The organism is Streptomyces sp. V1I1, from assembly GCF_030817355.1.
GTDB lineage: Bacteria > Actinomycetota > Actinomycetes > Streptomycetales > Streptomycetaceae > Streptomyces.
In genome coordinates this window covers 2,562,778-2,620,448 of record NZ_JAUSZH010000001.1, presented here as the reverse complement: position 1 = coordinate 2,620,448, position 57,671 = coordinate 2,562,778, and the positions used below count along the sequence as shown (strand labels likewise).

Genomic DNA, 57,671 nt, shown 5'->3' with positions numbered 1-57,671 from the left:
GCGGCTGCACACCGATGGTGTCGCGGTGGACTGGGACACGGTGTTCGGCGGACATCCGGGACCGTGGGTCGATCTCCCGACCTATGCCTTCCAGGGAAAGCGCTACTGGACCGATCCGTCCGCGGGCGCGGTCGACGCCGGCGGGCTGGGGCTCGGCGCGGTGGAGCACCCGTTCCTTCGCGCGGCGGCGGACCTGCCCGGCTCCCACGAACTCCTGCTGACCGGGCGGGTGTCCACCGAGACGCAGCCCTGGCTGGCCGATCACGCGCTGTGGGGATCGGCGCTGCTGCCGGGCACGGGGCTCGTCGAGATGGTGGCGAGGGCCGGCGAGGCCGCGGGCTGTCCGGTAGTGCGGGACCTGATCCTGCACTCACCCTTGATGCTGCCCGATGGCACCGCTGTGCATCTGCGTGTCGCGCTGTCCGAACCGGACGCCGACGGCGCCCGCTCCCTCACCCTTCACTCGCGCCGCGAGGACGCCCTCGCGGAGGACCCGTGGGCGCTCCACGCGTCGGGAACGCTGATCCCGGAACAGGCCGTTGTCCCCGACACGGCGGAACTCACCGGGAACTGGCCGCCGCACGACACCGTCGCGGTGGACATCGACGGGGCGTACGAGCGGCTCGCGGCACGGGGCTATGACTACGGTCCGGCGTTCCAAGGGGTGCGTGCGATCTGGCGCCGCGGCGACGACGTGTTCGTCGACGTCGCCCTGCCGGATGCCCGGCACGGTGAGGCCGACGGCTTCGTCCTCCACCCGGCTCTGTGGGACTCGGCGATGCACGCGTTGGCGCTGGTCGGTTACGACGACGTGGACGGTGAGACCCGGCTGCCCTACTCCTGGCAGGGCTTGTCGGTCCACGCCAGGGGCGCCGTGGCGATGCGAGCCCGGCTCTCGGCGTCCGGCGAGGAGGCTCTCTCCTTCACCGCCGTGGACCCGTCGGGAGCGCCGCTGGTCTCGGTGGAGACGGTGGGCCTGCGGGCCGTGTCGGCCGAGCAGATGACCGCGCCCGACTCGACGGAGGAGTCGCTGTTCCACGTCGAGTGGGTGCCGGCGAACGCCGCTCTGCCACGTGACCGTTCCGCGCGGCCGACGGGCAGATGGGCCGTGATCGGGCCGGATGACGTCCGGCTGACGGGTGCTCTACGGGCGGAGTGGGGTGACGGCCTGTGGTACGCGGACTTCGCCGCCCTGCGGCAGTCGCTCGACTCCGGTGCCGCGGCGCCCGCACTGGTGCTTCTGATGCAGCCGCCGGCCGACGCCGGGAGCGGAGTTCCGGCAGCCGTTCGCGACGCGGCCTCGCGCACGCTGTCGCTCGTGCAGTCCTGGCTGGCCGACGAACGGCTGGCGGCATCACGGCTGGCGGTCATCACGCGCGGCGCGGTGAGGGGAGACGCACACGACGTCGCCGGTGCCGCGGTCTGGGGTCTGCTCCGGGCCGCGCAGACCGAACACCCGGACCGCTTCATCCTCGTGGACGTCGACGACACCGAGGCGTCCGGCCGCGCGCTGCCCGCTCTCGCCGTGCTGGACGAGCATCAGGTGGCGATCCGCGAGGGCGACATGATGGTTCCCCGGCTGGCGAAACTGCCCCTTCCGGCGCCGTCGGCGCCGTCGTTGGACCCCACCGGCACGGTGATGATCACTGGCGCCATGGGGGCGCTGGGTGCCGCGATGGCCAGGCATCTGGTCACCGGGCACGGTGCGCGCCGGCTCCTGCTGGTGAGCCGTCGAGGCCCTGCGGCCGAGGGCTCCGCGGAGCTCGCGGCGGAACTGCGCGAGCTCGGCGCACAGGTGTCGATCGTCGCGTGCGACGTGTCCGACCGTGCCGATCTGGCCGCGGTGCTCTCAGGCATCCCGGCGGACAGCCCGCTGACCGGGGTCGTGCACGCGGCGGGTGTCGTGGCCGACGGGATGATCGAGACGCTCACCGAGGAGCAGCTGGACAAGGTGTTCCGGCCCAAGGTGGACGCGGCCTGGAACCTCCACGAACTGACCAGGGAACTGGACCTGCGGCTGTTCGCGATGTTCTCCTCCTTCGCGGGCACCCTGGGCGGTGCCGGGCAGGCGAACTACGCGGCGGCAAACGCCTTCCTCGACGCACTGGCCGAGCACCGCCGCGGTCTGGGCCTGCCGGCGCAGTCCCTGGCGTGGGGGGCGTGGGAGGCAGACGGCGGCATGCTGGACAGGCTGGCCGACGCCGACCGTGCCCGCGTGGCCCGCATCGGGTTGACCGCGCTGTCCACCAAGGAGGGACTCGAGCTCTTCGACCTGGCGTGCGGCACCGACGAGCCCGCGGTCGTGCCCGTACGGCTGGATGTCAAGGCGCTCCGGCAGACGTTCTCGCGGGCCGAGCAGGTGCCGCCGCTGCTGCGCGGTCTCGTCCGCCTGCCGAGGTCGAAGGCCGTCGGCAGGGCCGACCAGTCGGCCGCCCTCCGCTCCCGGCTGGCGGGTCTGCCGGAGCCGGACCGGCGGCGTGAAGTCCTGGTCGTCGTACGCGAACACGTGGCCGCGGTGCTCGGGCACCCGAGTCCGGCGTCCGTGCTGGTGGACCGTGGATTCCTCGATCTGGGCCTGGACTCGCTGACGGGGGTCGAGCTGCGTAACCGGCTGGACGTCGTCACCGGGCTGCGACTGCCCTCGACCTTGATCTTCGACTATCCGAGTCCGCAGGCTCTGGCCGACTATCTCGTGCAGAGAATTCAGCCGCCGGAGGTTGCTCAGGACGGACCCGTCGCCGACGACGCCCACGTCCGGCGGGCCCTGGCAGCCATCCCGGTGGACCGGTTGAGGGCCGCCGGCGTCCTGGACACGCTGCTGCGCCTCGCCCGGGAACCCGGAGCCGACAGCGCGCCCGGCCCGACGGCGGAGTCCGCGGCGAACACGATCAAGAACATGGCCGCCGAGGACCTGGTGCGGCTGGCGCTCGGTCGCGGCGACTCGTGACGGGCACACGAGCACATTTCCACGGACCGCGTCTCCGTTCAGACCGGCATGAGGCTACCGGGGGTATGCCAATGACAAGCACGTACGCGCCTACCTCGTCCTTCCGGAACCTGAAGGATGCCGGCCGGGTGGCGCCGGGACGGCACATCCTCGGCGTCGTGAACTTCACCGAGAACTGTGCCCACCCCACCACCGACGAGGGCTACCCGTCGGTGGCGATACAGATGACCGAATCGGTCGAGGAAGGCTTCGCCGAGGTGTGGACCTCGGACCGGCCCGTCGAGGCCGGCCTGTTCGGATCGGTTTCCTACGCGCAGGACGGTGAATTCCTGTTCGGCGCCTGCCGCATTCCCGAGCTGGCGGACTACATCGGCGCCACGGAGTCCGTGTACACAGAGGCGCTGGAACTGGCCGAGTCGCTCGGTTATCGGCAGATTTATCGCATCTGGCACTACATCAGCCGGGTGAACGAGGAGAACGCGGCCGGGCTCGAGGTGGTACCGGGAGTTCTGCATCGGCAGGGCGCGGGTGCTCGAACGGTACGGGATCACCGGTGACATGCCGGCGGCGACCGTCATCGGTTCGCACGGCGGCGGGATCGTGCTCTACTTCCTCGCCAGCCGGACCGGCACCCAGGTGAACATCGACAACCCGCGGCAGGTGCCCCCGTACCACTACCCGAGCCGGTACGGCCCCAAGGCGCCGAACTTCGCCCGCGCCACCTACCTGGCGCAGGACAGCGGCGGCGAGCAGATCTATGTCTCGGGCACGGCCGGGATTCTCGGCCACCGGACGATGCACGCCGACGACGTGGAGAGCCAGTGCCGCCTGGCGCTGGAGAACGTCGCGCACGTCATTGGCGCCAGAAACCTGTCCGTTCACGACATCGAGCCGGGCAGCACCCTGGACGACCTGCGCAATATCAAGGTCTACGTGCGTCGCCAGGCGGACATCGCCCGCGTCCAGCGGATCTGCCGGGAAGCGTTCTCCCCGTCGGCCGACATGGTGTTCCTCCATGCCGACATATGCCGGTCCGATCTCCTCGTCGAGCTCGAGGGCATCGTCGCGCGTGAGCACACGCCGGCCACCGCGAAGCCCCCGGCCGAGTGGGAGGCGCTGCCCGCGGCCCAGCAACCGGACTGGCGGGCACATCCCGCCTACCAGAGCGTCCGGGACAAGCTGTCGACGGCCGCGCCCCTGGTGCTTCCCGGCGAGATCCGCGAACTGCGCGCGGAGCTCGCCGAGGTCGCGGCCGGCTCGGCACGTGTGCTGCAGATGGGTGACTGCGCGGAGAGCTTCTACGAAAGCACCCCGGAAGACACCGCGCTGAAGATCACCGCGCTGGACCGGCTGGCCGAGCGGTTCAGCGGCCGGGTCGGCCAGAAGGTGCTGAAGATAGGCCGTCTCGGCGGGCAGTACGCCAAGCCGCGATCCCAGCCGTTCGCGGTGGTCGACGGCGTCGAACTCCCGGCCTTCCGCGGTCACATGGTCAACGCCGAGGGACCCTCGGCCGAGGCCAGGAGGCACGATCCCCTGCGGATGCTGTGGGCCTATCACTTCAGCGACGAAGTGCACCAGGCCCTGCGAGCCCATCGGGGCGAGGCATCCCGCGCCGCCCACCCAGGGCCGTGGTCGAGCCATGACGCGCTGGTCATGGACTATTCCGGCCCTCTGGTACGGGTCGATGAGCCGACCGGTGACCGGTTCCTGGGCACGACGCACTTTCCGTGGGTGGGCGAACGCACCGGCGGCATCGGCGAGGCCCACGTGAAGCTGCTGAGCCTGGTGACCAACCCGGTGGCATGCAAGATCGGGCCCCGATCGACCCCGGAGAGCGTGCTGGGGCTGTGCGCGCTGCTCGACCCCCACCGGGAACCGGGACGGCTGTCGTTGATCGTGCGGATGGGCCGGGACACGATCGGCACCGCGCTCCCCCCGGTCGTGCGCGCCGTGCGTGACGCCGGACACCCCGTCGTGTGGCTCTGCGATCCCATGCACGGCAACACGGTGCGGCTGCCGTCCGGGACCAAGGTGCGGTATCTCGACGATCTGGTCGCGGAGGCCATCGAGTTCCGGCGCATCCTCGAAGACCAGGGCCGGCATGCCGGCGGCCTGCACCTGGAAACCGCCGCCTACGACGTGACGGAATGCGTGGGCGGGCCGGTGGCCCGGGATGAGGACGTGACAGGCAACTACACGACGCTGTGCGACCCCCGGCTGAACTTCGAGCAGGCCGTGGAGCTGGTCGACCGTGTCTTTTGAGTGGCCCAGAGAGCAACAGGCCGGCACCTGGCAGAAGGCCGTGGGAAACCGGGAAAACCGTACCGAGGGATGTGCTGAAGTGCGCAGCGATCTTGTCCGTCCATTGCCCGAGCTGCTGCGGATACATGCGGAACAGCTGGGGGAGAAGGTCGCCTTCTCGGACGCGCGGCGCAGCGTCAGCTACGCGGCGCTCGAACAGCGGACCGGGCGACTGGCCGGCCACTTCCGCGGGCTCGGGCTCGGCCGGAGCGATCGGGCCGCGATCTACCTCGAGAACTGCGTGGAGATGGTGGAGAGTTACCACGCCATCGCCAGGGCCAGCGCGATCGGGATTCCGGTCAACCCGCGGACCAGCGGCGCGGAGCTGGACTACCTGCTCGGAGACGGGGGCGTCCGGCTGCTGATCACCGACCCGACCCGGCTCGGTGAGGTGCTCCGGCTGCTTCCGCGCCATCCGGGCCTGATCGTCGTGGTGACCGGCGATGCCCTCCCCAAGGACGCGCCGTCGGCGGTCGCCTCGTTCGCGGTTCTGGCCGATACCGACCCCGCCGTGCCGGCCAGGGACGACCTCGGGCTCGACGACCCGGCCTTCATGCTCTACACCTCGGGTACCACCGGCAGGCCGAAGGGCGTGCTCTCCACCACCCGCAACTCGCTCTGGACGATCGCGGCCTGCTACGCGCCGATCCTCGGGCTCTCGGCACAGGACCGGGTCCTGTGGCCGCTTCCGCTGTCCCACTGCCTCGGTCACCATCTCGGCGTCCTCGGCGTCACCGCCGTCGGCGCGACCGCCCACATCATGTCCGCGTTCTCCGCCGGCGAGGCGCTCGAACTGCTGCGGGAACAGCCTTTCACCTTCCTTGCCGCGGTGCCGACGATGTATCACCAGCTGGTGCTCGCGGCGCGCGAGCGGGGTGGCGTGCGGACCACGCTGCGTACGTGCCTCACCGCGGGCTCGGTCGCCTCCGAGCCGCTGCGGGCATCCGTGTCGGAGACGTTCGGCGTTGCTCTGCTCGACAGTTACGGCACCACCGAGACCTGCGGCCCGATCACCACGAACTGGCCCGACGGCGACCGGGTTCCCGGCTCCTGCGGCCTGCCGGTGCCGGGTTTGAACGTCCGTCTGGTCGACCCGCACACAAGCGTGGACGTCCCGACGGGAGAAGAGGGCGAGGTGTGGGTGCAGGGGCCGAACGTCATGCTCGGCTACTACGACCAGGCCCGGGCGACTGCCACGCCGCCCGCCGACGGCTGGCACCGAACGGGCGATCTGGCGCGCCGCGCCCCGTCCGGTCACCTCACCCTCACGGGCCGGATCAAGGAACTGATCATCCGCGGTGGTGAGAACATCCACCCCGGCGAAGTCGAAGAGGTACTGCTGCGGGTGCCCGGCGTCGTGGACGCTGCCGTCGTGGGCAAGCCGCACGACGTACTGGGACAGGTCCCCGTCGCCCTGGTGGTGCCCGGCCCGGACGGGCTGGATCCGCGGCGGCTGTTCGCCGAGTGCCGCGAAAGGCTGTCGTACTACAAGGTGCCCGAGGAGCTCCACGCGATCGAGCAGGTGCCGCGGACGCCGTCGGGCAAGATCGTCCGTGACGAACTGCTCAACCGGCCGCGCAGGTTGCTCGCCACGGGAAGCGGCAGGCACGAGTCGCTCTTCCGGCTGGACTGGACATCGCTGCCCGACCCCGAGCGGGCAGCGGACCCGCTCGACTGGACCGTGTTCGGCGCCGAGACCGGCAGCACGGAGGTGCGGCCCTGTTCCGAACTCACCGAACTTCCCGCCCGGGTGCGCGCGTGGCTGGCCGACGCGGACCACGACGGCACGGTTCTGACCGTGGTGACCAGGGACGCCGTGGACGCGGCGTTCCACGTGAGTCCGCGGGACACCGCTCCGGAGGCGGCCTGGGCGCGGCTCCGGTCGCTGCAGACCGACCATCCCGGACGGCTCGTCCTGGTCGACACGGACAGCTCCACCATCCCGCGCGACGAGCTCCGCAGGCTGGTGGAGTCGGGGGAACCCCAGCTCGCCGTACGTGGCGGCGACACCCTGGTCCCGCGGCTCGCCAAGGCCCCCGCGCCGACCGGGCAAGGTCCGCTGCTCGACCCCGGCGGCGTGGTCCTGCTGACCGGATCGTCCAGTGCCGTGGGTGCGGCGGTGGCCGTCCACCTGGTGAACGGCTACGGCGCACGGCACCTGCTCCTCGTCGGCCCCGACGCGGGCGCACAGTCCGAACTCGTAGCGGAACTGACCGGACTCGGCGCCGATGTGCGGACCGTCCCCGGCGAACTGACCGACCGGCGGACCGCGGCTTCGGCGCTGGCCGAGGCGAACGGCGCGATCGCCGCGGTGGTGCACGCCGAACCCGCGAACCCTGACCAGCCCGCCACGGCGGACGGCCTGCGCGCGGTGTACGAGCTGGCGGGCGGCGCGGATCTGCCCGTCCTGGTGGTGATCTCGTCCCTCGCTTCCGTACTGGGGGCGGCCGGGCCGGAGAGGGCGGAGGCGGACGCCTTCGCCGCCCACCTGGTACGGAGCCATCGCGCTCGCGGCCGGGCCGGAACCCTTCTCGCCACGGCCGAGTGGGCTGACGGGAACGACGCGGCGATCCCGGTCCGGGAGGGCCTGGCGTTCTTCGACTCCGCTGTCACCGGGGACGACGCCTTCCTGCTGGCTCCCGGCCCGTTGAATGCGGGACAGGCCCTGACCCTGCCGGCCCGGACGGCCGACGACTCGGTGGGCTGGTCGGCCCCGGACGTGTGCGTGCGGTCCGAGTTGACCCAGCACCTCGCCGGGATGTCCGAAGCCGAACGGCAAGCGGACCTGGTGGAGCGCGTTCGCACCGAAGTGGCCGAGGTCCTGGGCGAAGTGGCACCACAATCCGTCGTCGCCGGCCGCGCTTTCAAGGATCTGGGGCTGACGTCCATCACAGCGGTGCGGCTGCGTAACCGGCTTGTCGAGGCGACCGGCCTCCCCCTGCCCGCCACCGTGGCCTTCGACCATCCGACGCCCGATGCGCTGGCCCGGTATCTGCGTGCCGAGCTGACCGGCGCCCCGCTTGCCACCACCGCCGCCGTCGCGTCGCGGGCTCGGGCGTTCACCGACGAGCCGGTTGCGATCGTGGCGATGGGTTGCCGCTATCCGGGCGGGGTTTTTGCGCCGGAGGACCTGTGGCGGCTGGTCGTCGACGGCGGCGAGGGGATCTCGCCGTTCCCCGAGAATCGCGGCTGGGACCTGGCCGCGCTCTTCGACGCCGATCCGGACTCGCCGGGCACCTCCTACACCCAGTACGGGGGCTTCCTTCAGGACGTCGGGGAGTTCGATCCGGCGTTCTTCGGGATCGCACCCGGCGAGGCGTTGGTGATGGATCCGCAGCAGCGGTTGCTGCTGGAGGTGTCGTGGGAGACGGTCGAGCGGGCGGGTATCGACCCGGTTTCGCTGCGCGGCAGCCGGACCGGGGTGTTCACCGGCCTGATGCACCACGACTATGCGGAGCGGTTCGGCGGGGTTCCCCGGGAACTGGAGGGCTATCTGGGCACGGCCGCGGCGGGGAGCGTCGCTTCCGGCCGAGTGGCGTATGCGCTCGGGCTGGAGGGGCCCGCCGTGACGGTGGACACCGCCTGCTCATCGTCGCTGGTGGCGTTGCACTGGGCGGCGCATGCGCTGCGGCAGGGCGACTGCGATCTCGCGCTGGCCGGCGGCGTGGCAGTCATGGCTTCGCCTCAGGTGTTCGTTGATTTCTCTCGTCAGCGGGCGCTCTCCCCCGATGGCCGATGCCGTGCGTTCGGCGGCGGCGCGGACGGTACCGGCTGGTCCGAGGGCGTGGGGATGGTGATGCTGGAACGGCTGCCCGACGCGGTGCGCAATGGACATCCGGTTCTGGCGGTGCTGCGCGGGTCGGCGGTGAATCAGGATGGTGCGTCCAACGGGCTTACGGCGCCGAATGGTCCGTCGCAGCAGCGGGTGATTCGTGATGCGCTGGCCGGTGCCGGGCTGTCCGCCGCTGATGTGGACGTGGTGGAGGCGCACGGTACGGGTACGACGTTGGGCGATCCGATCGAGGCGCAGGCGCTGCTGGCCACCTACGGGCAGGACCGCACGCTGCCGCTGCTGCTGGGGTCGTTGAAGTCGAACATCGGGCATGCGCAGGCCGCGGCGGGTATCGGTGGCGTCATCAAGATGGTGCTGGCCATGCGCCATGGTGTGGTGCCGAAGACACTGCACGCCGAGGAGCCGTCGCCGCACGTGGACTGGTCGTCCGGCGCGGTGGATCTGGTGACGGAGAACGTGGAGTGGCCGTCAGTGGGCCGGCGGCGGCGCTCGGCGGTGTCGTCGTTCGGGATCAGTGGCACCAATGCGCACGTCATCATCGAAGAGGCGCCGGCGTCTGCGGAGCCCGAGCCCGAGCCGGAGCGGGAGCCGGAGCCGGGCGCTGCCGCGGTGTCTGCGGCGGTGGTGCCGTGGGTGGTGTCGGCGAAGTCGGATGCCGCGCTGGACGGGCAGTTGGATCGGCTGCGTTCGTTCGTGGACGACCGGGCACCGTCTTCGGTGGATGTGGGCTGGTCGTTGCTGGACCGGTCGGTGTTCGATCACCGGGCCGTGGTGCTGGCGTCGGGGAACGGTGTGGTCGAGGCAGCTCGGGGGGTGGCCGGGGACGGCCGTCTGGGGGTGCTGTTCTCGGGTCAGGGCGCGCAGCGGCTGGGTATGGGCCGTGAGTTGTACGGCTCCTACCCGGTGTTCGCGCGGGCCTTCGATGAGGTGCTGGGGCAGTTCGCCGGTCTGCGTGAGGTGGTCTGGGGCACCGACTCCGATCTGTTGAATCGGACGGGGTGGGCGCAGCCTGCGCTGTTCGCTGTTGAGGTGGCGCTGTTCCGGCTGGTCGAATCGCTGGGTGTCGCACCGGAGTACGTGGCCGGGCATTCCATCGGTGAGGTCGCGGCGGCGCATGTGGCGGGCGTGCTCTCCCTGGCGGATGCGTGTGCGCTGGTGTCGGCGCGGGCCCGGTTGATGCAGGCTCTGCCCGCCGGCGGGGCAATGGTGGCCGTGGAAGCCACCGAGCAGGAGATTCTGCCGCTGCTCACCGAGGGCACGTCGATCGCGGCGGTCAACGGGCCGGACGCGGTGGTGGTGGCCGGTGTCGAGGACGAGGCTCTTGCGGTTGTCGCGCGGCTGGAGGGACGGAAGACGTCGCGCCTGCGGGTGTCGCATGCGTTCCACTCGCCGTTGATGGAGCCGATGCTGGACGAATTCCGGTCCGTGGTAGAGGGCCTGTCGTTCACCGAACCGCGGATCCCGCTGGTATCGAATGTGACCGGCCAGATCGCGGACGCGGGTGTGGTGTGCACGCCCGAATACTGGGTGCGGCACGTGCGGGAAGCGGTCCGGTTCGGCGACGGTGTGACGACGCTGACCCAGGCCGGAGTGACCACCCTGCTGGAACTCGGCCCTGACGGTGTCCTGTCCGGTATGGCCACCCGGACGGCGCCGGAGGTGGCGGCGATCCCGGCCCTTCGCAAGGACCGCGGCGAGGAAGCGGCGTTGCTGACGGCATTGGCCCGGCTGCATGTGGCAGGTGTGCCGATCCGGTGGCGGGAGCTGTTCGAGGGGACCGGTGCGTCTCGCGTCGATGTGCCCACGTATGCGTTCCAGCGGGAGTGGTTCTGGCTGGACTCCGCCGGCGTCGCCGATGGTGACGTGCGTTCGGCGGGGCTGGCGGCCGCCGGCCATCCGTTGCTGGCGGCGGCAGTTGAGCTGGCGGGTGACGGGCGGATGCTGTTCACCTCGCGGCTGTCCGCGGGAACGCATCCGTGGCTGGCCGATCACGCGGTGCAGGACCGGATCGTGGTGCCAGGAGCGGCATTCGTGGAGCTGGCGATCCGCGCCGGTGACGAGGTCGGTTGTGCGACGGTGGCGGAACTGACCCTGCAAGCTCCGCTGGTGCTGCCCGACGACGGGGCGATGCGGGTACAGCTCACGGTCGAGGCAGCGGACCAGGCGGGCCATCGCGGGTTCAGCGTCTTCGCCCAGGACGAGGACACCCAGAGCGAATGGACCCTGCACGCCGTAGGAGTCCTGGCGCCGGACGCGGCTCCCGCCGGGTTCGAGCTGAGCCACTGGCCGCCCCGGGACGCGACACCGGTCGAGATGACCGGGCTGTATGAGCGACTGCACGCCCAGGGCTACGGCTATGGCCCGGTGTTCCAAGGTCTCCAGGCTGTGTGGCAGCGAGAAGGGGAGGTCTTCGCCGAGGTTGCCCTGCCCGAGAAGGCCGACGCGGCCTCGTTCGGTATCCACCCGGCGCTCCTCGACGCGGCCCTGCACACCATCCATGCCGTCGACCCCGAACCAGGCCTCCGTCTGCCGTTCTCCTGGACCGGAGTGAGCCTGACCGCTTCCGGCGCCTCGCGGCTGCGAGTCCGCGTGTCGAAGCTCGCCGCCGACGCCGTGTCGATCCAGCTGGCCGACCCGACCGGCGCACCGGTCGCTTCGGTGGCATCCCTGGTCCTGCGAAGCAGCACGCCGGAACAGCTTCGCGACGCGGGCAGGCCGGTCCGGGCCGGCCTGCTCGAAGTCGACTGGACGCCCGTGCCCGTGACCGGCCCGGGCGCCGGTGACTGGGCCGAGCTCGACACCGCGGAGTCCGGGGCGGCCGCCCTTGCCGCGCTCGCCGAGACCGGGGACGTACCGGACATCGTCGTGGTGCCCTGCCCGTCCCCCGAGGGCCGGCTCGCCGAGACCACCAAGGCGGTCACGCATCGCGCGCTCGACCTGATGCACCGCTGGCTGGCCGACGAGCGGTTCGCCGCATCCCGGCTGGTGTTCCTGACTGAGCGGGCGATGGCCGCCACCCCGGACGAAGAGGTGCCGGGCCTGGCCCACGCCGCGGTCTGGGGCCTGGTGCGTTCGGCGCAGACGGAACATCCGGACCGCTTCGTGCTGGTCGACGCCGAGCCCGGTACGGACCGGCCCCTCCTGGCGGCCGCACTGGGGTCCGGTGAGCCTCAGCTGGCCCTGCGGGACGGTGTCGTGCTGGCGCCGCGGCTGGTCAAGAGGGTGCGAACGGCGGCCGGGCGGGCGGGGATCGACGCCGACGGCACGGTGCTGATCACCGGCGCGACCGGTGCGCTCGGCCGGGTGTTCGCCCGGCACCTGGTGGTGGAGTACGGCGCCAGGCACCTGCTGCTGGCGAGCCGCAGGGGCGCTGCCGTGGCCGGCGCCCCCGAACTCGTCGCCGAGCTGGAGTCGCTGGGCGCCCACGTCACCGTGGCGGCCTGTGACGCCGCGGACCGGGAGGCGCTGGCGGCGCTGCTGGCGGATGTGCCGCCCGCACACCCGCTCACCGCCGTGGTGCACAGCGCGGGCGTCATCGACGACGGTGTGCTCGAGGCGCAGACCCCGGATCGCGTGGACACGGTCATGCGTCCCAAGGCCGACGCCGCACTCAACCTGCATGAGCTGACGCGCGATGCCGGACTCGATGCCTTTGTTCTGTTCTCCTCCGTGTCGGGCACTCTGGGCGGCGCCGGGCAGGCCAACTATGCGGCCGCCAACGTCTTTCTCGACATGCTGGCGCAGCACCGGCATGCCCTCGGCCTGCCCGCCACGTCGATCGCCTGGGGCCTGTGGACCGAGCACGGCGGCCTGGCCGGTGACCTCGGCGAGGCGGACGTAAAGCGGCTGAACCGATCGGGTGTCGCCGCTCTGTCCACCGAGGACGGACTCACGTTGTTCGACGAGGCGCTGGCCCACGGCCGTGCCGCCGTGGTCGCGGCGCGGCTGGACACCGCCGCCATCAGCGCGGGCACCGGGCAGGTTCCCGCCATGCTGCGCAGTCTCGTACGGACGCCGGCGCGGCGCTCCGCGAGTGCCGGTGACTCCTCACTGGCGCAGCGTCTGCTCGCGCTGCCCGAGAGCGAACAGACGCAGACCGTCCGGGATCTCGTGGGCGCCGAGGTTGCGGCCGTGCTCGGCCGGGCCCAGATCGGCGCGGCCGAGGCCGGACAGTCTTTCAAGGAGCTCGGCTTCGACTCGCTCACCGTCGTCGAGCTGCGCCATCGGCTCGCCACGGCGACCGGCCTGCGGTTGCCCGCAGCGGTGGCCTTCGACTACCCGACCGTCGCGGTGCTGGCGGACCACATCCGTGCCGAGCTGCTCGGCAGGCGGGAACCGGCACGGCAGGCCGTGGCCACGGCCCGAACCGACGAGCCGATCGCGATCGTGGCGATGAGCTGCCGTTTTCCCGGCGGGGTTTCGTCGCCGGAGGACTTGTGGCGCCTGGTGTCCGAGGGCGCCGACGTGGTCACCGAGTTCCCCGCCGACCGTGGCTGGGACCTGGAAGGGCTCTTCGACCCCGACCCGGACCGGCCCGGCACGTCCTACACCAGACACGGAGGGTTCCTGGACGGGGTCGGGGATTTCGACCCCGCCTTCTTCGGGATGAGTCCGCGTGAGGCGCTGGCCACCGATCCGCAGCAGCGGCTGCTGCTGGAGGTGTCGTGGGAGGCGCTCGAGCGGGCGGGTATCGACCCGGCGACGCTGCGCGGCAGCCGGACCGGCGTGTTCACCGGTGTGATGCACCACGACTACGTGTCCCGGCTCGGCCAGGTTCCCGAGGAGCTGGAAGGCTATGTGAGCACCGGGACCGCGGGCAGTGTCGCCTCCGGGCGGTTGTCGTACACCTTCGGGTTCGAGGGCCCGACGCTCACGGTCGACACGGCCTGCTCGACTTCGTTGGTGGCGTTGCACCTGGCGGCACAGTCGCTGCGGCAGGGCGAGTGCGACCTGGCGCTGGCCGGTGGCGTGACCGTGATGGCCTCGCCGGAAACCTTCGTCGAGTTCTCCCGGCAGCGGGGGCTCTCCCCGGACGGGCGGTGCCGTGCCTTCGCCGACGCCGCGAACGGCGTGGGCTGGTCGGAGGGCGCCGGCATCCTCCTGCTGGAGCGGCTCTCGGACGCGGTACGCAACGACCACCGGATCCTCGCTGTCGTGCGCGGCAGCGCGGTGAACTCGGACGGTGCGTCGAACGGGTTGACGGCGCCGAACGGGCCCTCGCAGCAGCGGGTGATCCGCGACGCGCTGGCCAGTGCCGGGCTGTCGGCCGCTGACGTGGACGTGGTGGAGGCGCACGGTACGGGCACGACCCTGGGCGACCCGATCGAGGCGCACGCCCTGCTGGCCACCTATGGGCAGGACCGCACGCAGCCGTTGCTGCTGGGGTCGGTCAAGTCCAATCTCGGTCACACGCAGGCCGCCGCCGGCGCCGCAGGGCTGATCAAGATGGTCCACGCCATGCGCGCCGCAATGGTGCCGAAGACGCTGCACGTGGACGCGCCGTCGTCCCATGTGGACTGGTCCGCCGGCGCGGTGGAGCTGGTCACGGAGAACGTCGAGTGGCCCTCGGCCGACCGGCCGCGGCGGGCCGCTGTGTCCTCGTTCGGGATCAGCGGCGCGAACGCGCACGTCATCATCGAGGAGGCCCCGGCATCGGCGGAGCCCGAGCCTGGCGCAGGCGCCGTGCGGCCTTCGGCGGTGCCCTGGGTGGTGTCCGCGAAGTCGGACGCCGCGCTGGACGGGCAGCTGGAGCGGCTGCGGTCCTTCACCGGCGACGGCCCCGATGCCGACGGCAACACGCAGCTGGACGTGGGCCGTTCGCTGCTGGACCGTTCGCTGCTCGACCACCGGGCCGTACTGCTCGCGTCGCCGGACGGAGTGGTCGAGGCGGCGCGCGCAGTGGCCGAGCATCGGTCGCTGGGCGTGGTGTTCCCCGGCCAGGGGGCCCAGCGCCTCGGCATGGGCCGTGAACTCCACGGCCGCTTCCCGGTTTTCGCGCGGGCCTTCGACGAGGTGATGGAACAGTTCGACGGTCTGCGCGAGGTGGTCTGGGGCGTCGACCTCGATCTGCTGAACCAGATGGACTGGGCGCAGCCCGCGGTGTTCGCGGTCGAGGTGGCGCTCTTCCGGCTGGTGGAGTCGCTTGGCATTGCGCCGGACTACGTGGGCGGGCACTCCCTCGGCGAGATCGCGGCGGCGCATGTCGCGGGCGTCCTGTCCCTGCCGGACGCGTGTGCCCTGGTGGCGGCGCGGTCGAGGCTGATGCATTCGCTGCCGGTGGGCGGGGCGATGGTCGCCGTTGAGGCCTCCGAGGCCGAGGTGCTGCCGCTGCTGACCGACGGCGTGTCGATCGCCGTCGTCAACGGGCCGCGCTCCGTCGTGGTGGCCGGGTTCGAGGACGAGGTCCTCGCCGTGGTCGCCGGGCTGCCGGGGCGCAAGTCGTCGCGGTTGCAGGTGGCGGTGGCATCCCATTCGCCGCTGATGGACGCGATAGCGGACGACTACGGCGCGGTGGTGTCGGGGCTGTCGTTCAACGAGCCGCGGATTCCGCTGGTGTCGAGCCTGATGGGTGCCGTCGTCGACGGGAGCGTCGTCGGCTCTCCTGCCTACTGGGTACGGCACCTGCGCGAGACGGTGCGCTTCGGCGACGCGGTGACGGCGCTGACCGGTGCCGGGGTCACGGCGCTGCTCGAACTGGGGCCGGACGGCACGCTGTCGGCGTTGGCAGCGCAGTCGGCACCCGACCTGCTCGCCGTTCCGGTGATGCGTAAGGGCCGGCACGAGGAGTCCGCCGTGCTGACGGGCCTGGCCCGGCTGCACGCCGCCGGAGTGACCGTCGGATGGCGCACGCTGTTCGAAGGCACCGCGGCCCGCAGGATCGACCTGCCCACCTACGCCTTCCAGCGCGAGCGGTACTGGCTGGAGTCCTCGGAGACCGGCGCCGGCGATGTGCGCTCGGCCGGCCTGGACGCCACCGGTCACGCCCTGCTCGGGGCGGGGGTGTCGCTGGCGGCGTCGGACGGCCACGTCTTCACCGCCCGGCTGTCGGCCCGGACTCATCCGTGGCTGGCGGACCACCGGATCGGCGGCTCGATCCCGGTACCGGGCACGGCTCTCGTCGAATGCGCCCTGCGCGCCGGTGACGAGGTCGGCTGCACCACGCTGGAGGACTTCACGATCGTCGCTCCGGTCGTGCTCCCGGAGACCGGCCAGATCCAGGTCCAGGTCTCCGTCGACGCACCCGAGCCGGACGGACGGCGGAAGCTCACCGTGCACGCCCGCACCGACGAGGCCGACGACTGGACAGAGCACGCCGCAGGTGTGCTCGGTCCGAAGCAGGCCGAGACCGGAGACGACCTCGTCGCCTGGCCGCCCGCCGGGAGCGAGCCGATCGACGTCGGCGACCTCTACGAGCGGTTCGCGGCCACCGGCCTGGAGTACGGGCCGGTCTTCCAGGGCATCCGGGCGGCATGGCGGCGAGGTGACGAGGTGTTCACCGAGGTCGGGCCCGAGGCCGCGCTCGACACCACCGGGTTCGTCCTGCACCCCGCGCTGTTCGACGCGGCTGTGCACTCGGCCGCTCTGGCCGGCGATCTGGCCGAGCCGAAGCTGCCCTTCTCGTGGAGCGGTGTCAGCCTGTACGCGGCACAGGCGTCAGCGCTGCGGGTGCGCATCACCCGTACCGGCACGGACACGTTCGCCGTGTTCACCGCGGACGGCGACGGACAGCCCGTGGCCACCGTCGACTCGCTCCTCGTACGACCGCTGACCGGACCCCTCACCCGTACACCGGACCATCTGTACCGCCCCGAGTGGGTGGAGATCGCCACCGCCGACATCGCGCCCGTCGGCGGCAGTTGGGCACTGGCCGGCGACGACCCCCTAGGTGTGGCCGACGGTTTGGGGCCCGGCGTGGAGCGCTTCGGCGACCTGGCCGCACTCGGCGCAGCCGTGGACGCCGGCGGCCGGGCTCCCGCGGTGGTCTTCGTACCCGTCGGCGCCCCGCCCGGCCCCGGGCTCGCCGCTGCCGCGCGTGCGGCGACCGTCCGCACGCTCGAGGTGATTCAGGCCTGGCTCGCCGACGCGCGGTTCGAGGACGCACGACTGGTGTTCCTCACCCGCGCGGCGACGGCCGGCCCGGACGACCCGGGCAATGTCGCCGTCGCCGCCGCGAGGGGACTCGTACGGTCGGCACAGGCGGAACACCCGGGCCGGTTCCTGCTGCTCGACCTCGACGCGGCGGAGCCGTCCAGGGAACTGCTGGCGAAGGTCTGCGCGCTCGACGAGCCGCAGGTGGCGCTCAGCGACGGCGCGGTGCTGGCCCAGCGTCTCGTCCGGGGCCGGGCGAGCGACGAGCCCTCTGAGTGGGGTGACAGCGCACTGATCACCGGCGGCACCGGGACGCTCGGCGGCCTGGTCGCGCGGCGGCTCGTCGCGGCACACGGCGTCCGGCGGCTCGTTCTCGCCAGCCGCCGGGGCCCCGACGCGCCCGGTGCGGACCGGCTCGCCGCCGAACTCGGGGATATGGGCTGCGACGTAACCGTCGTCGCGGTCGACCTCACCGACCGGTCGGCCCTGGCGGAGCTGCTCGCCGCGCATCCGGTGACCACCGTCGTGCACGCCGCCGGCACCCTCGCGGACGGCCTCACCGAGACGCTCACCCCTGACGCCGTCGAAACCGTGTTCCGGCCCAAGGTCGACGTGGCGGAGCATCTGCACGAGCTCACCCGCGACGCCGGCATCGGCGCGTTCGTTCTGTTCTCCTCGGTCGCCGGCGTGCTCTGCTCACCCGGCCAGGGTAACTACGCCGCGGCGAACGCCTTCCTGGACGCGCTCGCCGAACACCGGCGCGCGTCGGGGCTGCCCGCGACGTCCGTGGCCTGGGGGCTGTGGGACGAGGACAGCGAGCTGACCGGTCGGCTGGGCGACCAGGACCGCCGCCGGATGGCCGGAGCCGGCGTGCTGCCGATGTCGACGCAGCAGGGCCTCGCCCTCTTCGACGAAGCCGCTGCCGGCGACCCCGTCGTCGTCGCGGCCCGGTTCGACCGGAACGGGCTGCGCGCCCGGGCGGAGGACGGAACGCTTCCCGCCCAGCTCCGCGGCCTCGTCCGGTCGGCAACGGCACGCCGGACAGCGGGGCGTGGTGCCGTCGAGAACGGCCTCGTACAGCGCATCCGCAGGCTGCCCGCGGCCCAGCGCGACCAGGTCCTGCTCTCAGCCGTCGTCGCCGAGACGGCCGCCGTGCTCGGACACTCCGGTGCCGGCGCGGTGAAGGCGGGCAAGGACTTCAAGGAGCTCGGATTCGACTCGCTCACCGCGGTCGAACTGCGCAACCGGCTCGCCGTGGCCTGCGGGCTGCGGCTGCCGGCCAGCCTGGTCTTCGACTATCCGAACCCCAAGGCACTCGCCGCGTTCCTGCTGGCCCGCATCGAACCGGACGCCCTGGCGGAAGAGGAGCCGGACGTCCGGGAGCTGTTCGCCGGCATCCCGCTGGAGCGGCTGCGCGACTCCGGGCTGCTCGACAGCCTGCTGGAGCTCGCCGCACCGCCCGCGGGCAGTACATCGGACGGCACCGAGACCGGCACCCCGGACGGCACCGAGACCGGTACCCGCCGCACCGACGACCAGATCGACTCGATGGACGCCGACGACCTGGTGGCCATGGCCCTCGGCCGCGACGCCTGATGGTCTTTGCTGGAGAGGAAGAGAAATGACAAGCTCCGACAGTCGCCTCCTTGAGGCGCTCAGGGCGTCCGTCAAGGAGACCGAACGGCTCCGGGAGCACAACCGCGAGCTGCTGGCGGCTGCCTCCGAACCGATCGCGATCATTGGCATGAGCTGCCGCTACCCGGGCGGGATCGCCTCCCCCGAGGACCTCTGGAACGTCGTGGCCGACGAGGCCGATGTCGTCGGCGAGTTCCCCGACGACCGGGGCTGGGACCTCGCGAACCTGTTCGACGACGACCCGGACAGCCACGGCCACACCTATGCCCGCAACGGCGGGTTCCTGGCCGGGGCCGCCGAGTTCGATGCCGCGTTCTTCGGGATCTCGCCCCGCGAGGCGGTCACGATGGACCCGCAGCACCGGCTGCTCCTGGAGGCCTCGTGGGAGGCCGTCGAGCGGGCGCGTATCGTCCCGCAGTCCCTGCGGGGCAGCAGGACCGGCGTCTTCGCCGGGCTCATGGCAGGCAATTACGGGACGCGTCGGCTGACCGCGCCCGGGGGTTCGGGAGAGTACGAGGGGTATCTGGGCACCAGCAGCGCCGGCAGTGTCGCGTCCGGGCGCGTGTCCTACACCTTCGGCTTCGAGGGCCCCGCGGTCACGGTGGACACGGCCTGCTCGTCGTCGCTGGTGGCGATTCACCTGGCGGTGCAGTCGCTGCGGCGCGGCGAGTGCACCCTGGCGCTGGCGGGTGGCGTCACCGTGATGTCCACGCCCTCGCTGTTCGTCGAGTTCAGCCGCCAACGCGGCCTTGCCCCGGACGGACGCTGCAAGCCCTTCGCGGCCGCGGCGGACGGCACCGGCTGGTCCGAGGGCGTGGGCGTGCTGGTACTGGAGCGGCTCTCGGACGCGCGCCGGCTCGGACACCAGGTGCTGGCCGTGGTGCGCGGGTCGGCGGTGAACCAGGACGGTGCGTCGAACGGCCTGACCGCGCCGAACGGTCCCTCGCAGCAGAGGGTGATTCAGGCGGCGCTGTCCGACGCGCGGTTGTCCGCTGCCGACGTGGACGCCGTCGAGGCGCACGGCACGGGAACGACGCTGGGCGACCCGATCGAGGCGCAGGCCCTGCTGACCACATACGGGCAGAACCGCGCGCGGCCGTTGATGCTGGGCTCGATGAAGTCCAACATCGGCCACACGCAGGCCGCCGCCGGTGTTGGCGGCGTGATCAAGATGGTCGAGGCGATTCGCCATGGCGTGCTGCCCAGGACGCTGCATGTGGACGAGCCGACCCCCCACGTGGACTGGTCGGAGGGCGATGTACGTCTGCTGACCGAGCAGATGCCGTGGCCGGAGGCCGGCCGTTCGCGCCGGGCCGGGGTGTCCGCGTTCGGCGTGAGCGGCACCAACGCCCACGTCATCCTCGAACAGGCCCCCGAGGCCCAGGAGATCTTCGAGGCCCAGGAGACCCCCGAGGAGCAGGCGTCCGAGGAGCGTGGCTCCGTTTCGGGCCCGGCGCCGGTCCTGTGGCCGGTCTCCGCCGCCGACGAGGCGTCGCTGCGGGAACAGGCCGCCCGGATGCTCTCCTCCCTGGCCGGCTCGGACGCCGCCCCGGCCGACATCGGGTGGTCGCTGGCGACCACCCGCGAGGCGCTCGAGCACCGCGCCGTCACCGTCGGCGCCGACCGCGCCGAGTTGATGGCCGGCCTTGCGGCGGTGGCGGACGGGACAACCGCCGCGAACGCCGTGTCGGGCAGGGCGGCAGACGGCAACGTGGTGTTCGTGTTCCCCGGCCAGGGCAGCCAGTGGGTGGGAATGGGCCGGGAACTGCTCGAAACCTCCCCGGTGTTCGCCAAGTCGATGCGGCGCTGCGCCGACGCGTTCGCCCAGTACGTCGACTGGGATCTGCTGGAAGTCCTGGACGACGCCGAGGCGTTGGAACGGGGCGAGGTGGTACAGCCGGCCCTGTTCTCCGTCATGGTGTCGCTGGCGGAGCACTGGCGCTCCTTCGGCGTCGAACCGGCGGCGGTGGTCGGCCACTCGCAGGGCGAGATCGCGGCCGCCTACGTCGCGGGCGCACTGAGCCTCGAGGACGCGGTCCGGATCGTCGCCCGGCGCAGCCAGATCATCGGAGCCACCCTGGCCGGACGTGGCGGGATGGCGTCCGTGCCCAGGTCCGCCGACGAGACCGCATCCTTGATCGGCTCCTGGGGCGACCGGCTCACGATCGCCGCGTACAACGGCCCGGCCGTCACTGCCGTCGCGGGCGATCTCGCGGCGGTGCTGGAACTGCTGGCGGAGTGTGAGGCGCAGGGAGTGCCGGCCCGGCGGATCCCGATCGCGTACGCCTCGCACAGCTCGCACGTGGAGGAGGTGCGGGAGCAGCTGCTGACGGTGCTCGACGGGCTGCGCCCGCGGAAGCAGGCCACGATCGCGTTCTACTCCAGCGTCACCGGCGCCCTCCTCGAGGAAACCGATCTGAACGCACGGTACTGGTACGAGAACGCACGCCGCCCGATCGACTTCACGGGCGCCATGGCGGCCCTGCTGGCCGATGGGCACCGGGTCTTCATCGAGTGCAGCGCCCATCCGGTCCTGACGATGACCCTGCAGGACATCGTGGGCGAGGCGGGCGTCGAAGCCGCGGTGCTCGGGTCACTGCGCCGCGACGACGGCGGCATCGGCCGGTTCCTGACGTCGGTGGCCACCGCCCATGCGCACGGTGTGGAGATCGACTGGCAAGCGGTGCACGGCGAGGGCCGCAGCCGTCTCGACCTGCCGACCTACGCCTTCCAGCGGCAGCGGTTCTGGCTCGACAGCCCAGAGACGGTCAACGTCGACGCGATGGGCCTCGGCCTGGACGCGCCCGGACACGCCCTCCTGGGCGCGGGTACCGCCCTGCCGGACTCGGGCGGCTACCTCTTCGCGTCCAGGCTGTCGCTCGACACGCACCCCTGGATGGCCGACCACGCCGTCCACGATGCGGCCGTGCTGCCTGGCACGGCATTCGTCGAACTCGCGGTACGCGCCGGGGACCAGGTGGGATGTCACCTGGTCGAGGAACTGACGATCCTCGCGCCACTCACCCTGACAGCCACCGGCGGCATACGCCTGCGCGTGACCGTCGGCGGCCCGGACCCGACGGGCGCCCGGACGATCGGTGTGTACTCGGCCGACGACGCGGAGCCCGAGGACACGGACTGGACCCTGCACGCGACGGGAACGCTGTCGCCCGAGGGCAAGGCGGAGCCGGTGAATCTGCGGCAGTGGCCGCCCTCGGCGCCGGAGCTGGATCTCACCGGCCTCTACGAGCGCCTGGAGGACACCGGCGTACGCTACGGTCCGGCTTTTCGCGGGCTTCGCCGGGCCTGGCGTGCGGGGGAGGAGACCTTCGCCGAGGTGACCCTGCCGGACGGCGTGGCCTCGGAAGGGTTTGTGCTGCACCCGGCAGTGTTCGACGCGGCGCTGCACGCCGCGTTGGCCGACGCGGAGGACGAGTCTCCGCAGCTCCCCTTCGTCTGGTCCGGCGTCAGCGTGCACGCCAAGCACGCCTCCCGGGTGCGGGTGCGACTCACCCGTACGGGGACGGGGGCGACATCGCTCGACATCTGCGACGCCGACGGCGCCCCGGTCGCGTCGGTGGCGTCGGTCGTGGTGCGGCCGCTCGCCGAAGCCCGGCCGGCCACGGGCAGAACTGCCGAATCCTCCATGCTCTACCGGCCGGCCTGGAAGCCGATTCCGTCGCCGCGACCTGCCGATGTCGTCTTCGTCGACGATGTCGACGACATCCCGGACTCCGCGCCGGTCCCGGCTGTGGTCGCCGTCAGGCTGACTGCCGATGTCCCGGGAACGCTGAGCGTCGCCACCCGCGAGCACACCCATCGTGTGCTCGACCTCGTGCAGCGCTGGACGGCGAGCCGGCGTTTCGCCGGCGCGTGCCTGGCCGTTGTCACCCGCGGCGCGGTGGGGGAGGACGCGACGGATCCGGCACAGGCAGCCGTGTGGGGGCTGGTCCGATCGGCTCAGTCGGAGCATCCCGGAAGGTTCGTCCTCGTCGATGTGGACGCCGAGGAGGGCATCTCTCTCGTGCCCGCCGCCGTGGCGACCGGTGAACCCGAGCTGATGATCCGGGCAACCACGCTGCATGCGCTGCGGCTGGTACGTGCGAAGCGACTTCAGACCGAGCCACGGCCGCTCGCCGGCCCCGAGGGCACCGTCCTGATCACCGGGGGCAACGGCGGGCTGGGCCGGCTGCTGGCCCGGCATCTCGTGGCCGAGCACGGCGTCCGGCACCTGACGATCCTGTCGCGCCGCGGGCCCGATGCGCCGGGCACCCGAGAACTGGCGGATGAACTGTCCGACTCCGACGCGTCGGTGGCCTTCATGTCCTGCGACGTGTCCGACCGGGACTGCCTGGCCGCGGTCCTGGACGGGCTCGAACGCCCCCTGCACGCGGTCGTGCACGCTGCGGGCGTCCTGGACGACGGCGTGATCGAAGCGCTCACCCCGGCCCGGATCGACGCGGTCCTGGCGCCCAAGGTGGACGCCGCGGTGCACCTGGACGAGCTCACCCGGGGCGCGGACCTGAGGGCGTTCGTGCTGTTCTCGTCGGTGGCGGGCCTTCTCGGCGGTCCCGGCCAGGGCAACTACGCCGCGGCCAACGCCTTCCTGGACGCCTTCGCCACCAGGCTGCGCGCCACCGGCCTTCCGGCGACCTCGCTGGCCTGGGGCATGTGGGAGCAGGACAGCGGCATGACCGGCCACCTCGGCACAGCCGAGCGCAGAAGGCTGGCGCGCGGAGGGCTGCTGCCCATGACCGACGAGCAGGGACTCGCCCTGTTCGACGCCGCTGTCCTCGGCGGCGACGCCGCCCAGGTCCCGGTCCGGCTCGATCCGCGGTCCCTGCGGGACAGCACGGGCGGCGTACGTCCGATCCTGCGGGAGCTGGCCGCGGCGCCGGCGCGGCGTGCGACGGCCGCAGGTGGCCACGACGGCGGAAGCCTGGCCGAGAGGCTGGCGGATATGCCGCCCGTCCGGCGGGAGCAGGCTCTCGCCGAACTCGTCCACGCCGAGATCGCGGGCGTCCTGGGCCACGAGTCGGGTGCGCTCCTCGACCCGGGGCGGCCCTTCAAGGACCTCGGCTTCGACTCCTTGACCGCGGTGGAGCTGCGCAACCGGCTGACCGCCGCTACGGGCCTGCGGCTGTCGACGACCCTGGTCTTCGAGCACCCGAACCCGGCCGCACTGGTCGCCTTCGTCCGGGCGGAGCTTCTCGGGGACGCCCCCGCTCCGTCGGAGGCGCTCCTCGCCGAACTCGACCGGCTCGACGAGGCCTTCACCACTGCGAACCCGGCCGGCGCCGAACGGTCCGCCCTGACCGCCCGGTTGCAGACCCTGCTGGTGAAGTGGGGCGCCGCCGAGGACGGCACGACCAGCCGGGAGGAGATCGAATCCGCAAGTGACGACGAGATGTTCGCGCTGATCGACACCGAGATCGGCACGTCCTGACCTACCCCCGCACAGAGAGGAGTGAGGACCGCCGTGCGCGTCATCTTCACGTCATTCGCCCTGGACGCCCACTTCCTGGGCCAGGTCCCGCTCGCCTGGGCCCTGCGCTCGGCCGGCCACGAGGTGCGGATCGTCAGCCAGCCGGCACTGACCGGCACCATCAACGCGGCCGGGCTGACCGCCGTGCCGGTGGGGGACGACCACACCGTGCTCGATGCCCTCGCCGGCACCGAGACGGAGTGGGACGCCACCCTCGACCTCGATCCGGCCCGGCCCGAGATGGACCACTGGGAGTTTCTCCAGCCACTGCATGAAGAGGTGACCAACAGGTTCTTTCGCCGGGCCAACAACGACTCGATGATCGAAGGGCTGGTGCGGTTCGCCCGCGCCTGGCGTCCGGACCTGGTGATCTCGGAGCCGTTCACGCTCGCGGGCGCCATCGCGGCGGAGGTCACCGGGGCGGCGCACGCCCGGCTGCTGTGGGGCGCGGACCTCTTCCTCGACCAGCGGCAGAGGTTCCTGCGGGAGCTCGCGAACCGACCCGCGGCCCAGCGGACCGACCCTTTGGCTCAGTGGCTCGGTGGTGTGCTCGATCGCTACGGGCTGGTCTTCGACGAGCGGCTGGTCCGGGGGCAGTGGACGATCGACCAGATGCCTTCCGGCGTCCGACTGCCGCTCGGCGAGCGCACGCTGCCGATGCGCTACATCCCGTACAACGGCACCGCCGTCGTACCGGACTGGCTGCGCGAGCCGCCGGCCCGCCCGCGCGTCTGCCTCACCATGGGCATCACGTCGCGGGGCGGCGCCGAGCACCTGACCGCTTCGCTGTCGAACATGTTCGACGCCGTCGCCGATCTCGACGTCGAGATCGTCGCCACCCTCAACGCCGCCCAGCGCGAGCAGGTCCCGCGGTTGCCCGACAACGTGCGGGCTGTCGACTTCGTCCCCCTGCACGCGCTGCTGCCGACCTGCTCGGCGATCGCGCACCACGGCGGCGCGGGAACGTGGTCGACCGCGTGCGCCTCCGGGGTGCCGCAGCTCATCTTCCCGTCGGTCTGGGACGACTTCTACCGGGCCAGGCGGACCGCCGAGGTCGGTGCCGGTCTTGTCATCCCCTCCGCCGAGTTGACTTCGGCCACTCTGCGGGAGGGCCTGCGGCGGCTGCTTGAGGAGTCGCACTTCTCGGACGGCGCCGAACGGCTTCGCCGGGAGATGCTGGCCGATCCGGCTCCGAGTGACGTGGTCCCGCTGCTGGAGAAGCTGACGCTCGAGCACCAGGACCCCGGGTGGTGAGCCGGCGGTGACGCCGGCCGATCCGCTGTTGACCAGCGTCGCGATCGCCCGTTCGGGGCGTTGAAGAACCGTAGTTGCTCATCGTCGTCACGATCAGGACCGTGGAGTGGCATGTGAACCGGACATACAGGAAGTTGGGTATCACCTCGAGCGCCGAGCCGCGGCGTGCCTCGGCGCAGGAAGAGCATCGAAAACAGCCGGGTTCTGGCGGGACGGGGCTATAGCGCCATGCGCGGAATTCTTCTCGCGGGCGGGACCGGCTCGCGGCTGTGGCCGCTCACCCTCACGGTGTCGAAGCAGCTCATGCCCATCTATGACAAACCGATGGTCTATTACCCGTTGTCGACCCTGATGATGGCCGGGATCACCGAGGTGTTGATCGTGACCACTCGTCAGGATCAGGAGCAGTTTCAACGGCTTCTGGGCGACGGGAGTCAATGGGGCATGCATCTCGAATACGCGGTGCAGGAACGTCCGGAAGGGATTGCCCAAGCACTCTTGCTGGCCGCCCCATTCATCGGGGACCAGCCGGTGGCATTGATCCTGGGTGACAACATCTTCCACGGCAACGGACTGGGCACCAGGCTCGCCGAGAACAAGGGGCTGAGCGGCGCCCGCATTTTTGCCTATCCGGTCGCCGACCCCTCCCAGCTGGGCGTGGTGGAATTCGACGAGTACGGCAAGGTGATCTCCATCGAGGAGAAGCCGCAACAGCCGAAGTCCCGCTACGCCGTACCCGGCCTCTACTTCTACGACCACGAGGTCGTGGACATTGCCAAGGCGCTACGCCCCAGCACACGAGGGGAGTTGGAGATAACCGCCGTCAACGAGACCTACCTGCGGCTGGGCGCTCTTCAGGTGACCGTCCTCGACCGAGGGGCCGCCTGGCTGGACACCGGGACATTCGAGGCCCTTGTGCAGGCCTCGGAATATGTCCGGGTGGTGGAGCAGCGCCAGGGTTTCAAGATAGGCTGCGTCGAAGAGGTCGCATGGCGAATGGACTTAATCGATGACGCCCAATTGCGTACCCTGGCCGGGCCCTTGCTGAAAAGCGGCTACGGCGCCTACCTGTTGGACCTGTTGGACCGGCCGGACGGTCCCCATGACGTGGCCGGAAGGCGAACTCGGGCCGCAGCAGGAAACCGCCTCTGAGAATCCATCCATTGGGCATGGTGGGTGCCTGGGAAATCATGCCGGCTTCAGCGGAGGCCGACGCCCCCCTCACCACTGTCCGGGCCCCCGCACGCACATCCTATGAACACGAGGAGAACCCGTGACCATTCATGTCTGGGACTATCTGCCTGAGTACGAGAAGGAGAAGGACGACATTCTCGCTGCGGTCGAGAAGGTCTTCGCCTCCGGCCGCCTTGTGCTCAGCGAGAGCGTCAGGGGTTTCGAGGAGGAGTTCGCCAGCTACCACGGCGCAGGTTTCTGCACGGGCGTCGACAACGGAACCAACGCCCTCAAGCTGGCACTCGAGGCCCTCGGTGTCGGGCCGGGCGATGAGGTCATCACCGTGTCCAACACGGCGGCGCCGACGGTCATCGCCATCGTCGGCACCGGTGCGACACCGGTGTTCGTGGACGTTCGCGAAGAGGACTTCCTCATCGACACCGACCAGGTCGAGGCTGCCATCACGCCGCGCACCAAGGTGCTGCTGCCGGTCCATCTGTACGGCCAGTGCGCCGACATGGCGCCGCTGAAGCGAATCGCGGACAAGCACGGCCTGAAGATCCTGGAGGACTGCGCGCAGGCCCACGGGGCCCGCCACGGCGGCAGGCTCGCCGGCACGATGGGTGACGCGGCGGCATTCTCCTTCTACCCGACCAAGGTGCTCGGCGCCTACGGCGACGGCGGCGCGGTGATCACCTCCGACGAGGAGATCGACCGAAACCTGCGGCAGTTGCGCTACTACGGCATGGACAAGGTCTACTACGTCGTGAGGACGCCGGGCCACAACTCCCGCCTGGACGAGGTGCAGGCCGAGATCCTGCGCGGCAAGCTCGGCCGCCTCGACACGTACATCGATGGCCGGGGCGCGGTGGCCCGCCGCTACGAGGAAGGCCTCGGCGACCTGACCGGCCCCGGCGGACTGCAACTGCCCGCCACCAACGAGGGCAACAGCCACGTCTACTACGTGTACGTCGTCCGCCACCCGCGGCGCGACGAGATCCTCGAGGCGCTCAAGGCGTACGACATCTCCCTCAACATCAGCTATCCGTGGCCGGTGCACACCATGTCCGGCTTCGAGCACCTGGGCTGGCGCCCGGGGTCGCTGCCGGTCACCGAGAAACTGGCCGGCGAGATCTTCTCGCTGCCGATGTACCCCTCGCTGCCCGAGGCCGTGCAGGAGAAGACCATCGCCGCCCTGCGCGACGTTCTGGCCGCCCTGTGACCACATCAGTGAAAGGAGTGAGCACCATGCAGGTGCAGCAGCTTGACATCGAGGGCGTCTTCGAGTTCACGCCCCCGGTCTACAAGGACCACCGCGGGCTCTTCTCGTCGCCGTACCAGGACGCCCCCTTTACCGAGGGCGTGGGCAGGACGATCTTCCCGGTGCGAGACATCAGCCACAACATATCCGCGCGCGGAGTGCTCCGCGGCATCCACTTCACGAAGACGCCCCCCGGCCGGGCCAAGTATGTCTACTGCCCGTACGGCCGGGTGCAGGACTATCTGATCGACCTGAGGCTGGGTTCGCCGACCTTCGGCCACTGGCGGACGACCGAACTGGGCGGCGACAGCTGCAAGGCCCTGTACGTCCCGGACGGAGTCGGACACGCCTTCCTGTCCCTGAAGGACGACTCGATGGTCGTGTACGTGATGGCGGGCGGCTACATCCCCGAGAACGAGTACTCGATCTCGCCGTTCGACCCGGAACTGGGCCTGACCCTCCCAGAGGGCTACGAATTCGCCCAGTCCGAGCGGGACGCCGCGGCCCCCACCCTGGCCGAGGCCAGGGAACTGGGCATGCTCCCGGAGTACGAGGCATGCAAGAAGGTGGAGGCAGAGCTGTGGCCGTGAAGCCCCCGCTCATCACCCTGCTCGGAGCCACCGGCTTTCTCGGCTCCGCCGTGCTGCGTGAACTGGCCCGGCGGCCGGTGCGGATCAGGGCCGTCTCGCGGAGGCCCGCCGCCGTACCGGCCGGCGCTCGCGCCGAGGTCGAGGTGCGCACCGCCGACCTCACTGAGCCCGGAGAGATGGCCGCCGCCGTGGACGGCGCCGACATCATCATGCACACGGTCCTCTACAGCGCCGCCACGTCGACCTGGCGTATCGAGGACGGTGACACGGCGGCCGAGCGCGTCAACGTGGGCCTGATCCGCGACCTCGTCGACGTCCTCGCCGACAAGAAGGACGGGCCGCGTACGAAGGTGCTGTTCACCGGGACCGTCGGGCAGGCCGGTCCGTGCGACAAGGACGTACTCGACGGCACCGAATCCGACCGGCCAGCGGGTGAGTACGACCGTCAGAAGCTGGCTGCGGAACGGCTGTTGCTCGCCGCCAACGACCGGGGCGTGCTGCTCGGTACGTCGCTCAGGCTGCCCACCCTGTTCGGTTACGGCCCGGACTCCGTCGCGCGTGACAGGGGCGTCGTCTCCGCGATGGCGCGCAGGGCGCTGGCCGGCGAGCCGATCACGATGTGGCACGACGGCACGGTTCGGCGCGACCTGCTGTACGTGGAGGACGTGGCCCGCGGCATCGTCGCGGCCGCCGACCACGCCGAGGCGCTCGCCGGGCGGCACTGGCTGCTCGGTACCGGCGTGGGCCGGCCGCTGGGCGGTGTGTTCGAGGAGGTCGCCGCCCTGGTCGCGGAGCGCACGGGCAAGTCGCCGGTGCCGGTGGTTTCCGTCGAGCCGCCCTCGCACGCGGAGGCCGGTGATTTCTCCAGCATGACCATCGACGCCTCGGCGTTCCGCGGCGCCACCGGATGGAGCCCCGGCACCCCGCTCACCGAGGCGCTGCGCAGCACCGTCGACTTCCTCGCCGACGAGACCGAACGGGCACAGTCGTGAGTACGCAGACCGTCCCCAGGCTGTTGCGCCCGCGCGTCGAACACTCCCTGCCGGCCAGGCTCTCCCGGTCGGCGGCGGTGACCGCAAGCGGCCACCAGATGCGCACCGAGGACGTCGCCGACTGGCTCGCCGGGCGGGCCCGCGCCCATCACTTCAAGGTGGAGCGGGTGCCACTCGACGAGCTGGACGGCTGGTCCTTCGCACCCGGCACCGGAGACCTCGGTCACCGCAGCGGCAAGTTCTTCTCCGTGGTGGGACTGTCGGTCGCCGTCGACGACGGTCCGATACCTGACTGGTGCCAACCCATCATCCGCCAGCCCGAGGTGGGGATACTCGGCATACTCGCCAAGGAGTTCGACGGGGTCCTGCACTTCCTGATGCAGGCGAAGATGGAGCCGGGCAACCGCAACCTCCTCCAACTCTCGCCCACGGTGCAGGCTACCCGCAGCAACTACCAGCGGGTACACCAGGGTTCGAAGGTGAAGTACCTCGACCACTTCGTGCGGCCCGGCCGCGGCCGGGTGCTCAGCGACTCGCTCCAGTCGGAGCACGGCTCCTGGTTCTACCGCAAGTCCAACCGGAACATGCTGGTGGAGACGGACGCCGATGTGCCGGTCGACGACGACTTCTGCTGGCTGACCCTCGGCCAGATCGGGGAGCTGCTACGGCTCGACAATGTCGTCAACATGGACGCGCGTACGGTCATTTCCTGCTTCCCCATGTCCCTGCCCGAAGCGGGCGCGCTGTGTTCCGACACGGAACTGCTTTCCTGGTTCACCGCGGAGCGCGCACGCCACGACGTGGAGGTGCGCCGCATCCCGCTGGCCGACGTGGGCGGCTGGGAGCGCGACGCGGAGGGTCTCGGGCGCCCGGACGGCCGCTACTTCCGGGTGACCGGAGTCGCGGTCGAGGCGGGCAGCCGCGAGGTCACCGGCTGGGCACAGCCCCTGCTCGAGCCCTGCGGGACGGGCATCGCGGCGTTCCTGTTCCGCCGCATTGGCGGCGTACCGCATCTGCTGGTCCACGCCAAGGTGGAGGGCGGCTACCTCGACACGGTCGAGCTGGCACCGACGGTCCAGTGCACACCGGAGAACTGGGAGCATCAGCCGGCCGAGCACCGGCCCCCGTTCCTCGACATGGTGTCGGCCGCCCCGGGCGACGGGCGCATCCGCTACGAAGCGGTCCATTCGGAGGAGGGTGGCAGGTTCCTGAACGCGGAGATCCGCTATCTGTTCGTGGAGGCCGACGAGGCCACGGCCCCGCTCGATCCGCAGTCCGGCTACCAGTGGGTGACCGTCGGCCAGCTCAACTCGCTCACCGCGCATGGACACTACGTGAACGTCCAGGCCCGCACCCTGCTCTCCTGCGTCAACTCCGGCGCCGTGAAACTCTGAGACCCTCGCAGGGAGGAGCCATGTCCCGCCGGCTCAGTTCCCGCGAGTCGGACGCATCGTCCTGGATCGTCCTGGACGCCGACGGCTGCCGGCCCAACGGCCGGCAGCGCGCGACCGTGGTCGCCCTGCACCGAGGCGACATGAACTCCGGCTACGGCGACGGCCAGGCGCACCCGGCCGCGCGTGTGCGGGTGCCGGTCAGCAGCCATTCATGCGACAGCCGCCGATACCAGGAGTGGCTCCCACCAGGCATGGTTGTCGCGGTACCAGGCGACCGTCTCGGCCAACCCCTGGGCGAAGGGGATCTGTGGCTCGTAGCCCAGCTCCTGCCGGCTGCCGCTGATGTCCAGCGAGTAGCGCAGATCGTGGCCTTTACGGTCGGCCACCTGTTCGACCAACTCCCGGCTCGCTCCGGTAGCCCGCAACAGCTCGGCGGTGAGCTCCAGATTGCTCAACTCCTGCCCGCCGCCCAGGTGATAGACCTGTCCAGCGCGGCCCCGGGTCAGCGCCAGGGCCAGGCCGCGACAGTGGTCGCTGACATGCAGCCAGTCGCGGACGTTGGAGCCGTCACCGTAGAGAGGTACCGGCTCCCCGGCCAGCAGCCGGGTCGTGAACAGGGGGATGACCTTCTCAGGGAACTGGTACGGCCCGTAGTTGTTGGAACAGCGGGTGACCACGACGTCCATGCCGTGGGTGCGGTGGTGCGCCAGCACCATGAGATCGGAGGCCGCCTTGGACGCGGCGTAGGGGGAGTTGGGCGCGAGCGGCTGGCCGACGGCCCATGAGCCCTCGCTGATCGACCCGTACACCTCATCGGTCGACACATGGAGGAAGCGCCCCACCCGATGCCGACGCGCAGCATCCAGTAGCACCTGGGTGCCGAGCACATTGGTGATGACGAACGGCATTGCCCCCGCGATGGAGCGGTCCACATGGGACTCGGCAGCAAAGTGCACCACGGCGTCTTGACCCGCCATCACCTCGTCCACCACGGCGGGGTCGCAGATGTCGCCGTGGACGAAGCGGTAGCCCGGCAGATCGGCGACCGGGGCGAGATTGGCCTGCACCCCGGAGTAGGTGAGCTTGTCCAGCACGGTCACCTGCGGAGCGTCGATCTGGAGCGAGCCCGTCATCAATTGACGCACGAACTCCGAGCCGATGAACCCCGCTCCACCAGTCACAAGAATGCGCATTCGGCCAGGCTTGGAGCCTGTGTTGATCCGCCGGCCATGAGTCAATTGTTCGTATCCTGTCGTCTCGACTGGGTGTCTGTCGGGGTTTCTGGCAACAGAGGGGCTCAGGACTCATCCCCAGGCTCTGCCTGACGCGCTACGGGTGGGGCACTGGATTGCGTCCCCGCATCACTCCGCCCCTTGGACATCATCCACACACCCAGCCTGACCCTCCAGGCAGAATCGGCTGCAAAACCGTTGGCAAGGCACTGGGTTGGGAAGGCGCCGACGAGACCCTGGCAGCGACGTGAATGTGATGCCACTCAGGTCAACTGCGGTACCGAACGGTCGACTCGGCTTCCTGCGCGAGGCGGCGCAGGGCCAGCAGCGCCGGCTCCAGGAGAAACGTAAGGAGTACGGCGCGCTCCGCCTTTTCGAGCGGATCGTCCGGACCTTCGAGCTGGTCCAGGTCCAGGGTGGCGGTTTTCTCGGCGAGCTGCGCGTAGGGAACGAGTGAGTGCCAGTCGTAGTCCACGTCGAGAGAGCGCAGGGTGTGCAGCGTCTGCGTGATGACGTCACGGGCGGGATTGTGCTCCGAGACCTCCCAGCCCATCTCCGCCAGCAGCGCGCTCACTTCGGAGTCGTCCGCCTCGCCGTCCTCGTCCTTGGCGGCGCCGGAGGCAGGCCAGACACCGAAGACGAGGCCGAGCAGCTCATGCAGGTCGGTCGCGTGCTCGGAGACGGCCTCCAGTACGTCCTTGGCTGCACTGACCGACAGCCCTCGCACGCCGATCAGGGCGCGGATCAGCCGGAGGCGCCGCACATGGGACTCTCCGTACTCCGCCTGGGTCGCCGCGGTGGCGCGGCCCGGCGGCAGGAGCCCTTCGCGCAGGTAGTACTTGATCGTCGCGGTGGACACCCCACTGCGGCGGCTCAACTCAGAAATTCGCATCCCGGTCCTGCTTCCCACTGGCCATTGGGTAGCGGCACTGTCTAATATAGATACCGCTACTCACCAACTGTGGAGGCGAGACTATCGTGCCAACTCTTCCCTGGACGAAGCCGAACCCGGCTCAGCCCAACACCCGCGCCTTCGTTATGGCCTCCCGCCTTGAGGTGAAGTCCATCAGGAACGTGCCGGGCTTCTTTCTGAAGGCGCTCTCCGCCTGGGGGCAGGTGCGCTCGGCGCCGGGCGCGCTGGGTGCGTCCCTCGAAGCCCAGCTGCTGAAGGGCGTCTTCTTCACCCTGTCCGCCTGGGAGGACAAGGAAGCGCTCTACACCTACGCGAGGACCGAGCCCCACAAGAGCATCATGATCGGCCTGCGATCCACGATGCGCAGCTCGGCCTTCACGTTCTGGGAGGTGCCGGTGGAGGAGCTGCCGATCGCCTGGAAGGACGCCAAGGCGCGCATCGATGCGCAGGCCCGCGCGGACGCGGAGAGCGCCCGCTGATCGCAGGACGCGAGTCGGGGGCGCGGCGCGATGCGCCCGTTGTCCGTTACGGATAATTCCTGCTCACTCGCTCAAGTCGGCGTTCACCCCTGCTCCCTCGCGGGAGGCGTGCACCCCTGCTCCCTCGCGGAGTGCGCTCTCGCTCGCCGCCATGTCCTGCGTGCCGATGACGGAGAGCAGTTCCAGCTGGGCGGCGCCCTGGGTGCCGGGCGGGGCGGTGAACCACAGCAGGCGCTGGCGTCCGTCCTCGCTGAACAGGCTGTGGCAGTCCAGCTCGATGACGCCCAGCGCGGGGTGGACGATTCGCTTGTGGTCGACCCGGCGCAGGGCGACGTCGTGGGTGTCCCACAGGGTGGCGAACTCCTCGCTGCGCCGCCGTAGTACGGCCACCATCCTGGCAGCCTCGGTGTCGCGGCCGCGCCGGGCGGCGACCGCATGGAGGTCGGCCACGAAGACCCGGCAGTGGTGCGGGTGCTCGTCGGGCGGATAGATCGCGCGGGCGGCGGGGTCGGTGAACCAGCGGTAGACGACCGGGGGCGCCTTCTTGGGGGCCGGTGACGGGGTGACGGCATCATCCGAACTGCGTCGCGCACCCCTGGCGAATGAGCGCGGACGACGGCGAATGCCTCGCGGCCCGCGCCCAGTTGACCGGCCCCCGATACTCGCTCGCCGGTGCCCGGACCCAACCAGTGCCTCAACTGGGGTGACCCGCGGTAGCGCCGCCAGATGACTGCTGTCAAGTGGTGTGACGCTCACGAATGTTTAACGAATCGCTGACTTTTGTGCCGTCGTGCTGTCACAGTGACTGAAGAGGCTGGAGTTACTGACCAGTTGGACCAATTGCTGAGGACTGAAGTCGGGGAGGGACCGTGACACGGCGTATCGCGGCAGCGGACGCATTCGCAGCGCTGTGCACCCTGTTGCTCGCGGTCCTCCTGTTCTGCCAGGCGGCCGTAGACGCCGCCGGAGAAGTGGAATTGGACGCCGGAGGGACTTCCCGAGAGGCCGACTCCATACCTGAGTCGCCCGGCGAACCCGAGCCACCGCGCTCACCAGGCCCACCGGAGCCACCAGACTCACTGGGCCCACCCGGTGAGGCCAACTCACCCAACGAACACGGCTTGCGCGGCTCACACGCCGACTCGTCCCGGGACGATCCGGATCCCCTGGACAAGCCGCCCCCCTACCGCAACGGCGGCCGGCCCAACAGCCTGCTGACCGCCCACGCCCCGCCCACAGGCGATCGTCCCCCCTCCGCCCGACCGGTGAGGGCGACCCCGCCGCCTCCCGGGTGCTCCACCGACTCCTGGTGCACGGGGCACAATCCCGGGCCGCCCGGACAGCACCCCGCAGCACGGCCCGCCGTGCTGCAAGTGTTCCGCCTCTGATCGATTCGTCGGCTCCCGCACGGCTTCCCCCACTCAGCACCTGCGATCCGACATGACGACTCACCACCGCGCGCCTTGGGCGCGCTGGAGGAACACCCCCATGCACATGCTCATGAAGAATGCCCGCGCCTTCCGGGACCGGGCCGCCGCCCGCGCCGACGAGTTCGGCCGCCTGGCGGAAGGCCAGTCCCCACAAGCGCTGTTCATCACCTGCTCCGACTCGCGGGTGATCCCCTCACTGATCACCGGAGCCCGCCCCGGCGAGCTCTTCGAACTCCGCACGGCAGGCAGCATCATCCCCGAACACGACCCCGACCGGCACTCGAGCGAGGCAGCCACCATCGAGTACGCCGTCGAGGTGCTCGGCGTCGCCGACATCGTCGTCTGCGGCCACTCCCACTGCGGTGCCGTCGGCGCGATGGCGCGCCGCGAAGACCTCTCCGCCGTCCCCGCGGTCCGCGGCTGGCTGGAGAGTGCGTCACCCCCGCCCCTCTTCACCGACCTTTCTTCACCGGCCATCGCCGAGGCCGTCCAGCACCATGTGCTGTGCCAGCTCCGGCAGTTGCGCGACTACCCATGCGTCGCCCGACGGGTCGCGGAAGGGCGGCTGAACCTGCACGGCTGGTTCTACGAGATAGACACCGGCTCCGTGCTCGTCCACCGGCCGCACGACGACGCGTTCCTTCCGCTGTGAGCGCCGCCGACACCCGCGAACGCGGGAACCGCGGACGCCACCGGCGGGCGGCGCCGCAGCGCGCGGAGCGACCCTCCGCCTCGACGCTGCGAGCCGATCTCACCGCGTCCGTCGTCGTATTCCTCGTCGCCGTGCCGCTGTGCGTGGGCGTGGCCGTTGCCTCCGGCGTCCCGGCGGAACTCGGCCTGGTCACCGGCATCGTCGGCGGACTTGTCACCGGACTGCTCCCCGGGAGCAGCCTCCAGGTCAGCGGACCCGCCGCGGGGCTGACCGTCCTTGTCCTCGAAGCCGTCAACGAATTCGGACTCGGGGCCCTGGGCGTCTTCGTCCTCACAGCGGGCGTGCTCCAGCTGGTCATGGGCGCGCTGCGGCTGGGCCGCTGGTTCCGCGCCATCTCCATCGCCGTGGTGGAAGGGATGCTGGCCGGGATCGGCCTCGTACTGATCGCCGGTCAGCTCTACGCCATGGCCGACGCGAAGGCGCCCGGCTCGGGCCCCGCCAACCTCGCGGGCCTGCCAGAGATGCTGATCCGTACGGCCCGTACGCCGGAGGCTCTGACCGCCTTCGCTCTCGGCGCGGTCACCGTCGTACTGATGGCCTTCTGGAAACATCTGCCGCCGAAGGTCCGAGTGGTCCCCGCACCGCTGGCCGCCGTGGCTTTGACCACCACCGTCGTGGCGCTGTTCGCACTGCCCGTGAAGCGGGTCGAGGTGCAGGGGCTGTTGGGCGCGATCCGGCCACCGTCCACCGACGACCTCGGCAGGATCACGGATGCCGGAGTGGTCGGGGCGATCGGCACGGTCGTCGCCATCACGCTCATCGCGTCGGCGGAGAGTCTGTTCAGCGCCGCTGCCGTCGACCGGCTGCACAGCGGCCCCGGCACCGACTACGACAAGGAGTTGATGGCGCAGGGCGCGGGCAACACCTTCTGCGGAGCCCTTGGGGCGCTGCCGATGACTGCGGTCATCGTGCGCAGCGCGGCCAATGTGCAAGCGGGTGCCCGGACGAAGGCGTCACGGGTGCTGCACGGCGTATGGCTGCTGCTCTTCGCGGCGCTCGTACCGGCCGCGCTCGGCCTCATACCGGTCGCCGCGCTCGCCGGCATCCTGGTCTTCTCCGGCTGGAAGCTCATCCCGCTGAAGGAACTCGGGCCGCTGTGGCGCGAGCACCGCGGGGAGGCGCTGATCCTGATGGCCACCGCGGTCGCCATCGTCGCGACCAACATGTTCGAGGGCGTGCTGGCCGGCCTGCTGCTCGCCATCGCCAAGACGGCGTGGGAGACGTCGCACGTCCAGGTGCATGTCGACGAAGACTCCGACCGCAGCGGCCCCCTCCGTGTGGTCGTCTCGGGCAACGCGACCTTCCTCCGTCTGCCCAGGATCCTCGACAGCCTCGAGGGACTGCCGAAGGACCGGCACATCGAGCTCGACCTGCTCGACCTGCGCCATCTCGATCACGCGTGCAGTACGGCCCTCGCCAACTGGGCCGACCGGCACAACAAGCACAACAAGCACAACAAGGAGGAAGGAGCCACCCGCGTCCTGATGCCCACGGGCTGACCCGCACAGGCCCGGCCCGGCACGGTCCGTACGGCGCCCCGACCGGGCTGCCGTGCGGACCAGGCCGAGCCCCTGGCACTCCGCCTCGCCCGTTTCACGCGGCGAGGCGGAGCCATGTCCGCCCTGTTCGATCTGCCGGACGACCGCCGTGGCGACATAAGCGGGCAGCTCATGCGGGCGCAGGCGCCCCAGCCCTCGCGGGAGCCGCACAGCGTCACCAGAATCTTGATCACGATTACCTTGGGTTTATCGGAGCTTCCCATTCACCTACCCCCCGTTCGGCCTTCACCTCGCTGTGCACACAGGCCCTACGCAACCCGCCACTGTCAGGGGCGCTTGGGGAGGTCTTTCGGCCAGTGGCGAAAAGCGCAGAGGCGAAAGATGGAGGGGTGGGTGGTTTCGATGGTTCGGCCGCGGTTTTTGTACGCAGTGCGAGTATCGCCACAGAGACCGGAAGAAGGGGAGAAACCGGTCGCATGGCGCCTGGTCGGCGCGAACAACTGTGAACTGGGGCGCAGCGCTGAAGCGTTCGGCAGCCTTGTGACGTGTCAGGCCGCGGTGACCCGGCTCCGTGAGCAGATCGCAAAGCCCCGACCAAGTCGCTCAATGCCGAGATGTTGACAACGACCGCGCTCCAACAGGCGTCTCGCGTCTTGCGTGATGCAAGTCATAGCCCGCTAGAATGTGACGGACTGTTGGGGGCGTGCATGGATTCCGATCTTGCAGTGCCGCTTCATATCGTCAGCGTCACCGGCATCGTCCTGAGAGACGACGGTCGTCTCCTAGCGATCAAGCGGGTGGACGACGGCACCTGGGTGCCGCCGGGAGGGCTACTGGAAGTCGGGGAAGGACTGGAACGGGGTCTCGTCCGTGAGGTCCTTGAGGAAACCGGCGTGACCGTGGATCCCGTGAAACTCACGGGCGTTTACAAGAACACCCCTCGTAGGACGATATCCATTGCCTTCCTGTGCGGTGTGGCGGGAGGTGAACCGAGCGCTTCGGACGAGGCTTCGGACGTCGTGTGGATGACCCCGGAAGAGGCCTATATGACGATGCCCCCCCTGCGAGCGCTCAGGGTCGGCGATGCGCTCGACGAGAATGGCCCGTTCGTCCGGTCCTACTAGGGCGGCCGGAGGTGCGTACCAAGTTCCATGTGCGCGTGCTGCGGATGCCCGTGTTCCTCATGACCCTGGCGACCCTCGCCGTTCACGAGGCCACCGAGCGCTTGTCGATCAGTCGCGACACCACCGTGATGGGCCTGCTCTCCCAGTTCGACGGCACGGCCACCACGGTCTTCGTGGCGCTGGCCACGTTACGTACATCGGTGAAATCCGAAAGCCTGGAGGAAAACGCGCGTATGTGGCGTCGCTCAGTGCGGTTCCAGTTCGCCGCGGCGTTCGCGCTCGTCGCGTTCATCGTCTCCACAGCCGCGGCCCACTACACCGGCCTGGGCTCATGGGCCGTGGCGCTGAACCTCACCACGACCGCCGCCGTGCTCTGGGCGCTCGTCGGACCCATCGAGCCAGCATGACCTTACGACTCGAGTACGACCTCGTCCTCGACCCGTCCTCGCACGCCGACCGGCTCGTGGCCGCCGTCAGGGCCGGACTGCTGGCCCACCGAACCGACAGCCGGGCCGAGATCGACATGGCCTACCGCACGAACACCAGCCAGGACGACCCAAGGCTGTCTCTCAGCGTCAACCTCGATCTCACCTCCTTCGGCATGGCCGAGCGCGGCTCGGCAGGACTTGTCGCCCTGCTGGGCGGCACGAGCTTCCGCGATCCCGCCATCAGGAGCGTGACGCTCAGCGCGTTCAGCCTTCTCAGCAACGACACGTTTTTCCCTGGCCCGGTCCGCGGAGCCGACCTCCTCGACGGGTCAACCTCTCCCGCTCCCTGGCTTTCGGTACCTGTACCGAAGACGGCCGCCCGGCAGTCCTGGGACGAGGTGAGCCGCACCCTGGTCCGGGCCGGGGTGCAGGTCATCACTGACCTCAGCCTGAACGTGAACGACTACGAACTGACCACGCGCGCCGTCGCCGTGGCCGAGGAAGCGACGGCGGGCCGCCCGGTCGCGCTCTTCTTCAACGCGACCAGCAGACTGGAGTACGCGGTCCAGCTGGTCGAGAAGATCGCCACGACGCTGCAACCGCAGGTCCCCAACGTCACGATCGGCATCCGTATGTGCCCGGTGGCAATGGGCTTCTCGGTCTTCGAATACTTGCGCGCCTGGAACGTGCCGATCTTCGCCTACACCCTCACCTCCTACCCCTCGGGACGCACGTCCTGGAGCCAGTCCGCCTACGCCTCAATGATCAATGCCATGGGCGGCGACGTGGTCAACATCGGGCTGCTCAGCATCCCCGCACTGCGCCGCGGAACGCTCTACGAGGCCATCATGCCTCTGCTGAACAGCAGGAACACTGGAAAGGCCAGCCTCCCCGCGCTGACGGGTGGCGTCGAACCACGAGTGGCCTACGAATACGCCTCCGCGGTCAGTGATCCGGTACTGCTCCACACCATGACCCCGATTTTCCGGGGCGGTCTCGAACGGAGAAGTATCCGAAGACGAGTCAAGGCGATCCGCGAAGCGGTGGAAGCCGGCCGCCGGTCACTGGACATCGAGCGCCTTTTCGCCGAACACAACTCCAGTGTGCGTAACTGGCAGGAACTCGAAGAGGAGAGGTGAGGCGAGGTGAGGGGACGGAAATGAACGAAGAACGACACCACGCATCACCAGCATCGGGAGACGCCATGGAACACGCAAGGGGCACGGTCCATGTACTGGGCAGCGGATCCGCCAAACCGAGCGCCGCGCGAGCCAACTCCTCGTATCTCATCGAAACGGGTAGTTCGCTGCTGGCTATCGACTGCAGCGGTAGCCCCGCGCACGAGATTCTGCGCCACGGTCTCGACCCCGGCGCCCTCCGCCACCTCTACCTCACCCATGGCCACGTCGACCACGTCTACGGCCTCCCCAGCCTGATCCATTCGCTGTGGATGCTGGGTCTGTTCCGGGAGAAGCCCCTCGCCATTCACGGCACGCAGGAGACGATCCGTATCGCAAGGGCACTACTCGCCCCCTTCGGACTGGAGGAACGACGCAACGCCCCCCGCATCGACTGGAGGCCGGTCGATGCGGACCGCGCTGGCGAGCTGGAAGGCGCGGCGGGACTGCCCGTCACCGCCTACCCCGTCACCCACGGAGGCACCGAGGCCGTCGGCTACCGAGTGCTTAACACCGTGTTCTCCGGCGACGCCATCTGTGACGACCGTCTGGTGAGCGCGGTGGACGATTCGGTACGGGCGTTGGTCGTCGACTGCGGCGGCGGCCTGTCCGGAAACGCCGGGCACGCGGGTGCGGCGGACATCGCCGAGCTGGTCCACAAACGCGATCGGTTGGAGTCCGTACTGCTGACGCACATCGGGATCCCGTCGGCCGAGGAGGACGCAATGCTGGGCGCCTTCCAGGGATGCGAGGCTGAGGTTCGCATCCTCTCGGACGGTGATCGCCTTGAACTCTTCTGACCCGGTGATCTTCTGCAGCATGGGTGGCTCCGGCTCGACCTACGTGAGACACGCCTTGGCCAGGTCCGGCCTGACGGTTCACAACAAGCCGGACATTATCCAGCACCGATACTGGGTGAAGCAGGGCCGTGCAGCGCAGCGGGCGGAGTTCGCACGACGGGCCGACGGCTTCATAATGGACACCACCGGCATGGCGGGCATTCAGCACTACCTCGACCGCCTGGCCGTTACCCCGGACACTACCGCCGTCCTGAGCACCTGGGCCGAGCAGCAGCTACTGCGGCACACCACCCGGCGACGCATCGTCTTTCTCCTCCGTGAGCCGGCCGCGGCCTACCGCTCGATGTGTGACCCCGAGCGTCACGGAGACATCGCGGAGCAGTATGGCGGCCCCGACTCCTGGTACGCCGTCTTCTACGCCGAGCGCTGGCGGAAGATCGCCGAGGAGTACCTAGCGCTGCGCGCGGTCGGCTGGGACGTCTCGCTCTGGTCCTACGAGCACCTGCCCGACTGCGCCCGCAGGGACGGCTACGGCGAGATCGTCACTCAGTGGCGGCTCTCCGCACCCCGCCTGAGGCCTGCGCTGCGGGACGAGACGATCGACCTGATCAGAACTTGCACCAGTGAGGTGCGGAAAGCCCTGGGTATACCCGACTGGTGAGAGGCAGCCGCCATGGTCACGGAGCCGGTAATCATCGGTGACGTCACGATGGGCCGACGGAACACCTTCGAGCACGGCGTGGTGATCTCCGGCCCTGCGGTCATCGGGGACGACAACTTCTTCGGCGCCTACTCGGTCATCGGCGGGCGGTGCCGCCAGGCCCACCGACAGGGCACCGCCTGGCGAAGGACCGGTGTGGTCAGCATCGGCTCGGGCAACTACTTCGGCGAGCACTCCGTCATGCACGCCCCGGTCGGGGATGCCACGGTTATCGGCGACAACAGCTCCGTAGGCGCAGGAAGCCTGCTTGCCCACGACTCGCGCATCGGCTCCCACGTCACCCTGTCCGTCAACTGCGCCGTGGGAGGCCACGGCGTCATGCTCGACTGGAGCGGTCTGGGCATCGGAAGCTCGCTGCACCCCCGTACGGTCATGGGCCACTGGTCCTTCGCTGGCATGGCCGCCGCGGTGACCCGCACGGTGGGCATAGGACAACTCGTGGTCGGCAACCCGGCCCGCTTCCTCCGCCTGAACTACGAGGCGTTCGTACGATCCGGCCTGGACCGCACCGCCTTGGCCCAACTCCGCGAGTTCTTCGACGCCGGGCAGTTGCCGACAGGTTCGGACCCGGCCTCCCGCGCGGTCGCGGAGTTCGAGGCGGCGACGGCACGGACGATCAGGAACCGGGTGCTGCGAAACTGGTCGGACGTGGAGTTGGAACGGTCGCGTGAGGTGACCCATGACTAGCGCTCCTGCGTTGCCGACTCGTCCATTGCCGATGGGTCTCGCCGCCCGATTCGTGTGCGGGGCACATCGGGGACAGCTGACGGATGAGACCTCGCCGCGCCTGACCTGGGGCACCGTGATGGTCGCTATGACCGGCACGGGCGCTGCGGGCCGGGCACTCCGCTCGCTCCTCTACGGGGTGAAGGGCGGAACCGACGTATGGCGCCACAGGCAGGCGATAAGCCAGGACCACCCGCTCCTCGACGCCGTACTCATGGCACTGCGAACCAGTTGCGATAGCCGTGACATCGCGGCACTGCGCAAGTGCGGCAGACGGGACCTCGCCGCACTGCGTGGTGTCGTGCCCAGAGCACGCCGTACCGAATACCGGGACTGGAACAACTGCGCCGTTGCGGCTGCGCTCGTCAACGACAAGTTGGAATGCAACCGCCGTCTCAGGGCCGTGGAAATCGAGGCCCCGCACCAGACCGGGCTCGGCCCGGGGACGAGGGTGTGGGCCGGAGGTGAAGGCGACGTCCCGGGTACCTTGGAGTTCTCCCACCCGGCTATCCCGCACGGAACGCGCTGGATGCTGAAGGACCGCTACGGGCTGCAAGGCGAATCGGTCTGGGTCGCCCGAGCAAGCCACCGGCCGGAAAAGAGAAGCCCCGTGCTGGAGGGCCTCACCCGCTCGGGCCGCCTGGTGGCCGAAGAACTGCTCCGGCCGGACGACTGGTTCGCGACGTCGGGAGACACCGCCCTGCCGACCATGAGGGTGGTCACCTCCAAACTCCGGGGCCGCACGGAAGTAGCGGGAATGGTCCTGTTCCGCGGCGCACCGGGCGCAGTGGCGGCCAACCGAAGGCAGGGCGGCACTGCCCACCTGGTACACGAAGACGGTTCCTGCGGAGACGGACTGGATGCGCAGGGCAGAGACCAAGACACGTGCACGTACAAACTTCCGACGTCCCAGGCCAGAACCCTGCGCCGCATGTGCACCGCGGCGCACGACCTGTTCCCCTGCGTCGGATCGATCGGCTGGGACGTGGGGCTGTCGGACCGCGGCCCTTTAATCCTGGAGGGCAACCCGAACTGGGGCATGAACGTGCCCCAGTTGATGCCGGGCAGACCCATGCTGGAGGAGTTCATGACGACACGGTTCCGAGCCGACTGGTAGGGCCGGGACTGACCCGAGGGGCTGGGGCCGGAGGAGTTGTGATCGACAAGGCTGAAGTGCATACAAAGCTGATCGACGACCAACAGATGACTGCTTTCCTTGCGTTCCTGGATCAAACCACGCTGGATAGCCTCGCCCCCGTACGGACCACCCGCCACCCCGCCCCCGGCCAGACCTACCTCTGCGCCCTGTACCGAGACCGGGTGATCGGCTGCACGTCCTGGTACGAGAGTCGCCGGCTCAACTACGTGAACTTGGACGGAACGACCGCCCACTGCACGAGCGTGTACCTGTGCTCGTCCGAAGTCCTCCCGGAATTCCGCGGAATGGGAATCGGTAGCTTGCTTTACGAACGCCGCCTCGCCGAATGCGGCAAGGGCACCCCTACCCTCAACGTCGAGATCCTGGGCCGGGGAACCCCCATGTCGGTCAACGACCTGGCCCGTCCAGGCCTCGTCTGGCACCTTGCGCACGACTTCGTCATCGTCGGCCACAGTTGCGACGAGGACGCCGGGCCGGTACTGACCCGTCCGGCCCTCAGATCACACCGTGCACTCGACACCCTGCCCCTTTCTCCGCCCACATACTCTTCCCTGGCCCGTTGACGCGCGGCGCCGCACGACCACCACTGTGCCGGCGGTTGTTGGAGCAGGTGGACGAAAAGCATTTCGCCGCAGTACCTCGAAGCCCGCGGCCTACCCCGCTCCCTCTGGTGGCGCCAAGGCAAATGACCTTGGAACCTCAAGATCCCGACAGAGTCGCTCACTGTGCTGATGTTTCTTCACCAACAAGGCCTATGACAGCCCCATGATCACGCGAAAGCAGTCTTCTACTTGCTTTGATCCAGGAGACCGAGATGTTTCCGAAGTCTCGACTCGTCCACTGTGCGCAGGTCAGTGCAGTTGGCGTGAGACTCGTCGTATTTCGTACGCCGCACTCGGGGCCAATGGGGAATGGGTGGTGGCAGGGCCGGAGGTGCCTGTGACAACGGCAACGGTCACTGCCGACAGCGGTTCAGCAAGGCGATGGACTGCGAGAATGACGACTACGGGATGCGGACCAACAGGGCTCGGTAGAACGCATCCCCAGACCTTACCGCGCAAGGCAGACCTGCAAGTCGCCATTCGATGGGCGGGCCGCAGAGCCGCTGGTGCGGCCTGGCTGGTCAAAGCGCCCGGCTTGATCAGGGTTAACCAGAGCTCCAGTCGCGCTATGCCGGTGTGTGTCGGAGGTGTGTCGCGAACACTGAGAGACAACGAGAGAGGGCGGGAGTCAGTGAGACTGACTCCCGCCCTCTCTCGTGACGGCATTCGCCCTGGTCAGAGCTTGTTCTTGGCTGGCTGACCGACGAGTGCCCCCGGCAGGATTCGAACCTGCGCACACGGCTCCGGAGGCCGTCTGCATGACGAGTATCGCTGCAGGTCATGGCCCCTCAAGGCGTCACACAGCGGCTTCCCGTCCACAGATAGTCCGCGGCGTGCCGCCAACTCAACGAGTTCGACCGGTCGTGAAAGCTGCTCTCTGAAGCGATCCACTGCGAGGCAGCAGGCCGTCGGTCACGGGGCAACTCGCAGCCGGCGCATGGACTTTAGCGCTCATTTATGCTATCCGCGCTAACTGCTATCGCCGCCCTTATCGCGTACGGACCCGAATTGCGAATCAATCGAAGACCCAGCAAATCGATCAGGTGGACGCCTCCTTGACCCAAAACGCGATACGCTTCGTTTTCGCAGGTTCAGCGAATGTCAAAGCGAAGCCATTGGTAAAGATGAGTCTACCCGTCGGGCTCTTGCTGGCGGAGGTGTTATCAATTGCGTGCCAGATCACGGACCCCGTCCGCTGCAAGTCAACATCAATGGAGTGACGTGTGAATTTGAGCTGAAGGGTATTTTCGACTTCTGCAACAGACTCTAGCGCTTGGCCCTGTAGTGCATCAGGGTCCGAGTAGGTTTTCAGGCTATTGATTCCGAACACTCGAAAAGTGCTTACGGTTGCTCCGATCGCATGATCGGAGATCAACTTTGCGGCAGAGGTGGGATCAGTGGCCTTGGTGGGAGAGCCGGGCATCATGATTCCCTTGAGGGGCGAGGCGATCACGGAACGAGTTGGTTTGCAGCGGACCCTACCAACCTAGTTCGGGGCCGCTAGCCCCCTTTGGTCGATGCTGCGAGAACAGGTGGCCCTCTACAGCGGACTGGTGAGGCGCCCCAGCGCGCGCAGTGCGTCGACGGCAGAGGCGTTCGCCACCCAAGGGTGCGACCCCATCCTCCCTCTTTGCCGCACAGCCACCTGCACGAGCAGACCCGCGGCCCGGTGCCAGGCTGTGCGGGAGCGACGGGAAGCGGTGTCAGCGGTCGTAGCAATCTCAGGGCGTCTGCACCAAGCACCCACCTGGCGTCTGCAGCCGGAACACCCCACCTGGCGTCTGTAGCCGGACCTCATGCTGAGTCCGTTGAGGCGCGCCAAGTCGCCTGCAGGAGCGCCTGATGCTTGAGCGCCCTGGTGGGCCGGTAGCCTTCACGGTGCGGCAGCCAGCGGCAAGGTCATGATCGGAGGATCCACTGAACGCGGATGAGAGGGGTGCGCCGGCAGACTGGCGACCCGCCCAGGTCCAATGGCACATGGTCGACGGATTTCTGTCCCTAACGCTCCCATACGATGACTCGAGCAGCTACCCTGTGCTTATGGATGACCGCACCCCTTTGCTTATCCCAGTAGATAAGCTGGTTGAATTTCAGCCAGAGGAACTTGGTGCACTGGGCCCCAAGTTCAAACAGATTGCCACTTCGCTTGACGGAAAGCTACCCAGTCAGATCCGGGAGCTATTGAAGCGCGAAGTTCAAAACTGCGGGCAGGATACTCCATCGGCTAAGGCCTTTCGAGCGACCCTGCTTATCTTGCGGGACTACATTGATTCGGGATATTATCCCCTGCTTCAGGGTGAAGATATTGTTCTCGCGCCTCTGCTGGAAGCCGGAAATGTCGGCGAATCGCAACGACGGGAAGCGCTCCGAACGCTATATCGACAGGCGCGCACGAACGCCCTAAGGATTCCAGGTCAGCGCAAATCCTTTGAGCGTCTCCTGGGAACACTCGCGAAAAGCCAGTATCGCTCGCAGGAATGCATTGCTGCGCTTGCAGACGGCCCACCAGAACTTCAGCTCACCGTCGCAGGGCAGGGTGCTGGAAGGGCACTGTGGAGGGCCGTACGCGCTACTTGGTCTATGACTCCGGATGCCAGCGCACCTGGCCGTGAGGTCTCGGTAGTACTTGAGGACAGGAAATTCCCAGGCACGCCGCTGGGGGTTGCGCAATTCCGCAATGTTGTTCCTGAAATTCGCTGCAGAGACTCCTGGCTTGGGCTTACCTCACGTAATGCAGAAGGTGGCCCCGGAGGCTTTGTCGACCGATTGGGCGATGTCTCCGACGCCAAAGACAGGATTTCAGCTACGGCACAAGTTCTGACATCCCTGCTTGGAGCAGTGAATCCGGACGGGCTACCGTCCATCAATCCTTCAGGCGGAAAACAGCAAGCAGAAGGTTTGCAAAAACTGGCAGCCCGCTTCCGTGATGCGTACAACGATGCCCGGAAGTCGGATGAACGTGATTTGGCTCGACAACTCCTTGCGCAGACAAAGCGTGCAGAAACTGCCGCTGAGCTTAGCCTTGGTCTTGCAGGACTCAGTGCCTGTTTGGATTCTTCAAATCCCGCTCAATTTCTGCGTGAGGACGTACTTATGCGGCGATTGGTGGATTCAGGTCTGCGTAAGATCTGGCACTATCACATGGGGTTTGTCGCTCTAGAAATGAGCGTCTGCGGTGCTGCGCCACCGTTCGGACCCATGCGGGCTGGTAAATTGGCAGCCGCCGTGGCAGGCAGCGAGACTGTACTCGAGGCCTGGGGGCGGGACCGGCCACTAGGGCAGATCGCTGCCACTGTCTATAAGCCTGAGGTCCGGGAAAAGATTCCAAATCCCGGTCCGCTGGTAGTATTTACCAGTGGCTTGTACCCAGGCCACAGTTCTCAATATAACCGCGCTTCTAGCGGTGGCAGGCGATGGATTCGGATCGGTGAGACGCGTGGTTTTGGCTCATTCCACGTTGCCGGAGACACCATTGACGCTATCGATGAATACAACATCGCGGCGGATGGGTACTCGCATATCACTAGAACGTTCGGGGAAGGCGCTAGCGCTCGCTTTAGGGCGATTGGAAAGGCTTTGTCCGGATTGGGACTTCCTGATCTCAGAAGACACGACACCCGTCGCCCCATGTATGCCCTGCCCCTAGTCAACGACCCAGGAGGCGTACTTTTGGGGTGGGAGCCCGCGGGGGACGTGTCTGGGGCAACAGCGATCGATCTCTCGAAGCAGTGGTGGGACCGGTGGGTGAGTGCTCGAGGCGGCCTCTTGGCTGAACAGGCTCGCTGCACCCCAGATCTCATCGATGAACTGGCCGGGATGATGAGGGAGGTTGGGCCTGCTCCCAACGAGCCGGAGCAACTGACGCTCGCCTTCTGATCGTTCTGCCTGAAGTTGCAGGTGATTGTCAGTCGGCTTCTGTAGCGTGGTCTCGTGGGGCAACGTGGACAGCGCACCAGGGGGAGACGGCCATCATCCGCGACTCATCGATGACAGACCTTGCCATGCTGTTCCGGCGCGGCGAAGTGTACGCAGATTCCTGGCCTGTTGACGTTAGGCGCCAGCTCAACGTGGAGGATCCACTCGTTGAGCTTGTGACGCAGGGTCTTGACGACGGCCAACACGTGGTGATCACTGGCAACGCAGGGGACGGCAAGAGTCACCTGCTGTCGATGGCTCTCGATGCGAGTAGGCCGAGAAGATCCATTGAGGCAGAGGATCGTTCTCCTGATGCGCTGACATCGGGGGATCGCCTGTTCATCCGAGATGCGGCAACACTGGATGATGCGGCAATCCTGGCATGGACCGAGGCGGCTACTGCGAAAGACTGCCAACTCGTCATCACACTCAACGAGGGCCCGTTGTCGTCGCTGGCGCGACTACAAGGCGACGGGCTCTACGAGCAGGTGCGCGAGGTGACGCACGCCCGAGCCCGGGGCGAGCAGATGGACGATCCGAGGGGGGTCCTCCTGGTCAACCTTGCGGGTCGGCAACTGGTTCATGCGGGCTTCGTTGCTCGGGCCCTTGACCGCCCTGTTGCCTGCAGTCGATCCGTGCCGAACATGCGGCGATGACACTACGTGCCCGCGTACAGCCGGCCGAGACCTACTCGCCAGCTCGCCCCAAGCGGCTGACCGGCTCACGATCCTCCTGTCCCTGCTGGGACAGTCGGGACTTCGACTTACCGCTCGAGAATTGTGGGTATTTCTCGCCGAACTGTTCTTTGGTTGGCAATGCCCGACTCGTGGACGCGATGCTCAGAAGCTACCTGGATGGTGGTGGTCCAGAGTCTTTGACCCTGCGACATCGCTTGGTCGACTGATCAGCCGAGAATTTGACCCTATCCACAGTGCAAATTCATCCATTGACAGTCACTTGTGGCTAGGCAGCAACCGGCGAGTCGACGTCGCACTTGAAGTTCCGCTATTTAATCCTGCTGTCATCGACAGGAGAGATCGAAGCGGAGCTCTCAAAGCATTTGCGGCGGCCAAGCGAGCCTGGTTCTTTCTCGCAGCAGAATTGCGTGTTGAGGAAATCATTGATAGGCAGTCACATATTCCAGAATATGTCGAATTGCTTCAAGAAGCTCAAGATGAGCCTCAACGCGCAGTCCAACGGGTAGTCGCTGAAATAAACCGTTACCGCCTCAAGGTGGGCGGTGGGAAGCAACTCCACCTCAGTCGACACCATCGCCTAACAGCTGTGACTCGACCGTCAGTATTGGCTGCTAGCGCATCTATCAGCTCGGACGAGCTCGCGGTTCGGTTGCCCTATCTGCACGAAGATCATGGCGTGGAGTCTGCTGGCTTCAAGCCATCGAAACTCGAGCTTACATGGAAGCAAGGCAAAGGAGCCGTCCTTTCACTCGACTATGAAACTTGGCGCCAGTTGCATCAGCCTCGAACGATCCACTCAGATAGGACTCAAGAGGCACTAGACATGGCGCTTGACCTCTTTATTGGCCAGGCGCCGGTCAAGCCAGAGACTGACCCCGAGATTATTGCAGTCGACCACTCTAGTGGTGTAGTTACAAGAGTCACCGTGCGAGGCGGGCGCCGTCCAGAAATCGAGGTTAACCCATGACGTTCGTGGCCGGCATCGAACTCACCCCATGGTTCAGAGAGAACGTCACCGAGACGCTTGTCTTCAGTACGGCCACTACGAACGCAGAACCGGTTCATGTGCTGAATGGCTTCCTTTCGCGATGCCTAGTAGGCCCTCGAGCACCGAAGCTGGCCAGCGCTCTGATTGCGAGGAAGAGTAGTTCGTGGGTGACCGCTGAAGAATCTCTCAGACAGATGCTTGCACGGGCGGAGATTCCATTTAAGGTGCCATCAGATTCTGCGGATCTCGACGCAGCGCGCCAGTTGCTGAGGCAACTGTTGGCAAGCGATAACGCGGTATTTGCTTCCCTCCAGTCATACCAAGTGGCGCATCCGGCGTTTATCACGAATGATCGTACAGGCGGGGCAATGGGTCTGCTCTGTGCCTCACTACTACTCAATCACGCCTCAGGGGCTGACGCGTTGCTGGCCCTGGTTAAGCGCCTTTGTGAGACACAGCCAAATCCATATTGGGTGCTGCAGTCAGCTCTTGCCGGGCCTATTGATGCCGGTAGTTTTATAATCTCCGAAGTCGGGCCTGTCCCTTGGGTAACGAATGATGTCACCAGGACGTTTGCTAACGACCTTGGTAACCTGCTCCGTCGGGCCGTCCAACTGGGTAGTGTGGCCGCTGATAGCCTTGATGCGCTCAAAGTACTTGCCAACGCGATTGAATTTGCGTGCGTTCTCTCCTACGCCCAAGTTCCTAGTCTGCTTACAACCGGCAGCCTGACTCCGCTCTTGGCCGTAGTTTCTCCAGACGCAGATACCGTCCTCGACTCGTCCGCTCGGGGTTCACTTCCTCTGATGCACACTGCTATGGATAACTGGATTGCGTCAAAACTCCAGTCGACTGTACGGGAACGACTGCGAGACGCGGTTCAGGACAAAAATGTCGCGGAGGAGTTCCTCCTTCAAACGACTCCGTTTTCGGCCGGAGCCAAAGAGAAGCGTCTTGAGCGGAGCCGGCTGTTGGTTGCCAAGACTCCAGAAGCCCTTGAGTATTTGATTCCGAAGGCTGGGATGGCTCAGGGTCCGCAGGATCTGACCGGCCCCGTCGCGTTGGTTCTTCTTGACCTCCTTAAGACAACTATGGCTCAGAGCTATTCGCAGTGGTTCGAACATCACGCTCGACGCTGCGGTTTTTTGGCACCACGAAGAGGGAACACGAGCAAGCGCTTTTGTATTGAAGCAAACTTGATAACGACGCTTGTGCTGGCTGCACTCACAGAAGAAGAGTCAGAAATCTCCTACGATGAGTTTCTACGCAGGCTTGAATCACGGTTTGGGATTTCCGTAGGACCAACGGAGCAGACTCGTTCCATGACACCGCGGGCGTCAGAATCAGAGCTAGAGTTGAACAGAGATTCACTGGCTGACATGCTCACACGCCTCGGCCTTGCTCGCGCCTACAGCGACAACACAACAGAAGTGCTAAACCCGCTCAAGATTTGGAATGCCCGGTGAACCGTACAGAGGAATCGGCAATGGGTGAAGCTCAAGACGTACTTACCGAAGCGATTTGTGTCATCGTCAGGGGTAAGTTCGAGGCGGGTTTCGGATATCTTCGACTCCCCTATCTTTCGCCTGGAATGCCGCTAGAGCGGATTGTTGACCGTCTGTCGGAAGATATACATGGCCTTAGCGTCGCCAATTTCGCGTCCACTCGGATCGAACGCAACAACGTCACCGATCGAGTTACCGTTGCGATTCGTTGGAGGAACGAGGGCAAGCGACCAATTCTCGTGATTGGTGACCTTCATCGAAATAGAGCTCATGGACTGATGAATGTTCCTCAAGTCACTGCCGATGAGGTCAGGGAGGCGATTTTTGCTACGCTAGGTGCCGAGAATGCGCACGGTGTGAGTGAGAATGTGGCACCACTTTTGGCAGCCTTGCAGGAGCGCAACATCCCGTTGGACTATGTGGCGGACTATTGCGCTGCCCTAAATCCGCTGAAACCGGGGAGTGGTGACCTTTCACGTAAGTTGCTTTGGCGACTTGGCTTGCTGCCCGATCACCGAACTGCGCAACCCATCGATTCTGGCCGTCTGCAGTTGAATGAGCAGACTGTGGATTCCGTTAGAATGGCAGACCCCGGAACTCTTCAGCGGTTTATCGCCAACTCCACTGCCGAGTATGCAAGACTGCGCGAGTTTGGACGGTTTGGAAGGCGTGAACTGCTTGCTGGCTTGAACTTGGACGATGTTATCGACGCGATGCGAGTTGCTTCGGTCCGCTCCCGTGCACGATTCGTGGATGACGCTCTCGTTCCAGATGATCGGGTCGATATCTTGGATCTGGTCAATTCGGGAGAGGTCTCAGAGGAGGATCTTCTCGAGGCGGTTCGAGACCACGATGGCGGTAGCCAACTCGAGCTCAATAGCGGCAGCGTGACATGGGATGCTCCAAGCTTGGAGCAACTGCTGAACGACCCATCCCTGGTCGGTGCTGAGCCAAAGAGTTCGGATGAGGCCGCAGAGGAGTCGGGCACTCTATTTGGCAATTTGGATGAGGTACAGCCAGCCAACGACGAGTCACTAGCAGAATTTTACGGCTCTCTGGCCGGCGGAACGACGCCAAAGTTTGGTACAGCGACGCAATGGCAGTCACTGGGAGACCTTCGTCAGGATCTCCAGGATCTTGCTGACGATGCACCCGTTGCTGGGCGACTGGCTTTGGATGCTTTCGATCGGTTGGCAGATAGCAGGATGGCCTTGGCCCCCTACGCGCCGTCCATTCCAAGCGAAGGCATTAGGCTATTTGTTGGTTCACAGACGCTGCGGAGCCAGGGTGATGAACTCGTATCGTCGTGGGAAGATCTGTGGTCCGCTCTGAGGCAGATGCGCGAAGAGATCCCCACCGAGCAAGCCACTTACGTGAAGCGCATGGCCGATGCCCTCACCCTAGTCGACGTAGTAGCAGAGCGAGATTCAGATGGAACACGTGCTCGGCTTCTACCGCTGCATCCTGTAGTCCTGGAGCCGAGGGTTCGAGCCGCTAAGATCTTTCGCGAAATGCAATCTGGCGGTGAACTGGATAGCGAGTTCCTCGATACCGTGTCCGCCAATATCGATCCTGCCGCGCCCTCTTTGGGGGTTGTCATAGGGAAGGATCCGGAGGCTCTGGCTTTTTCCGGTGTTTCAGAGTCTGGAGAACCTGTCTACGGAAAGAAGCGATTGGCATCAGGCACACCTGAAACGACACATATTGTTCAACAGGTGATTGATCGTTTTCTCGTTGCTTATCCCTTCGCGCAGCTGAGTCTCTGCGTTGCGCTGATTCGACCCACTCCGACGGTGGTCCGTCGCCTATTCGAGCGGTTGCAAGATCCCAAATTTTGTTCTGCTTCACGAATTGTATTGCGCGTGTTCAGTCCGGAAGATGTTACCGAGATCAGAAACTTGATTGCGGCCGCTGAGGCAGAGCATGATGAGCGTAGCAGAGTAATTGTGGAGATCATCGAGAAAGATCCTGATGCTGGCGCCCTCCAGGCCGGCGGTGCACCGCACGTTGCTTTCCTGTTTGATGTATCCGACGGAGGCACCGCTGGTTTCGGAAGCCTCTTGCAGTCCGAACAGCAGGGGAGCGTTGTCACAGAGTGGTTGTTTGTCACGCACAAACGCACGACTGTAATCAAGCCAGCAGCATCCGGTCGTCTGGCCGCGCTTTTGAATCAGCAGAGTAAGCTGTCGAGTGCTGATCCAGCGGAGTTGGATCGCAGTCCATTGCTTTCTCCGACGGAAACCGCTCGCCTTTCAGAGCTCGGGCAGGCGACTAACTGGCTAGTACTGGTTGAATCTACGAGTGCTCTCGCTGCACCCGAGAATATTGATTTGCCGGAACAAACTGAGGGAGAGCTGCAGGGCGGAGAAGATGGGCGTCTCCACCTTCTCGGACGGGTGGGATCAGGTTCGCATACGGCTTACGTCTATTGTCGTGACTTGACATTGCTGGTCGATCCACCCTTGCGCATGATGCAGGGAAACAGTTGGCTTGACCCTGAACCAAACAGCCTCATGACGTTCCTTACTAACACCGTGCGCCGTGCTCTTCCTGAAGGACTCCTGGGCTTCTTCGGTACCAAGGGACCTCTAAGCGATGACGCAATTCTGGGGAGGATCGGGGTTGCGGCGGTTCTAGCTGAGTTGCAGGAGGACGAGGGCAGTCTCGTCATGAGTCTGGACACCGATGCCGCCCGAAAATGGCTTCAGCGTCGTCGTAGCAACAGGCGTGCTGACCTTCTACAAATCAAATGGAACCAGGACGGGCCATGCGTTAAGGTCATTGAAGTCAAATCAACTCGCGATGCGCTAGAGGGTGGCATTATTCCTCAGCACGTGCACGAAGCGTCTGAACAAGTACTTGAAATGATGGATGTCCTACGCGGGGTTTTTTCTCAGTCAAGCGGGGATCTGTTTGCTGCCAGCCGACGTGAGATCCTCAAGCGACAGGTATTTCTCGAAGCGTTGCAGCAGTGGGAAGAAACTCGAGTACAAGACTGGCCCGAGTACAAGAGACGCCTGCGGAGTTTGAATGACCTCTTTAAGCTAGATCCTTCTTCCGAACCGGTTCGGCTCGAGGGCGAGGTTGTGGTGGTGGGAATCGATGCGCCACAAAGTAACTTCCCTGACCGGATTGGAGACGCCGGTCTTCCCCTGAAAGTGCTCGGGGGTGACTGGTTGCGAAGCGCGCTCCGTCATGGAAGGGACCAGGTAGCTGTTCCTAGCTACCTCGGAGACCTTCTTTCTAGCCTTGGTGAAGATTCTCCGCAAGGAGACGCAATGGTGGCGACTGGCAGCGACGGGCACCAGACCTTCGCGGATTCGGATAGTGACGCTGACCAACATCCTCAGCAGCAGGGGGAATATGTTCAGGTAGAAGGAAAATGGATTGACGACGCAGAGCGTGCTGGACTGGCTCATCAAGTGATCAACGCATTGCGAGCTCGTAATGTTCCGCTGCGTAGTTTGAATGAGGGGGACATTGTTACTGGGCCGTCGGTGTTGCGAGTTCCATTTGAACTTGAGCCAGGGGCCAGGCTTTCCACTCTCGCGAATCAAGAGATGGACATTGCTCGCGACCTTGGGGTTTCCGGGATTCGAGTGGACAATCTTCCGGGGCGGGCTCGCTACGCAGTGCTTGAAATTCCACGGCAGCACCGAAGTATTGCTGACGTTTCAGAACTGGTTGTGCCGGCCGGGCAGGCAGTTGCTGTGGCTCTCGGAACGGACTATGAATTCAACCCATTCTGGGTACCGCTACACGAGCTTCCGCATCTTTTGATTGCCGGAACCACTGGAAGCGGGAAGAGCACGCTGCTCCGTTCCATGCTGTGGCAGCTTACGCGGATGTATCCCACGGATGCTCTCGACCTAGTACTCGTAGATGCTAAAGGTATGGGGGATTTTAGAGATCTCGCTAGAGCGCCCCAGATTCGGCAAAGTGGCGACTATCATCTTGGGGCTGACGGAGCTTTGGATCTTCTCGGTGACATCGTGGAAAGGCGTGTTCCCGAGCGGATCGAAATTTTCAATGAGTACGCCGAAGCAGCGATGTACCGCGCGGATCCCAAGAACATCACGGACGTTGTTTCACTGGGGGAGGATGCCGCTGCGCGTGGTGAGGATGCGCCCCTGAAGCCACTAGTCGTTGTAATTGACGAGTTCTCAGAGATCGCACTTTCCTCGTCAGATCGTCGAAGGTTCGAAACCCTGGTTACCCGTTTCGTTCAACGAGCTCGTGCTGTTGGTGGGCATCTCATTACTGCCACGCAGCGCCCCAGCGTGGAGATCGTTCCTGGGGTGATGAAGGCTAACTTCGCACGCCTTTCGCTAATGGTGAGGAGTGCTACAGATAGCAGAGTGATCCTTGATGCTTCAGGTGCCGAAAGGCTACTCCCAATGGGGGACATGCTTTTTGCGTCTCCGCACCAGGGCCTGGTTCGGCTGCAAGGTTTCTCTGCTCAGGGACCGTACCTGCCTGTCTCTGGTGGGAATGTGAGTTAACTTCTGGTCGAGGCTCGCGAGTCTGCGGTTGGTGGTGCGGCTTTGGGCTGGAGCTGCTTTGGCGCAAGTGATCATGGCCCCGTAAGCTTCCGGCGCGTCGGGCGGTCTGTGGACCTGCCCGGTAAAGCGCGACGTTGGGGCCATGATCTTCGAGGCTCGCGCCAAAGTGACTGCCTATGGACCAAAGCATTGCCTGACGGGTCCGTGAGGCATCGAACATGCAGGTCAGGCAACCACTGATCCTCTTGGCCAGCACCCTCTTGAAAACCGTGCTGGGCAGCCACGCTGTCTTCGCGGTGGCCGCATGGGCAAGATCGATATGGAATGCTACCGGCATGGTTGACCCGATGCCCTTACTCCAATTAGTCGGCGCAGGCAGTGTGGGAGCCCTGATCACACAGTATGTGAGTGCCGCACCCGAGCGAAGGCAAGCACGCGCGCGTGCCCGAGATGTGATGGCAACGGTAGAAGCGGCTCGGTGGGCGGGTGGCGAAGAAGGTGAGTGGCAGGAACTCCTCACCGCACTACACGCGTTCGAGTCGGCGGCCATGGTCGCTAGCGTGCCACGGGATGTATCAAAGTGGTACATCCGAATATCGGTGGCCATGTACAGGGAAACAAAGCGAAATCTCGAGGCGGATGGCGACTTCGAGCTCGGCGGGTACCTAATTGCCGAGCATGCAGACGCCTTCTCGGCTGCTACAGAGGTCGTTCACGACGCCCTTTGGCGCCCGCGACTGGCACGACTCACAGGGCGAAGACGGCTTGCGCGCTCAAAGCGAGAAATCATGAAGGCCACAGAGGGCATGGACGAGCTTCAACAAGATCTCAGTGAGGGACAATGGATTCCTTAGCGACTGGTAAGCCGGGTCCTGAAGCCTGACCGCGTGAGGTCGGTGGAGCGGGTTTGGCCGGTGTCCTGCCCGGTTTGGGGTCGGGCATGATCAGGGGGCCGTACGCTTGCCGGCTACTCGGGCAGGCTTGTCCCCTGCCCGCAATGTGTCCGAGTGGCCCCCTGGTCTTGCTCGACGCGGGACCCGAATCGGGGAGTGTGGGTAAAGCCGTGGAGCCGACCGTCCCCACCCCCGGCCTGTTTCTTTTCGCCCCTTTGTGGGCGCGGGCGGGCGACGACGTGCGGCCCCGGTGGCGTAGACATGGAGGGGCAAGCGCGGCGGCGTCCGGCCGGCGCCGCCGCGCTGTGCGCGGCACCTCTGACCTTGCGTCAGACAGCATCGCTGTTCAGGAGGCCGGGAATGCAGACGCCCCCAGCGTCAACTGTGGTGTTTCTCCCGAGCTTCCGCCGTTCTCCCGATGTGCCGGTGCCCTGGTGTCGTTGAAGCCTTCTGGGGCCACTCGAGCTCATGGCGGGCATGGGGATGGAGCCTGCCCCGTTATAGCTGTGCTGCGTGACGGCGGCTGGGTTGGCAATGATCTGACTCGCTGACCGAACCCCGGTCGGGCAGCGAGCGCAGCGAGCCTTGATGATGTAGGGAAAGTCTGTCCGCGTGCTTCGGGCCTGGCGGTGCCGAACTGTTGGACCGCGGCTGAGCTGGGCTACCGTGCCACTCATGCCTTTCAGCCTGGACACGCCTCAGAGAGCGGCCGAACTGGCCGAGTCGCTGTTGTCGCCCCTCGGAGACCGGTGGCTTCATACTCAGGCTGTGGCAGCGCGAGCCGCAGAGGCATCGAAGGCCGTGCTCGATGACGAGCAAGATCTTCTGGTTGCGGCTGCCTGGCTGCATGACATCGGCTATGCGCCCGAGCTACGCGACACTGGTTTCCACCCGCTTGACGGGGCTCGACACTTGGCGTCCCTCGGGGCTCCTGACCGCCTGGTGCGGCTCGTCGCCCATCACTCGGGGGCCGTGTACGAGGCGGAGCAACGTGGCCTGTCGGCGGAACTAGCCGTATTCGAGCGGGAAAGACTCCCCGGTTCTGGATGCCTTGATCTACGCCGACATGACTACTGGTCCAGCCGGGCAGCGCTTCGACTTCGATCGGCGCATTGGCGAGATCCTGGTTCGCTACGAGCCCGGCAGCGAAGTGCACAACGCGATCAGCAAGGCCCGGCCGTATCTCGGAGCTGCTGTTGAACGCACCCAAGGGCGCCTGAACGCCGGCTGACAGATCGCAGGGCCAATGGCTCG

At 67.3% G+C, this 57,671-nt stretch carries 30 protein-coding genes, 1 tRNA gene and 3 pseudogenes (1 of these 34 running past the window's edge); 29 read left to right on the top strand and 5 right to left on the bottom strand.

Going from position 1 to position 57,671, the window contains the following annotated elements:
* From QFZ67_RS12300 to QFZ67_RS12250, 11 genes and pseudogenes are all read left to right on the top strand, one after another.
* Nucleotides 1-2,947: the 3' portion of a type I polyketide synthase gene (locus QFZ67_RS12300; protein WP_307661123.1), read on the top strand. Its footprint begins 2,609 nt before the window's first position; 2,947 of the gene's 5,556 nt are visible here — the last part of the coding sequence; the start codon falls outside the window, past its left edge; its stop codon occupies nucleotides 2,945-2,947.
* A 71-nt stretch (nucleotides 2,948-3,018) separates the two neighbouring features.
* Nucleotides 3,019-3,504, top strand: a complete 486-nt coding sequence (locus QFZ67_RS12295) for a hypothetical protein (protein WP_307661122.1) — start codon at nucleotides 3,019-3,021, stop codon at nucleotides 3,502-3,504.
* Nucleotides 3,476-5,209, top strand: coding sequence for a 3-deoxy-7-phosphoheptulonate synthase (locus QFZ67_RS12290; protein ID WP_373429993.1), 1,734 nt, complete (start codon nucleotides 3,476-3,478; stop codon nucleotides 5,207-5,209). The genes QFZ67_RS12295 and QFZ67_RS12290 overlap by 29 nt, the downstream gene beginning before the upstream one ends.
* A 79-nt stretch (nucleotides 5,210-5,288) precedes the next feature.
* Nucleotides 5,289-18,725 carry an SDR family NAD(P)-dependent oxidoreductase gene (locus QFZ67_RS12285; protein ID WP_307661120.1) on the top strand — a complete coding sequence of 4,479 codons (13,437 nt, stop codon included), beginning with the start codon at nucleotides 5,289-5,291 and terminating at the stop codon, nucleotides 18,723-18,725.
* Between the two features lie 61 nt (nucleotides 18,726-18,786).
* Nucleotides 18,787-24,210 (top strand): annotated as a pseudogene (locus QFZ67_RS12280) (SDR family NAD(P)-dependent oxidoreductase); the annotation flags it as partial.
* Between the two features lie 33 nt (nucleotides 24,211-24,243).
* Entirely contained in the window at nucleotides 24,244-25,503 is a 1,260-nt protein-coding gene (locus tag QFZ67_RS12275) for an activator-dependent family glycosyltransferase (RefSeq protein WP_307661118.1), read from the top strand.
* 228 nt (nucleotides 25,504-25,731) lie between these two features.
* Nucleotides 25,732-26,655: a glucose-1-phosphate thymidylyltransferase RfbA gene (gene rfbA, locus QFZ67_RS12270; protein ID WP_307661117.1), complete on the top strand. Its 924-nt coding sequence runs from the start codon at nucleotides 25,732-25,734 to the stop codon at nucleotides 26,653-26,655.
* 121 nt (nucleotides 26,656-26,776) lie between these two features.
* Nucleotides 26,777-27,898, top strand: coding sequence for a DegT/DnrJ/EryC1/StrS aminotransferase family protein (locus QFZ67_RS12265; protein WP_307661116.1), 1,122 nt, complete (start codon nucleotides 26,777-26,779; stop codon nucleotides 27,896-27,898).
* Between the two features lie 26 nt (nucleotides 27,899-27,924).
* A complete protein-coding gene (locus tag QFZ67_RS12260; RefSeq protein WP_307661115.1) occupies nucleotides 27,925-28,527 on the top strand; it encodes a dTDP-4-dehydrorhamnose 3,5-epimerase family protein in 603 nt (200 codons plus the stop codon).
* Nucleotides 28,518-29,519: an NAD(P)-dependent oxidoreductase gene (locus QFZ67_RS12255; RefSeq protein ID WP_307661114.1), complete on the top strand. Its 1,002-nt coding sequence runs from the start codon at nucleotides 28,518-28,520 to the stop codon at nucleotides 29,517-29,519. Before QFZ67_RS12260 ends, QFZ67_RS12255 begins: the two co-directional genes overlap by 10 nt.
* Nucleotides 29,516-30,913 (top strand): NDP-hexose 2,3-dehydratase family protein, encoded by a 1,398-nt coding sequence (locus tag QFZ67_RS12250; RefSeq protein ID WP_307661113.1) that lies wholly within the window; start codon nucleotides 29,516-29,518, stop codon nucleotides 30,911-30,913. The genes QFZ67_RS12255 and QFZ67_RS12250 overlap by 4 nt, the downstream gene beginning before the upstream one ends.
* Before the next feature lie 209 nt (nucleotides 30,914-31,122).
* On the opposite strand, the gene rfbB is transcribed toward QFZ67_RS12250, so the two are convergent.
* Nucleotides 31,123-32,106, bottom strand: coding sequence for a dTDP-glucose 4,6-dehydratase (gene rfbB, locus QFZ67_RS12245; protein WP_307661112.1), 984 nt, complete (start codon nucleotides 32,104-32,106; stop codon nucleotides 31,123-31,125).
* A 307-nt stretch (nucleotides 32,107-32,413) separates the two neighbouring features.
* Nucleotides 32,414-33,037: a MerR family transcriptional regulator gene (locus QFZ67_RS12240; protein WP_307661111.1), complete on the bottom strand. Its 624-nt coding sequence runs from the start codon at nucleotides 33,035-33,037 to the stop codon at nucleotides 32,414-32,416.
* An 86-nt stretch (nucleotides 33,038-33,123) separates the two neighbouring features.
* Here QFZ67_RS12240 and QFZ67_RS12235 point away from each other — a divergent pair, with 86 nt between their 5' ends.
* Nucleotides 33,124-33,537, top strand: a complete 414-nt coding sequence (locus tag QFZ67_RS12235) for a DUF3291 domain-containing protein (protein WP_307661110.1) — start codon at nucleotides 33,124-33,126, stop codon at nucleotides 33,535-33,537.
* A gap of 63 nt (nucleotides 33,538-33,600) precedes the next feature.
* Here QFZ67_RS12235 and QFZ67_RS12230 read toward each other — a convergent pair.
* Nucleotides 33,601-34,077: pseudogene (locus tag QFZ67_RS12230) on the bottom strand (transcriptional regulator); the annotation flags it as partial.
* Nucleotides 34,078-35,025: 948 nt separating this feature from the next.
* Here QFZ67_RS12230 and QFZ67_RS12225 point away from each other — a divergent pair.
* The 10 genes from QFZ67_RS12225 (at nucleotide 35,026) to QFZ67_RS12180 (ending at nucleotide 43,877) form a co-directional block, all read left to right on the top strand.
* Entirely contained in the window at nucleotides 35,026-35,619 is a 594-nt protein-coding gene (locus QFZ67_RS12225) for a carbonic anhydrase (RefSeq protein ID WP_307661108.1), read from the top strand.
* Nucleotides 35,616-37,178: a SulP family inorganic anion transporter gene (locus QFZ67_RS12220; protein WP_373429992.1), complete on the top strand. Its 1,563-nt coding sequence runs from the start codon at nucleotides 35,616-35,618 to the stop codon at nucleotides 37,176-37,178. Before QFZ67_RS12225 ends, QFZ67_RS12220 begins: the two co-directional genes overlap by 4 nt.
* Before the next feature lie 707 nt (nucleotides 37,179-37,885).
* Complete coding sequence (locus tag QFZ67_RS12215; RefSeq protein WP_307661107.1) at nucleotides 37,886-38,302, top strand: NUDIX hydrolase; 417 nt, start codon at nucleotides 37,886-37,888, stop codon at nucleotides 38,300-38,302.
* Between the two features lie 29 nt (nucleotides 38,303-38,331).
* Nucleotides 38,332-38,709, top strand: a complete 378-nt coding sequence (locus QFZ67_RS12210; RefSeq protein WP_307661106.1) for a hypothetical protein — start codon at nucleotides 38,332-38,334, stop codon at nucleotides 38,707-38,709.
* A complete protein-coding gene (locus QFZ67_RS12205) occupies nucleotides 38,706-39,869 on the top strand; it encodes a hypothetical protein (RefSeq protein WP_307661105.1) in 1,164 nt (387 codons plus the stop codon). The genes QFZ67_RS12210 and QFZ67_RS12205 overlap by 4 nt, the downstream gene beginning before the upstream one ends.
* Nucleotides 39,870-39,934: 65 nt before the next feature.
* A complete protein-coding gene (locus QFZ67_RS12200) occupies nucleotides 39,935-40,708 on the top strand; it encodes an MBL fold metallo-hydrolase (RefSeq protein WP_307661104.1) in 774 nt (257 codons plus the stop codon).
* A gap of 115 nt (nucleotides 40,709-40,823) precedes the next feature.
* Nucleotides 40,824-41,369 carry a hypothetical protein gene (locus QFZ67_RS12195; protein ID WP_307661103.1) on the top strand — a complete coding sequence of 182 codons (546 nt, stop codon included), beginning with the start codon at nucleotides 40,824-40,826 and terminating at the stop codon, nucleotides 41,367-41,369.
* Nucleotides 41,370-41,381: 12 nt separating this feature from the next.
* Nucleotides 41,382-42,116 carry a hypothetical protein gene (locus QFZ67_RS12190; RefSeq protein WP_307661102.1) on the top strand — a complete coding sequence of 245 codons (735 nt, stop codon included), beginning with the start codon at nucleotides 41,382-41,384 and terminating at the stop codon, nucleotides 42,114-42,116.
* A 127-nt stretch (nucleotides 42,117-42,243) separates the two neighbouring features.
* Entirely contained in the window at nucleotides 42,244-43,272 is a 1,029-nt protein-coding gene (locus tag QFZ67_RS12185; RefSeq protein WP_307661101.1) for a sugar-transfer associated ATP-grasp domain-containing protein, read from the top strand.
* A 38-nt stretch (nucleotides 43,273-43,310) separates the two neighbouring features.
* A complete protein-coding gene (locus QFZ67_RS12180; RefSeq protein ID WP_307661100.1) occupies nucleotides 43,311-43,877 on the top strand; it encodes a GNAT family N-acetyltransferase in 567 nt (188 codons plus the stop codon).
* Nucleotides 43,878-44,624: 747 nt separating this feature from the next.
* On the opposite strand, the gene QFZ67_RS12175 is transcribed toward QFZ67_RS12180, so the two are convergent.
* Both QFZ67_RS12175 and QFZ67_RS12170 read right to left on the bottom strand, forming a co-directional pair.
* A tRNA-Ser gene (locus tag QFZ67_RS12175) sits at nucleotides 44,625-44,724 on the bottom strand.
* Between the two features lie 231 nt (nucleotides 44,725-44,955).
* On the bottom strand, nucleotides 44,956-45,369 hold the full coding sequence (locus QFZ67_RS12170) for a hypothetical protein (RefSeq protein ID WP_307661099.1): 414 nt from the start codon (nucleotides 45,367-45,369) through the stop codon (nucleotides 44,956-44,958).
* A gap of 587 nt (nucleotides 45,370-45,956) precedes the next feature.
* Here QFZ67_RS12170 and QFZ67_RS12165 point away from each other — a divergent pair.
* The 7 genes and pseudogenes from QFZ67_RS12165 (at nucleotide 45,957) to QFZ67_RS12135 (ending at nucleotide 57,648) form a co-directional block, all read left to right on the top strand.
* Nucleotides 45,957-47,792: a Druantia anti-phage system protein DruA gene (locus tag QFZ67_RS12165; protein WP_307661098.1), complete on the top strand. Its 1,836-nt coding sequence runs from the start codon at nucleotides 45,957-45,959 to the stop codon at nucleotides 47,790-47,792.
* A gap of 110 nt (nucleotides 47,793-47,902) precedes the next feature.
* Nucleotides 47,903-48,487, top strand: coding sequence for a hypothetical protein (locus tag QFZ67_RS12160; protein WP_307661097.1), 585 nt, complete (start codon nucleotides 47,903-47,905; stop codon nucleotides 48,485-48,487).
* Nucleotides 48,488-48,608: 121 nt separating this feature from the next.
* Complete coding sequence (locus QFZ67_RS12155; protein ID WP_307661096.1) at nucleotides 48,609-49,496, top strand: hypothetical protein; 888 nt, start codon at nucleotides 48,609-48,611, stop codon at nucleotides 49,494-49,496.
* Nucleotides 49,493-50,983 carry a hypothetical protein gene (locus QFZ67_RS12150; RefSeq protein WP_307661095.1) on the top strand — a complete coding sequence of 497 codons (1,491 nt, stop codon included), beginning with the start codon at nucleotides 49,493-49,495 and terminating at the stop codon, nucleotides 50,981-50,983. The genes QFZ67_RS12155 and QFZ67_RS12150 overlap by 4 nt, the downstream gene beginning before the upstream one ends.
* Nucleotides 50,980-55,524 carry a DNA translocase FtsK gene (locus QFZ67_RS12145; RefSeq protein WP_307661094.1) on the top strand — a complete coding sequence of 1,515 codons (4,545 nt, stop codon included), beginning with the start codon at nucleotides 50,980-50,982 and terminating at the stop codon, nucleotides 55,522-55,524. Before QFZ67_RS12150 ends, QFZ67_RS12145 begins: the two co-directional genes overlap by 4 nt.
* Nucleotides 55,525-57,092: 1,568 nt before the next feature.
* Nucleotides 57,093-57,335: pseudogene (locus tag QFZ67_RS12140) on the top strand (phosphohydrolase); the annotation flags it as partial.
* A gap of 133 nt (nucleotides 57,336-57,468) precedes the next feature.
* Entirely contained in the window at nucleotides 57,469-57,648 is a 180-nt protein-coding gene (locus QFZ67_RS12135; RefSeq protein ID WP_307661093.1) for a phosphohydrolase, read from the top strand.
* The last annotated feature ends 23 nt before the right edge of the window (nucleotides 57,649-57,671 follow it).

What these genes read in the sequence shown, in the direction of transcription:
- QFZ67_RS12295 (WP_307661122.1), top strand. Translation starts at nt 3,019, where the DNA reads ATGACAAGCACGTACGCGCCTACCTCGTCCTTCCGGAACCTGAAGGAT.
- rfbA (WP_307661117.1), top strand. Translation starts at nt 25,732, where the DNA reads ATGCGCGGAATTCTTCTCGCGGGCGGGACCGGCTCGCGGCTGTGGCCG.
- QFZ67_RS12260 (WP_307661115.1), top strand. Translation starts at nt 27,925, where the DNA reads ATGCAGGTGCAGCAGCTTGACATCGAGGGCGTCTTCGAGTTCACGCCC.
- rfbB (WP_307661112.1), bottom strand. Translation starts at nt 32,106, where the DNA reads ATGCGCATTCTTGTGACTGGTGGAGCGGGGTTCATCGGCTCGGAGTTC.
- QFZ67_RS12240 (WP_307661111.1), bottom strand. Translation starts at nt 33,037, where the DNA reads ATGCGAATTTCTGAGTTGAGCCGCCGCAGTGGGGTGTCCACCGCGACG.
- QFZ67_RS12225 (WP_307661108.1), top strand. Translation starts at nt 35,026, where the DNA reads ATGCACATGCTCATGAAGAATGCCCGCGCCTTCCGGGACCGGGCCGCC.
- QFZ67_RS12215 (WP_307661107.1), top strand. Translation starts at nt 37,886, where the DNA reads ATGGATTCCGATCTTGCAGTGCCGCTTCATATCGTCAGCGTCACCGGC.
- QFZ67_RS12205 (WP_307661105.1), top strand. Translation starts at nt 38,706, where the DNA reads ATGACCTTACGACTCGAGTACGACCTCGTCCTCGACCCGTCCTCGCAC.
- QFZ67_RS12200 (WP_307661104.1), top strand. Translation starts at nt 39,935, where the DNA reads ATGGAACACGCAAGGGGCACGGTCCATGTACTGGGCAGCGGATCCGCC.
- QFZ67_RS12190 (WP_307661102.1), top strand. Translation starts at nt 41,382, where the DNA reads ATGGTCACGGAGCCGGTAATCATCGGTGACGTCACGATGGGCCGACGG.
- QFZ67_RS12185 (WP_307661101.1), top strand. Translation starts at nt 42,244, where the DNA reads ATGACCGGCACGGGCGCTGCGGGCCGGGCACTCCGCTCGCTCCTCTAC.
- QFZ67_RS12165 (WP_307661098.1), top strand. Translation starts at nt 45,957, where the DNA reads ATGGATGACCGCACCCCTTTGCTTATCCCAGTAGATAAGCTGGTTGAA.
- QFZ67_RS12160 (WP_307661097.1), top strand. Translation starts at nt 47,903, where the DNA reads ATGACAGACCTTGCCATGCTGTTCCGGCGCGGCGAAGTGTACGCAGAT.
- QFZ67_RS12150 (WP_307661095.1), top strand. Translation starts at nt 49,493, where the DNA reads ATGACGTTCGTGGCCGGCATCGAACTCACCCCATGGTTCAGAGAGAAC.